The sequence below is a fragment of the Halomonas sp. BN3-1 genome, assembly GCF_003056325.1.
GTDB lineage: Bacteria > Pseudomonadota > Gammaproteobacteria > Pseudomonadales > Halomonadaceae > Halomonas > Halomonas litopenaei.
Map to the genome: position 1 here is coordinate 57,672 of NZ_PYVV01000017.1, position 57,671 is coordinate 115,342.

Annotated in this window: 44 protein-coding genes, 2 tRNA genes and 1 pseudogene (2 of these 47 cut by a window edge); 25 read left to right on the forward strand and 22 right to left on the reverse strand. The window is 64.6% G+C overall.

Annotated elements, in window-relative coordinates; genetic code table 11:
* Both guaA and C9F12_RS19655 read left to right on the forward strand, forming a co-directional pair.
* Positions 1-681 carry the 3' portion of a glutamine-hydrolyzing GMP synthase gene (guaA, locus tag C9F12_RS19650; protein WP_045991086.1) on the forward strand. Its footprint begins 897 nt before the window's first position, so only the last 681 of its 1,578 coding nucleotides appear in the window; the start codon falls outside the window, past its left edge; its stop codon occupies positions 679-681.
* Positions 682-1,206: 525 nt separating this feature from the next.
* Positions 1,207-1,737, forward strand: a complete 531-nt coding sequence (locus C9F12_RS19655) for a DNA-binding protein (protein WP_240184307.1) — start codon at positions 1,207-1,209, stop codon at positions 1,735-1,737.
* 158 nt (positions 1,738-1,895) lie between these two features.
* On the opposite strand, the gene C9F12_RS19660 is transcribed toward C9F12_RS19655, so the two are convergent.
* The 3 genes from C9F12_RS19660 to C9F12_RS19670 all read right to left on the reverse strand — a co-directional run bounded on the left by C9F12_RS19660 (position 1,896) and on the right by C9F12_RS19670 (position 3,110).
* Complete coding sequence (locus tag C9F12_RS19660) at positions 1,896-2,264, reverse strand: transcriptional regulator (RefSeq protein WP_108449948.1); 369 nt, start codon at positions 2,262-2,264, stop codon at positions 1,896-1,898.
* Positions 2,265-2,280: 16 nt separating this feature from the next.
* Positions 2,281-2,583 (reverse strand): type II toxin-antitoxin system HigB family toxin, encoded by a 303-nt coding sequence (locus tag C9F12_RS19665; RefSeq protein ID WP_108449980.1) that lies wholly within the window; start codon positions 2,581-2,583, stop codon positions 2,281-2,283.
* Positions 2,584-2,807: 224 nt separating this feature from the next.
* A complete protein-coding gene (locus tag C9F12_RS19670; RefSeq protein ID WP_045991267.1) occupies positions 2,808-3,110 on the reverse strand; it encodes a hypothetical protein in 303 nt (100 codons plus the stop codon).
* 268 nt (positions 3,111-3,378) lie between these two features.
* Here C9F12_RS19670 and C9F12_RS19675 point away from each other — a divergent pair, with 268 nt between their 5' ends.
* On the forward strand, positions 3,379-5,100 hold the full coding sequence (locus C9F12_RS19675; protein ID WP_108449949.1) for a GGDEF domain-containing protein: 1,722 nt from the start codon (positions 3,379-3,381) through the stop codon (positions 5,098-5,100).
* 148 nt (positions 5,101-5,248) lie between these two features.
* Positions 5,249-6,040 carry an META domain-containing protein gene (locus tag C9F12_RS19680; RefSeq protein ID WP_108449950.1) on the forward strand — a complete coding sequence of 264 codons (792 nt, stop codon included), beginning with the start codon at positions 5,249-5,251 and terminating at the stop codon, positions 6,038-6,040.
* 100 nt (positions 6,041-6,140) lie between these two features.
* Here the strand turns inward: C9F12_RS19680 and C9F12_RS19685 are convergent, their stop codons facing one another.
* Together C9F12_RS19685 and C9F12_RS19690 are read right to left on the reverse strand one after the other, a co-directional pair.
* A complete protein-coding gene (locus tag C9F12_RS19685; RefSeq protein ID WP_108449951.1) occupies positions 6,141-7,241 on the reverse strand; it encodes a GGDEF domain-containing protein in 1,101 nt (366 codons plus the stop codon).
* Positions 7,242-7,432: 191 nt separating this feature from the next.
* A complete protein-coding gene (locus C9F12_RS19690) occupies positions 7,433-8,152 on the reverse strand; it encodes a YebC/PmpR family DNA-binding transcriptional regulator (protein WP_108132350.1) in 720 nt (239 codons plus the stop codon).
* A 156-nt stretch (positions 8,153-8,308) separates the two neighbouring features.
* Here C9F12_RS19690 and C9F12_RS19695 point away from each other — a divergent pair, with 156 nt between their 5' ends.
* From C9F12_RS19695 to C9F12_RS19710, 4 genes are all read left to right on the forward strand, one after another.
* Entirely contained in the window at positions 8,309-9,496 is a 1,188-nt protein-coding gene (locus C9F12_RS19695; protein ID WP_108449952.1) for a Xaa-Pro peptidase family protein, read from the forward strand.
* A gap of 69 nt (positions 9,497-9,565) precedes the next feature.
* Positions 9,566-11,404, forward strand: a complete 1,839-nt coding sequence (locus C9F12_RS19700; protein WP_108449953.1) for an ABC transporter ATP-binding protein — start codon at positions 9,566-9,568, stop codon at positions 11,402-11,404.
* A 181-nt stretch (positions 11,405-11,585) separates the two neighbouring features.
* Positions 11,586-14,615, forward strand: coding sequence for an EAL domain-containing protein (locus C9F12_RS19705; RefSeq protein ID WP_162816536.1), 3,030 nt, complete (start codon positions 11,586-11,588; stop codon positions 14,613-14,615).
* A 43-nt stretch (positions 14,616-14,658) separates the two neighbouring features.
* Positions 14,659-15,597 carry a CorA family divalent cation transporter gene (locus C9F12_RS19710; RefSeq protein WP_108449955.1) on the forward strand — a complete coding sequence of 313 codons (939 nt, stop codon included), beginning with the start codon at positions 14,659-14,661 and terminating at the stop codon, positions 15,595-15,597.
* Positions 15,598-15,709: 112 nt separating this feature from the next.
* Here C9F12_RS19710 and C9F12_RS19715 read toward each other — a convergent pair whose 3' ends face one another.
* The 8 genes from C9F12_RS19715 to C9F12_RS19750 form a co-directional block, all read right to left on the reverse strand.
* Positions 15,710-16,951: an MFS transporter gene (locus tag C9F12_RS19715; protein ID WP_108449956.1), complete on the reverse strand. Its 1,242-nt coding sequence runs from the start codon at positions 16,949-16,951 to the stop codon at positions 15,710-15,712.
* Positions 16,948-17,895 carry a hydroxymethylglutaryl-CoA lyase gene (locus tag C9F12_RS19720; protein WP_108449957.1) on the reverse strand — a complete coding sequence of 316 codons (948 nt, stop codon included), beginning with the start codon at positions 17,893-17,895 and terminating at the stop codon, positions 16,948-16,950. Before C9F12_RS19720 ends, C9F12_RS19715 begins: the two co-directional genes overlap by 4 nt.
* Before the next feature lie 19 nt (positions 17,896-17,914).
* Positions 17,915-18,463: a TRAP transporter small permease gene (locus C9F12_RS19725; RefSeq protein ID WP_108449958.1), complete on the reverse strand. Its 549-nt coding sequence runs from the start codon at positions 18,461-18,463 to the stop codon at positions 17,915-17,917.
* 7 nt (positions 18,464-18,470) lie between these two features.
* A complete protein-coding gene (dctP, locus tag C9F12_RS19730; RefSeq protein WP_108449959.1) occupies positions 18,471-19,517 on the reverse strand; it encodes a TRAP transporter substrate-binding protein DctP in 1,047 nt (348 codons plus the stop codon).
* 68 nt (positions 19,518-19,585) lie between these two features.
* Positions 19,586-20,878, reverse strand: a complete 1,293-nt coding sequence (locus C9F12_RS19735; protein ID WP_108132357.1) for a TRAP transporter large permease — start codon at positions 20,876-20,878, stop codon at positions 19,586-19,588.
* A gap of 52 nt (positions 20,879-20,930) precedes the next feature.
* Positions 20,931-22,139, reverse strand: coding sequence for a CoA transferase (locus C9F12_RS19740; protein WP_108449960.1), 1,209 nt, complete (start codon positions 22,137-22,139; stop codon positions 20,931-20,933).
* A gap of 74 nt (positions 22,140-22,213) precedes the next feature.
* Positions 22,214-22,915 (reverse strand): GntR family transcriptional regulator, encoded by a 702-nt coding sequence (locus C9F12_RS19745; protein WP_108449961.1) that lies wholly within the window; start codon positions 22,913-22,915, stop codon positions 22,214-22,216.
* Between the two features lie 278 nt (positions 22,916-23,193).
* Positions 23,194-23,940 carry a Crp/Fnr family transcriptional regulator gene (locus C9F12_RS19750; protein ID WP_045991981.1) on the reverse strand — a complete coding sequence of 249 codons (747 nt, stop codon included), beginning with the start codon at positions 23,938-23,940 and terminating at the stop codon, positions 23,194-23,196.
* Positions 23,941-24,118: 178 nt separating this feature from the next.
* Between C9F12_RS19750 and thpD the strand changes: the two genes are divergently transcribed.
* From thpD to C9F12_RS19765, 3 genes are all read left to right on the forward strand, one after another.
* Positions 24,119-25,042: an ectoine hydroxylase gene (thpD, locus tag C9F12_RS19755; protein ID WP_108449962.1), complete on the forward strand. Its 924-nt coding sequence runs from the start codon at positions 24,119-24,121 to the stop codon at positions 25,040-25,042.
* Positions 25,043-25,131: 89 nt separating this feature from the next.
* The gene (locus C9F12_RS19760) at positions 25,132-25,341 is read left to right on the forward strand and encodes a hypothetical protein (protein ID WP_108132360.1); all 210 of its coding nucleotides are present in this window, start codon (positions 25,132-25,134) and stop codon (positions 25,339-25,341) included.
* A 131-nt stretch (positions 25,342-25,472) separates the two neighbouring features.
* Positions 25,473-25,826, forward strand: a complete 354-nt coding sequence (locus C9F12_RS19765) for a DUF488 family protein (protein ID WP_108449963.1) — start codon at positions 25,473-25,475, stop codon at positions 25,824-25,826.
* A 173-nt stretch (positions 25,827-25,999) separates the two neighbouring features.
* Here C9F12_RS19765 and C9F12_RS19770 read toward each other — a convergent pair whose 3' ends face one another.
* A complete protein-coding gene (locus tag C9F12_RS19770; protein ID WP_108449964.1) occupies positions 26,000-26,815 on the reverse strand; it encodes an acyl-CoA thioesterase II in 816 nt (271 codons plus the stop codon).
* Between the two features lie 122 nt (positions 26,816-26,937).
* Between C9F12_RS19770 and tadA the strand changes: the two genes are divergently transcribed.
* Positions 26,938-27,390 carry a tRNA adenosine(34) deaminase TadA gene (tadA, locus tag C9F12_RS19775; protein ID WP_045991988.1) on the forward strand — a complete coding sequence of 151 codons (453 nt, stop codon included), beginning with the start codon at positions 26,938-26,940 and terminating at the stop codon, positions 27,388-27,390.
* An 86-nt stretch (positions 27,391-27,476) separates the two neighbouring features.
* On the opposite strand, the gene C9F12_RS19780 is transcribed toward tadA, so the two are convergent.
* From C9F12_RS19780 to mltF, 4 genes are all read right to left on the reverse strand, one after another.
* Positions 27,477-29,531, reverse strand: a complete 2,055-nt coding sequence (locus C9F12_RS19780) for a diguanylate cyclase (protein WP_083970291.1) — start codon at positions 29,529-29,531, stop codon at positions 27,477-27,479.
* A gap of 120 nt (positions 29,532-29,651) precedes the next feature.
* Positions 29,652-31,676: a sensor domain-containing diguanylate cyclase gene (locus tag C9F12_RS19785; RefSeq protein WP_108449965.1), complete on the reverse strand. Its 2,025-nt coding sequence runs from the start codon at positions 31,674-31,676 to the stop codon at positions 29,652-29,654.
* Between the two features lie 235 nt (positions 31,677-31,911).
* Entirely contained in the window at positions 31,912-33,882 is a 1,971-nt protein-coding gene (locus C9F12_RS19790; RefSeq protein ID WP_108449966.1) for a diguanylate cyclase, read from the reverse strand.
* 14 nt (positions 33,883-33,896) lie between these two features.
* Entirely contained in the window at positions 33,897-35,372 is a 1,476-nt protein-coding gene (gene mltF, locus C9F12_RS19795) for a membrane-bound lytic murein transglycosylase MltF (RefSeq protein WP_045991989.1), read from the reverse strand.
* Positions 35,373-35,512: 140 nt separating this feature from the next.
* Between mltF and purL the strand changes: the two genes are divergently transcribed.
* Complete coding sequence (purL, locus tag C9F12_RS19800) at positions 35,513-39,430, forward strand: phosphoribosylformylglycinamidine synthase (RefSeq protein WP_108449967.1); 3,918 nt, start codon at positions 35,513-35,515, stop codon at positions 39,428-39,430.
* 172 nt (positions 39,431-39,602) lie between these two features.
* A complete protein-coding gene (locus C9F12_RS19805; RefSeq protein WP_045992008.1) occupies positions 39,603-40,406 on the forward strand; it encodes a crotonase/enoyl-CoA hydratase family protein in 804 nt (267 codons plus the stop codon).
* A 90-nt stretch (positions 40,407-40,496) separates the two neighbouring features.
* Here C9F12_RS19805 and C9F12_RS19810 read toward each other — a convergent pair whose 3' ends face one another.
* Both C9F12_RS19810 and C9F12_RS19815 read right to left on the reverse strand, forming a co-directional pair.
* Complete coding sequence (locus C9F12_RS19810) at positions 40,497-43,568, reverse strand: efflux RND transporter permease subunit (RefSeq protein WP_108449968.1); 3,072 nt, start codon at positions 43,566-43,568, stop codon at positions 40,497-40,499.
* A 3-nt stretch (positions 43,569-43,571) separates the two neighbouring features.
* Positions 43,572-44,693 (reverse strand): efflux RND transporter periplasmic adaptor subunit, encoded by a 1,122-nt coding sequence (locus tag C9F12_RS19815; RefSeq protein WP_213229929.1) that lies wholly within the window; start codon positions 44,691-44,693, stop codon positions 43,572-43,574.
* Between the two features lie 228 nt (positions 44,694-44,921).
* Here C9F12_RS19815 and C9F12_RS19820 point away from each other — a divergent pair, with 228 nt between their 5' ends.
* From C9F12_RS19820 to nadA, 7 genes and pseudogenes are all read left to right on the forward strand, one after another.
* Positions 44,922-46,763: a DEAD/DEAH box helicase gene (locus C9F12_RS19820; RefSeq protein WP_108449970.1), complete on the forward strand. Its 1,842-nt coding sequence runs from the start codon at positions 44,922-44,924 to the stop codon at positions 46,761-46,763.
* Between the two features lie 289 nt (positions 46,764-47,052).
* A pseudogene (locus C9F12_RS19825) lies at positions 47,053-47,892 on the forward strand (ScpA family protein); the annotation flags it as partial.
* A 197-nt stretch (positions 47,893-48,089) separates the two neighbouring features.
* Positions 48,090-49,082: an SMC-Scp complex subunit ScpB gene (scpB, locus tag C9F12_RS19830; RefSeq protein ID WP_108449971.1), complete on the forward strand. Its 993-nt coding sequence runs from the start codon at positions 48,090-48,092 to the stop codon at positions 49,080-49,082.
* Positions 49,079-49,948 carry a 23S rRNA pseudouridine(2605) synthase RluB gene (rluB, locus tag C9F12_RS19835; protein WP_045991996.1) on the forward strand — a complete coding sequence of 290 codons (870 nt, stop codon included), beginning with the start codon at positions 49,079-49,081 and terminating at the stop codon, positions 49,946-49,948. The genes scpB and rluB overlap by 4 nt, the downstream gene beginning before the upstream one ends.
* Before the next feature lie 69 nt (positions 49,949-50,017).
* Positions 50,018-50,093: transfer RNA gene (locus C9F12_RS19840), tRNA-Lys, on the forward strand.
* A gap of 41 nt (positions 50,094-50,134) precedes the next feature.
* Positions 50,135-50,210: transfer RNA gene (locus C9F12_RS19845), tRNA-Lys, on the forward strand.
* Positions 50,211-50,683: 473 nt separating this feature from the next.
* Positions 50,684-51,712 carry a quinolinate synthase NadA gene (nadA, locus tag C9F12_RS19850; RefSeq protein ID WP_045992009.1) on the forward strand — a complete coding sequence of 343 codons (1,029 nt, stop codon included), beginning with the start codon at positions 50,684-50,686 and terminating at the stop codon, positions 51,710-51,712.
* A 205-nt stretch (positions 51,713-51,917) separates the two neighbouring features.
* Here the strand turns inward: nadA and C9F12_RS19855 are convergent, their stop codons facing one another.
* Positions 51,918-53,480, reverse strand: coding sequence for a M48 family metalloprotease (locus tag C9F12_RS19855; RefSeq protein WP_240184308.1), 1,563 nt, complete (start codon positions 53,478-53,480; stop codon positions 51,918-51,920).
* Positions 53,481-53,627: 147 nt separating this feature from the next.
* Between C9F12_RS19855 and C9F12_RS19860 the strand changes: the two genes are divergently transcribed.
* Both C9F12_RS19860 and C9F12_RS19865 read left to right on the forward strand, forming a co-directional pair.
* Complete coding sequence (locus C9F12_RS19860) at positions 53,628-53,870, forward strand: sulfurtransferase TusA family protein (protein ID WP_045991997.1); 243 nt, start codon at positions 53,628-53,630, stop codon at positions 53,868-53,870.
* The gene (locus C9F12_RS19865) at positions 53,867-54,994 is read left to right on the forward strand and encodes an AI-2E family transporter (protein WP_108449972.1); all 1,128 of its coding nucleotides are present in this window, start codon (positions 53,867-53,869) and stop codon (positions 54,992-54,994) included. The genes C9F12_RS19860 and C9F12_RS19865 overlap by 4 nt, the downstream gene beginning before the upstream one ends.
* A gap of 94 nt (positions 54,995-55,088) precedes the next feature.
* Here the strand turns inward: C9F12_RS19865 and C9F12_RS19870 are convergent, their stop codons facing one another.
* On the reverse strand, positions 55,089-55,565 hold the full coding sequence (locus C9F12_RS19870) for a peroxiredoxin (protein WP_108449973.1): 477 nt from the start codon (positions 55,563-55,565) through the stop codon (positions 55,089-55,091).
* A 213-nt stretch (positions 55,566-55,778) separates the two neighbouring features.
* Between C9F12_RS19870 and dapA the strand changes: the two genes are divergently transcribed.
* The gene (dapA, locus tag C9F12_RS19875; protein WP_045992000.1) at positions 55,779-56,663 is read left to right on the forward strand and encodes a 4-hydroxy-tetrahydrodipicolinate synthase; all 885 of its coding nucleotides are present in this window, start codon (positions 55,779-55,781) and stop codon (positions 56,661-56,663) included.
* 60 nt (positions 56,664-56,723) lie between these two features.
* Positions 56,724-57,671: the 5' portion of a lipoprotein-34 gene (locus C9F12_RS19880; RefSeq protein WP_162816537.1), read on the forward strand. It continues 18 nt past the right edge of the window; 948 of the gene's 966 nt are visible here — the first part of the coding sequence; the start codon lies at positions 56,724-56,726; its stop codon lies beyond the right edge, outside the window.

A 57,671-nucleotide genomic window follows, 5' to 3' on the forward strand; every position in this document is an offset into this window, starting at 1 on the left:
GGCGAGGCCGACCCCGAAGCCAAGCGCAAGATCATCGGCAACACCTTCATCGACGTCTTCGACAGCGAAGCGGCCAAGATCGAGGGAGTGGACTTCCTGGCCCAGGGCACCATCTACCCGGACGTGATCGAGTCGGCCGCCGCCAAGACCGGCAAGGCCCACGTGATCAAGTCCCACCACAACGTCGGTGGCCTGCCGGAGACGATGAAGCTCAAGCTGGTCGAGCCGCTGCGTGAGCTGTTCAAGGACGAGGTGCGCAAGCTCGGCCTGGAACTCGGCCTGCCCTACGACATGGTCTATCGTCACCCCTTCCCGGGGCCGGGCCTGGGCGTGCGTATCCTCGGCGAGGTCAAGAAGGAGTACGCCGACATCCTGCGCGAGGCCGACGCCATCTTCATCGAAGAGCTGCACAACTCCGGCTGGTACCACAAGACCAGCCAGGCCTTCGCGGTGTTCCTGCCGGTCAAGTCCGTCGGCGTGGTCGGTGATGGCCGCCGCTACGAATGGGTCATCGCCCTGCGTGCCGTCGAGACCATCGACTTCATGACCGCCCGCTGGGCCCACCTGCCCTACGAACTGCTGGAGAAGGTCTCCAACCGCATCATCAACGAACTGTCCGGAGTCTCCCGCGTCACCTACGACGTCTCGTCCAAGCCGCCGGCGACGATCGAGTGGGAATGATCCCTGATCCGACGACCTGACGGCGTCGGTGCAATGTTCGAAAACCACAACACCCGCCACTAGGCGGGTGTTGTGCGTTCAGGTGCAGATGATTGGCCCGGGCCAGGCGGGCCATCTGACTTGCTCCAACGCGGTGGTGCCCGGTACCGGCTCTCGATCTGTCATGGCGTGGGTGTCGATGAATACGCTGAAACAGGTGAGTTTGATGGTTATTGATCCCCTGTGGGAAGCAACGCTACTGCTGGTCCCCATCCCCCCTCACCATGTCCGTATTGGCGCCGGCTTGATTGAAGCCGTCGTACACCCTTGGTGACTGGGGTGAAGCCATCGCGAAGGAGTTTTTCTGGCACAAGGGGCGGGTGAGGGTTGTCAGTTGACAACTATGAGTGGCCGTTCCCATACTGGAGGCAAGGAATGACTCGTCCATCGCACCCGAAAAAGGAGATTGAAGCCGCGATCAGGCACGCGGAAGGGGAGGGCTGGCGAGTTGAAGTGGGGGCGCCGGGGTGAGTCGGAATCGGAGGATTGAGCCTTGGAGTATATTTTTACACTGAAATACCACTGGCTGACCACGACTGCGACCCGGATGCCCTGGTGGAGCGCCTTGGCGCTGCGGGTTGTGATGATGCTTTGGTGGGTGTCGGTCAACCGGGGCGCCTGGCGCTGGAATTTTCCCGGGAAGCAGACAGTGCCGAAGAGGCGATGCGCTCTGCCTTGTCCGACGTCAAGAGCGCCGTGTCGTCGGCACGTCTTGTCGAGGCTTCGCCGGACCTGGTGGGTTTGACCGATGTGTCGGATGTTGTGGGTGTTTCCCGACAGGCAATGCGCAAGTTGATGCTTTCCCACCGAGCGACGTTTCCCGTTCCGGTTCACGAAGGTAGCGCCTCGATCTGGCATCTCGCCGAGGTGCTTCAGTGGCTCAAGGGCAGGGGAGGCTACACGATAGATGCCGGTGTCCTGGAAGTGGCGAAGGTGGCTTTGACGGTGAATATTGCCAAGGAGACCCAGCGCCACCCCGTGCATACCGGTGGGGATATGGAGCTTCTGACCGCCTAGTCCTTCTTATAGCCTGTCACATAGCCCGTCACATAGCCCATAACATGGCCCGTAACAGGGCCCGTCGCATATACGGTCTGTGTATCGTTACGACTTTCACAGGCTCTGTGCCCAGCACGGATACGTCATGTGGGTGAGGATGATCGGCGGCGACGTTTCTATGCGTGTTCCTTGGGTGGTTTGATGAGTGCTTCGGCTGGAATACCCAGCCCCTGGTGAAGCTTCCATATCATCTTCAGCGTCAAGGAGCGCTTGTGATTGAGGATCTCGTAGACGCGGTTACGTTTACCAATCATGGGCTCAAGATCCTTGATGCTCAGGCTCCTGCGCTCCATTTCAAATTTGATTGCCTCTACGGGGTCAGGAAGATCCATCGGGAAATGTCTGGATTCGTAGGCCTCGATAAGGGTAGTCATGACGTCCAGTCGTTCGCCTTCTGGCGTGTGCGGTTCGGCCATCATCAGGCTTTCAATTTCTGTCAGCGCCGCATGGTAGTCGGCCTCTGTTCTGATCGGCTTGATATCCATGATGTCCCTCCGAAGTTCAGACCGTCTGTACATTGATCTTGTCATACTGCGCATGGGTACCGATGAAACGGATGTAGACAACCCTGTAGGCGTAGTTGATCCAGACGACGAGTCGATACTTGTTTCCAGCGATATTGAACACCGCCCGACCATCTTTGAGAATGCTGGCGTTTCTGAAATCCTGCTTTACTGCGGCGGGTGAACTCCAATCGGCATGCAGCGCGTGGCGGTACCAGGCCAACGTTGGCTCCTTGGCATCCTGATGTTCCGGGTTGTCTTCCCAGAAGTCCTTCAGCGTCGACAGAGCGATGATTCTCATGCACTGCATGCTAGTCCCATTATGGGACTTTGGCAATGTGCCTGACGAGGCGTGTCGCGCCTGAAGGCCTAGAATCTTCGCAAGGATGAGCTACCGCAGGAGTTGGCTATCCAGCTTCCACAAACCACAACACCCGCCATCTGGCGGGTGTTGTGCGTTCAGGTGCAGACTATTGGCCCGGGCCTGGCGGGCCATCAAGCCGCGCCGGTCGGGGACTCTGTCGTTCAATCGCTCTCGTACAGTTCAGCCTTGGCGTCACGCATGATGTCCTCGCAGGCGGCCTGCTGGGCCAGCTCGGTCATCAGGGTCTGGGAAAGGGCAAAGCCCTTGCCCAGGCAACGATCCACATCGTCCTTGGCGATGGAGGGCTGGACATCCACATCCAGAATCAGGGTGCGGCGGCCTCCTTCGAGACGGTCTGCCATCTGCCTGAGCTGCCAGGCCAGGCGATTCTTCCAGCTTGCGGTCTGCTCTGCGCCCTCGGTCACGTTGAGGGTACATTGCCACTGAGGTTTGTAGACCTTCATGTGAACCTCCTTGCTGGTGAAGTGAGCGATCTCCTGTTCTTTCATCACGTTCAGGTCCCAGCATACTCGCATATGACGTCCTTGCCACTCCCTCCCTCGGGGGCGCTACCTCAACCCTGTTGGGTCGTCTCGTGTAAGTGAGTCCTTGCTGGGGGATTTAGGCACTATCCTTCCTCTGGGTTGAAACTTCGCTGGCGGCACAGTGCTGCAGGAAAGGTATGCCGGAAGGAAGCGGCTACACTGAGTCTGGGCGACAAGGAGTGCTGCGATGCAGTGGGGCGGGGGAGGTGAGTCGGGCAGAGGCATGGGGCGGATTTGGCTTTTGTTGACCGCGATGGTGGTGCTGCTGGCGTGGGAGCTGGCGGGGGAGGCCTCTCGCCCACAGCCCAATGTGTCGCTGTGGGTACTCGACCACCAGGGGCAGCAACCACCGGAGAAAGGAGCGCTTTCTACGGTTACCGCAGAGTCTCTCGATGAGCAGGTCAGCCTGGGACTCAAGGCGCATCCGGTATGGCTGCGACTGAGGGTGGTGGGTGCTCTGCCCGGGCAGCGCCTGGTGCTGTCCAATCCGCTGGTTCAGGGAGTCGAGCTGCTGGTCTGTGACGACTCGGGGTGTCGCCCCGTCGCGAGGGAGACGCATTTTGCCGATGATCCGGGGCTCGCTGCTGCCTTGCCTCAGTTCCGCTTGCCTGTGGCAACGAATGAACTGCTGTTGCGCGTCGAGACCGATCAGGCGATACGCTTCAATGTGCAGGTACTGGATGACGTCGATCTACACCGTTACTGGCGTGACTTGTTGCTGGGGCAGGGGCTCTATTTCGGCTTGATTGCGGGCCTGGTGATCTACAACAGCCTTCTGCTGTTCAGTCTTCGCGATACCAACTACCTCTGGTATCTGGGGTTCTTGAGTGGAGCGGGCGCTTACTTCTTGTGTCAGAACGGCTTGCTGCTGCTTTATTTTCCGCAGATGGGGGCACGCCTGAACGAGGCCTTGCTGCTGACGGCCCTGTCGGTGATCAGCATCTGTGGGTTGCAGTTCTGCCGGCGTTTTCTGATGACGGCGCGCCAGGACCCGAGAGTGGACTCGTTGATGCGGTGGCTGTGCTGGCTCCTGGCGCTGGCCGCCGCCATCGCCTGGCTGCTGCCGAGCTTCTTGACCGTGGTGTTCTATTCGCTGCTGGGGGTGCTGACGCTAACGGCTTTTCTGCTGTCGTCGGTGCGTGGCTTGTGGCGTGGCTTTCGCCCCGCTCAGTGGCTGTTGATGGCATGGTCGGTGCTGGTGGTCGGGGTGGTCCTGTTGCTGCTGGTGACCTATGGGTTGTCCCCCCACAACTTCTGGACGCTGCACGGTTTCCAGATCGGTTCCGCGCTGGAGGCCATCCTCTTGTCGCTGGCCCTGGCCGATCGCATCAGTCTGTTGCAGCGCGAGCGAGAGACGCTGCTGGAGGAGAAGGCGCGGTTGCACGGCATGAGCTATCTCGATGGTCTTACTGGTGTGCACAATCGCCGCTATCTCGATGAAGCCTTGCCCGCTGCGGTGGCCCAGGCCGAGGTAAGCGGGCGACCACTGTCGTTGATCATGCTGGATATCGATAACTTCAAGCGATTCAACGATGGCTGGGGGCATGCCGAAGGTGATCGCGCGCTGCAGCATCTGGGCAAGGTGATCGAGGAGGTCGTGCGCGACATCGATCCGGTGTGTCGTTACGGGGGAGAAGAGTTCGTGATTCTGCTCAAGGAGCGCGACGAGCATCAGGCGCTGGATATCGCCGAACGCATTCGCAAGGGTCTGGCGACGACGCCCTTGACGTTGCTCACCGGAGAGCAGGTGTTGTTGACCTGTACTCTGGGGGTGGCCAAACGACTGGAGGGCGAGAGCGCCTCAGCACTGTTGCGGCGGGCCGACCAGGCGCTGTATCGAGGCAAGTATGCCGGCCGCGATCGGGTGGTGCTGAATGCCTCCGGTGGCGTCGCCTCGACAACCTCATGAAGGTACCTTCTGAAGTCTGGCGTCTGGCCGGTTCCCTGATCTTCGACATGCGCAGGCGGGGAACCCTTGGCAGGATGGCGGTCCAAGATGCGTTATATGTTGCCACAGCCGTGTGCCAGCATCGTTTCTTCAACACCAAGGGGGCACCATGAAACCGACTCCAGGAACTCTACGCCAGTCGCGTCTGTGGGGCACGGCCTGGCTGTTGCTGCTGATGGCCGGTTGTACCGGGGCGTCCTCGAGTGGCACCGGGTCGAGCGAGTCGTTCCAGGCAGAGGCGTCCAGCCTGGCGCCACTTCCTGCGAGCTTTCGTGGTGAACTGTCCTGTGATGACTGCAAGGCGGTACGTCTCGATCTGGCGCTCGATGACGGGGGGCGATATCTGCTCAAGGAGACCCACCTGGGAACCGGCGAGCAACCTCGCCGCCGCCACCGTGGTCAGTGGCAGTTGACGGATGGCGAACTGTCGCTGGGCGAGCCCGCCCCGGAAGCGGCGCAGCGGTGGCAAGTCGTGCAGGGTGGCGATCTTGTGTCGCAGGCGTCGCGTACGCCGGATGGCGAGGCTGCCCGCCTGGCGCGTCTGCCCGAACCGCTGCGCGAACCACTGGAAGAGCGCTACTGGAAGCTGGTGCAAGTCGACGGAGAAGTCGCTGTCGACGGTTCTGCGCATATCGTGCTGCACACCCAGGAGGGTCGTCTGGCCGGATCCGGAGGGTGCAACCGCTTGATGGGAAGTTACCAGCGGGAGGGGGATGCGCTGTCGCTGGCCCCGCTGGCCACTACCAGGAAGGCCTGCCAGGGGCCTGTCATGGCCCAGGAGCGCGCGCTGGTCGAGGCACTGGGGGCCACCAGAGCGTTTCGTCTGCTGGCCGATGAGCTTGAACTGCTCGATGAAAACGACAAGGTGCTGGCGCGATTCGAGGTGGTGCACCTGACCTGAGTCCTGCCTCAAGGCAGGCTTTGACGGGCGGCATTGGATTGGCGTGGGAGCGACGACCTGGCGCTGTTCGGGTGGTCGCTTGGCGTTTGGCGCTTGTCGGTTAGAGCGGCGGAGGGACCTGCTCCTCTGACTCATCGCTGATGATCCGGTCCCGACCTTCGGCCTTGGCTCGGTAAAGCAGGTGATCGGCGCGATTGATCAGCAGATCGTAGTGCATGCCGGGCGTATGGCTGGTCACGCCGACGCTGACGGTCAAGGAAATGACGTCGCCGTTGTGCATGATGGGCAGGCTGCGAAGGCGCTCCTGGAAACCTTCGAGCACCGGAAGGATCTCGTTCAAGTCGGCGCCGGGGAAGATCAGCAGGAATTCCTCGCCGCCCCAGCGGCAGAGTACATCCGAGCGGCGAAAGTGGCGCACCAGCAAATCGGAAATCTGGATCAGGCACTGGTCGCCGACCTTGTGCCCATGCTTGTCGTTGATCAGCTTGAAATGATCGATATCGATCAGCGCGAGGCTGTAGGGCGTGTTGGTGCCATCCTGTCTGTCGCCTGACAACTGGCGCAGGTATTCGCCGGCAAAACGACGGTTGTGCAGGCCGGTGAGGGCATCACGGGTCGCCATGCTGGTCAGCGTTTCTTCCTGGGTCTCGTAGACGTGGCGGGCCAGCATGGCGAAGCCGACCATGGTGAACAGCGCACAGGAGAGGTTCAGGGTCGCCAGCATCAGCGGGAAGCCGGGGCCGCTTTCCAGCGGAAACATCTGGGACAGCGGGAACTCCAGGAACAGGAAGATCAGCATCCCCATCAGACCGAGCACCAGCGCGACCCACTTGACCGAGTGGGTGACGGCCGCCCAGCAGGACAGTGTCAGCAGGTAGAAGTGAAAGCCGGCGGAGGTACCCAGGATCACGGTGGCGATGATGGCGTGGCAGTAAGCCTCGGTGGTGATCAGGTAGACCGCGCGGTCCTGCTCGCCATGTTGATTGGCGAGATAGGCGCCAAGCCACATGGCCACGCTGATCACGTTGACCAGCGCCAGCAGCGAGTGATCGAGCACCCAGAACAGTGGAATGAAGAGGAAGTGCACCGCCGCACCCATCAGACTGGCCCAGCGGGTGAGCAGGTGCTTGCGAAGATTGCGGTGTCGAATGTTGTCCGGGCGTTGTGCGGCAGCCTGGGTCAGGGTTGAAAATGGGGCCATGCACGGAAACTCGCTCTCGGTGGAAGTAGTCGTCGAAGCGTTCCAACGAACGGTAGAGTCCTCGCAGTTCTATCGAATCCCATGCCCGGAAGCAGTGTCAGGGCAGGGCTCATGCCTGGGTACGAGCCCCTGCCGGGCACTGCGATGCTACTTAACTGTAGCAGTTTCGTCAGTCGAAAGGCGTCGATGCGCTAGGGTAATTCAGCGCTGTGGTAAACGTTCTGGACGTCATCGAGGTCGTTGAGCATGTCGAGCAGCTTTTCGAACATGGCCAAGTCATCCCCCTCCACCGGCGTGGTGGCCTGGGGCAGGAACTGGATCTCGTCGATCTCGAACTCCTCGGCGCCGAGGGATTCGCGCAGCGCCTGACGCGCCTTGGCGTAGTCGGTCGGCGGAGCAAACACGGTGATCAGGCCGTTCTCGTTCTCGATGTCGGTGACATCCACGTCGGCTTCCATCAAGGCTTCCAGCGCGGCTTCTTCATCCTCGCCGGTGTAGGCGAGGATCGCCAGATGGTCGAACATGTGGCTGACGCTGCCCGGTGTGCCGATCTTGCTCTTGGTCTTGGTGAAGCAGGCACGAACGTCGCCGAAGGTCCGGTTGGGATTGTCGGTCAGACATTCGACGATCACCATGGCGTTGCCGGGACCGAAGCCCTCATAGCGTGCCAGCGAGTAGTCCTCTCCGCCGACGCCCGACGCCTTCTCCAGCGCCCGATCGATGACATGACCCGGTACCTGGTCCTTCTTGGCGCGGTCGAGAAGGCTGCGCAGCGACAGATTGGCGTTCGGATCGACGCCTCCGGACTTGGCGCAGACGTAGATCTCGCGTCCGTACTTGCTGTAGACCTTGGTCTTGGCGGCGGCCGTCTTGGCCATGGATTCCTTGCGGTTCTGGAAGGCCCTGCCCATTGCGTATTCCTGTGGCGTGTCTACACGAGTCTGGAATTCTACGAGAGTCCGCCCCTCGGCGAGAAGTCTTATTTCCCCTCGGCTTGCCCGGGATCGCCTGGAAGACGAACCGGCTTGACTGTCTACACTGTGGTGAATCGATCAAGGAGACGGCCCATGGATCACCATCAGTACCGCCAGGCCCTGGCGGTAGAGCACGCCGGAAGCGAACTGCCGTTTGCCGCCGAGGAGTTCGATCGCCGGCTGGCGCGCGCTCGCAGTGCCATGCAGCGACAGGGGCTGGACGCCCTGCTGCTGTGCCAGGCGGCGGACATCTTCTATCTATGTGGCTATCACACCTTCGAAGTCTCCGTGCACGCGGCCCTGGTGGTCACCCCTTCGCGCACGCTGCTGCAGGTGGCGTCCATCGAGACCGGGCCCGCCGTGGTGACGGCGAGGGTCGATGAAGTGGTCGGCTATCGCTGGGAAGCCCTCGATGAGGTGATCGATCCGTTGGCTGACGCCTTGGCGGACAGTCACGACATCGGCATCGATGGCAGCAGTAGCGGTCTACGGTTTGGCCTGATGCGTCATCTGCAGGGGCGACTCGGTGGCGATCGCTTCCATGATAGTGCCGGTGGCCTGATGGCGAGCCTGAGACTGGTCAAGAGCGACGCCGAACTCGATTGCCTGACGCGCAGCGCCAAGATGACATCGCTTGGGCTTGCGCGTGCCATCGAGGTGGTCGAGCCCGGTGTCACCGACAACCAGGTGGCCGCCGTCGGTGCCCAGGTGATGCTCGAGGCCGGCAGCGAATTTTTCAGCCTGGCCCCGATCGTCACCAGCGGGTCGCGCAGTGGCATCATCCACGTCAACCACAAGCGCCGGGGCATCGCTTCGGGCGATGCGGTGTTCCTCGAGTTTGGTGCCGTCTGGCAGCGCTACACCGCGCCGACCATGCGCACGGTGGTGGTCGGGCCGATCAGCGACGAGATGCGCCTCGCCGCCGACCTGTGTGTCGAGATGGAGGCCCGCATGTGCGAGGCCATGACGCCGGGCACACCTTTCGAAGACGTCGCCCGGCTCGCCGATGCTATCCTGGCGCCACACCGCGAACGCTTCTTCCATTCGGGGGTTTACGGCTACGCGGTCGGTGCCCAGTTTCCGCCGAGCTGGGTGGAAGGCACGGGTTTTCTCGCCGCCGGGCAGACCAAGCCGCTTGCCCGCAACATGGTCTTCCACCTGCCGCTGTGTCTGCGCTTGCCGGGAGGTTTCGGCATCGGTCTAAGCAATACGGTGAGGGTCACCGATCGAGGCGCGATGCGCCTGACCGACCACGACATGGCACTGGTGCACCGACCTTGACAGCACACGCCGCATGAACGGCACAAGGGTATGATGAGCGGCTGGCGTCATGCGATACGAGAGCGGAACATGCTGCGTTTTTTCGAGAGGCTGGTGGATCCCTATCCCGACCAGCCCGAGTCGGTACCCGCGGACCGGTTGTGGCCCTTCGTGCTGCACTACTCGCGTCCCTTCACCGGGCTGTTGGCGGCCATGGCGGTGGTCACGGCGCTGGTCTCCATCGCCGAGGTGGTGTTCTTCACCGCCATGGGCGAACTGGTGGACTGGCTGGCCGAAGCCGACCGTGAGGGCTTTGTCGACACCCACCTGACCAGTTTGATCGGCCTGGGAGCGGCGGTGCTGGCAGGACTGCCACTTCTGGTGTTTTTGCTGTCGTTGATCACCCACCAGGGAATCTTCGGCAACTACCCCATGCTCGGGCGCTGGCTCTCCCATCGGCTGATGCTCGAGCAGAGCCTGTCGTTCTTTCATGACGAGTTTGCGGGGCGCGTCTCGCAGAAGGTGATGCAGACCGCGCTGGCCATGCGCGAGACCGTCACCAAGGTGCTCGACATGCTGGTCTATGTGCTGGTGTATTTCACCGGCGCGCTGGTGGTGCTGGGGGCCGCCGAGCCCTGGTTGATGGCTCCTCTGGTGCTATGGCTTGCGGGCTACCTGGCATTGATGAGGGTTTTTATCCCCCGGCTACGCCGGGTGTCCATGGCCCAGGCGGACGCGCGGGCGGTGATGACCGGGCGGGTCGTGGACAGCTACAGCAATATCCAGACGATCAAGCTGTTTGCCGATGCCGGGGCAGAGCAGGCTTACGCCCGGGAAGCCATGGATGGCTTCATGGGAACGGTACATCGGCAGATGCGCCTGGCCACCTGGCTATCGGTGTCGTTGGCGACCCTCAATACCCTGCTGCTGGTGGGTATGGCGGGACTGGTCGTACTGGCCTGGTATCACCGCTGGGTGTCCCTTGGTGAAACGGCGGTGGCGATCGGTCTGGTCATGCGGGTGCGCTCCATGTCCGACTGGATCCTGTGGGAAGTCGCTGGCCTGTTCGAGAATGTCGGCACCGTTCAGGACGGTATCAACACCCTGTCGCGTATCCCCGAAGTGCAGGATCGACCAGCGGCCCCTGCGCTGCGGGTCCAGCACGGCGAGATTCGTTTCGAGGACGTGGTCTTTGGCTACGCCCGGGGAAGCCAGGCGGGCCCCAGGGTGTTCGACGGTTTCGATCTGCACATTTCCCCGGGCGAAAAGGTGGGCATCATCGGCCGCTCCGGCGCCGGCAAGTCGACCCTGGCGTCGCTGCTGATGCGCTTTCATGATCTGCAGGCCGGGCAGATAACGATCGATGGTCAGAATATCGCCGAGGTCACCCAGGCATCGCTGCGTCGACAGATCGGTATGGTGACCCAGGATACTTCCCTGCTGCATCGATCGCTGCGCGAGAATCTGACCTACGGTTGTCGAGACTGCAGCGAAGAAAGGTTGTGGCAGGCGGTGCGTCAGGCGCATGTTCACGAGTTTATCGAGGATCTGGTCGATCCTCATGGGCGTCGGGGCCTGGATGCCCAGGTGGGAGAGCGCGGTGTGACCCTGTCCGGGGGGCAGCGCCAGCGGATCGCCATCGCTCGGGTGTTGCTCAAGGATGCGCCGATCCTGGTGCTCGACGAGGCCACCTCGGCGCTGGACTCCGAGGTGGAAGCGGCAATTCAGCAGCATCTCTATACCCTGATGGAGGGCAAGACCGTCATCGCCATTGCCCATCGTCTGTCGACCATCGCCATGCTCGATCGACTGGTAATCATCGACAAGGGGCGCATCGTCGAGATGGGTGAGCACGAATCTTTGCTGGCCCGGGATGGCCTCTATGCTTCCCTGTGGCGCCGCCAGGTCGGAGGTTTTCTGGGGGAATGACGGACCATGGTCAGCTTGGTGTGATCAAGAAACTAGGCGGTTTAATGCGCGAGTGGTGCGCAAGTACTGCGCAAGTAGTGCAGGGTTGGCTATGATCACTCGTCCATGCCCAAGACAGTCGACGGAATCTGGATGCGCACCTTCCACATGAATGCTCTAGAGGCGAAACGACGACGTGTCCGTGTCAGTTGATCCATCCCCCTTTGTGACGAATGCGTCCGACTCGGGGCGTCGTCGTGCCATTGCGCTCTATGTGACCGCCTTGATGCTGCTGGTCGCCGGCATCGTGTGGACCCTCAGGGGCCAGTATCTGGCCGAGGTGGAGCGTGTGGAGCAACGTCTCGACGCGCGAGCGGAGGTGGTCGAGGCGCTGGTGGCCGAGCCTTTTGATGTCGCGACTCACGCGCTTGCCGGGCTACTGGCTCTCGATGAAATGATCAATCCTGCCGGCAATGGGCCGCCGATGGCACCCTTGCTCAGGGAGCGAACCAGGTCCCTTCCCCTGGTAGAAGACCTGGCGATCCTCTCGGACCCGACAAGCGCAGAAGCTCGCTTTTTCGAGGGTTGGTTGCCCCAGGATGCGTTTCTTCGACAGTTGGCCGGATTGAGGAGGGGAGAGACCCTGGTCTCGTCTCTGCACTATTCGCCGTCTGCCGGCGAATATCGCATGACCCTGGTGCAACGGAGCACGGCAGAGACCACTCAGATGCATGTTGCCATGGCATCGATCGACCCCGGGCCCTTGGCGGAAGCGATCAAGGGGTTCGGCCTGATGCAGGGAGAAAGCATCGCCCTGGTCGACAGCGAGGCACGACTGGTGGTCCGCGTGCCTGCGGCTGGGCTGGCGCCGGGAGAATTGGTGTCGCAGGCGGGAAGTCGATCGCTGACAGCGGACTCGCCGGATACGCTTCACTTCCGCCAGGTATCTCCAATGGACGGTCAGGAGCGGTTGTTCGTGGCGAGGCGAGTGGCCGAACTGCCTCTGTGGCTGGTGCTGGGCTACAGTCACGAGGCGTTGCTGTCCGGCTGGAGCCAGCGCCTGTGGCCACTGGTAGTGCTGGGGGCGTTGCTGGCCCTGCTCGGATTATGGTTGCTGCGTCACGTGCTGGCGCAGGGGCGTGCCCAGCTGGTGTTGCAGGGGGAGGTGGTCGAACGGCAACGCGCCGAACAGGCCGCCCACCGCCGTGAAGCTCGCTTGAAGGCGTTGATCGGTTCCATGCAGGACCTCGTGCTGGTGCTGGATCGCGGTGGCCACTTCTCCTTCGTCCATGCCGGAGACGAAGCCTTGCTGCTGGCACCACCGGAGGTCCTGGTCGGCAGCCACTACCGCGCCTTTCTGCCGCCTGACATCGCCAGACGTCTGGACGGGGCGCTGGCCGAGGTGGCGGCCAGCGGTGAAGTACGTCGGCTGGACTATTCTCTGAGCGTAGGTGGCGGCCCACGTGACTTCAGTGCATTGATCAGTCCGCTGCTCAGCGGTGACGGGGAGCATGACGGTGTCCTGCTGGTAGTGCGTGATGTCACCCTGGAGCGGTTGCATCAGGCCAATATGAGCATCGCCGCGGTAGCCTTCGAGACCCACCTGGGCATGATGATCACCGATGTCGATGGCCGCATTCTCAAGGTCAATCGGACCTTTACCGACATCACCGGCTATCGCGAAGACGAGGTCCAGGGGAGTCGCCCAGACATCCTGCGCTCGGGGCGACATGACGAACACTTCTATCGACAGCTATGGCAGCGGATCGGCGATACCGGTGCCTGGCAGGGCGAGATCTGGAATCGTCGCAAGAGCGGAGACATCTATCCTCAATGGCTGACCATCAGCGCGGTGCGTGACGAGCGGGGGCAGCTGCGCAACTACGTGGCGACGCTCAGCGACATCACCGAGCGCAAGGCAGCGGAGGAAGAAATTCATCAGCTTGCCTTCTTCGACCCGCTGACGGGCCTGGCCAATCGACGCCTGCTGCTCGATCGACTCGGCGAAAAACTGGAACGTTGTCAGCGGCATGGCTGTTACGGAGCGCTGTTGCTCATTGATTTCGATAACTTCAAGCAGGTCAACGATACCCTCGGCCACCACGGCGGTGACGAGCTGCTCAGAGAAGCCGCCCGTCGCTTCGAGTCGGTATTGCGCGAGGAGGATACTCTGGCACGCCTCAGCGCCGATGAGTTCGTGGTGGTCCTCGAAGGCGTGGGCGTGGAACTCGAGACCGCGGTGCGCGTGGCCGATACCGTTGCTCGCAAGCTGCTGAACACGCTGGATATGCCGGTCTGGATCGAAGGACGTCCGGTGTCGCCGAATGCGCGCGTCGGTATCAGTCCGTTTCGCGACGAGGTCTCTCGCGAACGGTTGTTGCAGCAGGCCGACATGGCCTTGTTCCAGGCCAAGAGTCAGACCGCCAGCGACGTCTGCTTCTTCGACCCGGGGATGCAGCGACGGATGCAGCAGCGTGCTCAGCTATACGAAGACCTGCTTGGCGCGCTGGCGCGCTCTGAGCTGTATCTGGTCTACCAGAAGCAGGTCGATCAGCTTGATTGTGTCACCGGGGTCGAGGCGCTGATCCGCTGGCGACACCCCGACAGGGGCCTCGTTCCGCCGTCCGAGTTCATTCCGCTGGCCGAGGAGCGCCCTCTGATCCACGAACTCGGTCTCTGGGTCATCGAGCAGGCCTGCCTGACGCTGGTGGATTGGGTGCAGCAGGGTGATGACACCACCAGGACCGTGTCGGTCAACGTCAGTCCCAGGCAGTTTCAGGATCCCGGCTTCGTTGCCCGGGTCAGTGATATCCTCGCGCGCACCGGGGCGCCGGCCCGGCGTCTCAAGCTTGAGGTAACCGAGTCGCTGTTCGTGGCGGATCGCGACGGGGTCGAACGCACCATGACGCGGCTCAAGGCACTGGGCGTGACCTTCGCGCTGGACGACTTCGGCACCGGCTACTCGTCGCTGGCCTATCTGAAGCGTCTGCCGCTGGACGAGCTGAAGATCGACCAGTCCTTCGTTCGCGACGTGCTCGACAACGCCACCAGCTCCGCCATCGTGGCAAGCACCATTGCTCTGGCGCGCAGCCTGGGGCTTGATGTGATTGCCGAGGGAGTGGAGTCAGCGGAGCAGCGGGACTGGCTTCATCGACACGGTTGCCACCGTTACCAGGGCTTTCTGTACGGACAGCCGGCGCCGCTGTCCGAGCTTGATTTCTCGACCTTGTAAGCGGCGGGCGCGGCCCGCCAGACGAACACCTGATGGAGCCTGCATGACCGCGCCTTTTTTCATCGACGCCTGGTCGTTTGGCCAGGAAGTCCGCCAGTTGCCCGAGCCAGCGCCTGGCCCGCTTCAGGCAGGCGCCTGGTACCACTTTCAGCGGGATGCCGAAGCCACCTGCGAGCGCCTCGAGCTGGCAGGAATCCCCGAATCCGCCATCGACGGCGTGCTGGCCGAGGACACCCGGCCGCGCTTCGAATCTCTGGGCAAAGGCAACTTCCTGTTGATTCTGCGTGGGGTCAACCTCAACCAGGGCGAGCAGCCCGACGACATGCTCAGTATCCGCATCCTCTATTACGATGGGGTGCTGATTTCCACCCGCAAGCTGCCTTCCCGGGCCATCGCCGACATACGCCGTGAGCTCGAGCAGGGCAAGGGGCCTGACGATCTGGGAGCAGTGGTGGTGGATATCATCGAAAAGCTCCACGAGCGCATCGAGGATTTCGTCGAGCCCTTCGACGCCACCATCGCCGCCCAGGAAGAAGAGCCTGAGGCCGACAACGCCGTCCTGATGTCGCTGAACAAGCGGTTGATCAAGCTGCGTCGCTTCCTCAAGCCCCAGCGCTACGCCATTGAAGCGATGATCGACAGCCTGCCACCGCTGCTTGCCGATGATCGATTCGATCTGGCCAATGCCCGCGACACCATCCAGCGAATCAACGAGTCGGTGGACTTCTATCTTGAGCACGTAGGCATGGTTCAGCAGTACCAGACCCACCAGCACACCGAAAAGGTCAACCGCAACACCTACCTGCTGTCGATCATCTCCGGCATCTTCCTGCCGATCAGCTTTCTGACCGGCCTGCTGGGCGTGAATATCGGCGGCATGCCTGGCGTCGACAATCCCATGTCCTTCGCCCTGTTCTGCACCTTCATGGTGGTGCTGGTGGCGGTGGAGCTGGTGGTGCTCAAGCGCTGGCGTTTTATCTAGGCCCCGTCAGCCACTTGAGCCAGCCTCTTGAGCCAGCCGCTTGAGCCTGCCGCTTGAACCAGCCGCTTCAGCGACCTTTGGCCGCCGAACGCTGGTCACACCGCGTCGACGGTTAGCCGGGAGCGGCGATGGCCCGTCGCGCCTTCAGCAGAAAGCCAAGGCCCACCAGGGAAAGTCCTGCCAACAGCCCGAACAGGGCGGTATAGCTGCCGAACAGCCCATGTAGCGCACCCAGCAGGGGTAGCCCGACAAGCACCCCGCTGTAGGTCAGCACCAGGCAACCGCCGGCGGCGTCGGCCACCCGTTCGGCGGGGGCCAGACGGGTGATCTCGGCCATGAACACGCCGTTCCAGCCAAGCGCCGACAGGCTCATGAGGCACAGCACCGCGACCATTGCCCAGCGCGGCCAGTCGGCGTCCATGGTGGCGATGGCCAGGCCGCTACCGGCGCTCAGGCAGGCCAGCCCCATCAGGGTGATCAGGCGATCGTCGAGGATATCGCCGACAAGGCCCCACAGCACTCGGCCGAAGATGCCGAAGACCTGGACCGCGGACATGGTGGCGCCGGCGACGACCAGGCCGACGCCCAGATCCTCGACCAGCAGCGCCACGGTGAAGGCCGAGACCGATAGCTGGATGGCTGAAAAGCAGAGACTCAAGAGGGCCAGATAGCGCAGCGCCGGGCGCTGCCAGACCACCTGGAGACCGGCCAGGGGCGTGGTCAGCCAAGGAGTGCGAGGGTCGCGCTCGCGGTCCCAGTGATGGCGCTGCAACTGCAATAGCAGAATACCGATGACGGCGACCAGGAACAGGCAGCCCAGAGCCGCCTGCCAGCCGATGGCCAGCGCCAGGGCGGGGGCGACAAGGCCCGCCAGCACGCCACCGAAGGGCACCCCGGTCTGCTTGAGCGAGAACACCAGGCCCTGGCGGTGACGCGGAGTAACCCGAAACAGCAAAAGCGACGCGGAGGGGTTGGTCAGGCCATAGCCGAGCCCGGCGATCAGCGAGGCCAGGGCGAAGGTGGCCAGCGACGGCAGGGTCAGCAGCGCCGCGCCGCCGCCAAGCAGCCCCAGCGCCAGCTGGCTGACTCGACAGGGGCCATAGCGTCGGGTCAGCGGCCCGCCGACCAGCGAGGTCAGCATGGCGCCACCGAAGATCAGGCTGACCTGGATACCTACGGTGGCGGTGGAAACCCCCAGCGAGTCCGCCAGGGTCGGCGCGATCGCCGAGGGAAACAGCGCCACCAGCGACGAGAAGGCCAGCACCAGGGTCGTTGCCAGCAGGGCGATACCGACCTGAGGAGGCGGTGAGGGTGGTGAAGAGGGAGCTGGAGAGGGCGCCGTCTGCTGGTTCATGCCCCCGCGTCTGCCCCGGCCAGGCCCTCACGCGGTACCCGGCGCAGGTGGCTTTCGGTCGTGCCGCCGGGCAGTGCCGCGATCAAGTCGGCCGCGTGCAACAGCGCGCCAAGATCGATGTCACCTGCCATCCCGCCCCCCTGCAGGGCGTAGACCAGGTCTTCGCTGGCGGTGTTGCCGGTGGCCCCCGGAGCGAAGGGACAACCGCCGAGGCCGGCGCAGGCAGCGTCGAGTGCGGTGGCACCGTGGCGGGCCGCGAACAGGGCGTTGGCCACGCCCATGCCGAAGGTGTCGTGGCCGTGGAACGCCCAGGACAGGGCGGGAGATCGGTGGCGCTCGGTCAGCTCGGTGAAGTGGTCCGCCACCTGGAAGGGTGTGGCGCGACCGGTGGTGTCGCACAGGGCGACTTCCACCGGCAACTCGCCGGTGATGGCGAGCGCCTTAGTGAGCACCTCATCGACCCGGCGCCAGTCGACTCTGCCGTCGAAGGGGCAGTCGAAGCTGGTGCCAAGGTCCAGGCGCAGGGCGGTGTTGCCCTTGGCGCGCACCGCCTCGACCACACGGGCGAAGGCCGCCAACGATTCATCCACCGACTGGCGCACATTATTGCGGTTGTGCGCCTCGGACACCGAGACCACGTAGACCAGCTCGCTGACATCGTGTTCAAGCGCAAGCTCGGCTCCCTTGAGGTTGGGAACAAGCGCGGAGAATCTCACATCGCGGCGATGGGCGAAGGCGCGGATCAGCTCGCCGGTGTCCGCCATCTGCGGAATCGCCCGGGGGCTGACGAAGGAGCCGATCTCCATGCGTCGGATGCCGGCGTCGAGCAGCGCCTGGATGACCTCGATCTTGCGCTCTGTCGGCAGCGGATCGGCGATCGACTGGAAGCCGTCGCGCGGGGCGACCTCGACCAGTTCGATCGGGGCGGGTGACGAGGTGGTCATGCGGGAGTCTCCGTCGGGTTCAAGGGTGGGTGGCATCGATGTGATCGGAGCCGTCCGGCGGCGGCAGTGGGGCTCCGCGGGAAAGGCTCGCCAGGGTGTCGATCAGAAACTGAAGGCCGAGTGCGGTAAAGCCGATCGGCAGCAGCGCGTAGGGGATGCCCATGGGGGTGCCGAGGGCGCTGGACACCCGTTCGCCGTACTCGAAGGCCTGGGCCGCCATCAGATAACCGCGCCAGGCGAGGATCGCGCAGAACGTCATCCCGGCAAGACCAGTGAACACTTCCAGCACCCGACGCGCCTTGGCGGGAAGCTTGTCCTTGAAGAAGGTGATACGGATATGGGCGTCGAAGCGTTGGGCCTCGGCGGCGCCCATCACCGCCAGATACACCAGCAGGAAGGAGTTGATCTCCAGGCTCCAGTGGGTGGGGGCGGAGAAGGCGTAGCGCATGACAGTGTCGTAGCAGATCGACACCGTCATGAACACCAGCACCGCCATCGAGGCCAGGCGCAGGATGGCGAGTACGCCATCCCAGCCCTTGAGGGGGATCCTCTGTGCGTGCGCTTTCATGGCGACCTCAGGCCTGTCCCAGCGCGAGCTTGATGGCACGTTCGCCGAGTTCCTCACCGACCTCGCCTTTCCAGTGGTCCCATACCTTGTGGGTGGCCTCGTTGAAGGCGGCCAGATCCTCGTCGCTGGGGGCGATGATCTCGACGTTCTCCTCGCGCACCTGGGGCCAGTACTCGTTGGGATAGATATCGTCGTTGCAGTGGCTGATGAAGTTCTCGTCGTACCAGCGGGCGGCATCTTCGAGGATCGCACGGCTGTCGTCGTCGAGGCTGTCCCAGCGGTCACGCAGCATGAAGGGCGCCACCGAGAAGCCGGTGATCGGCAGCTGGTAGCACACGTCCACCTGCTCCTGCAGGCTGCGCCCGATGATGGTGGAGATATTGAACACGCCGGCGTCCACGGTACCGCGCTGCAGCGCCATGTAGGTCTCTGACGAAGGAATGCGCACCGCACCGATGTCGTAGGGCTCCAGCGCCGAGGTGGCCTCGAAGCTGACCACCCTGACCTTCTTGCCGCGAATGTCCTCGAGGCTGCGCACCGCGTTGTCCTGGGTGCTCCAGATGTACTCGGGCTCGAGGATGCCGCCGCCGGAGGTCAGCATGTAGAGGTTTTCCTTGGCCAGCTCCTCATTGATCAGGTCGAACAGCGGGCTGCCCTGACGCAGCCGCTCGGGGTGGCGGTACAGCTCGCCGACGACACCGGGCAGCCCGGTGATGCCGAGGATCGGCAGCGAGCGGGTGATGTAGGAGGTGGTGTGGAACATGAAGTCGATATTGCGCGAGCGCAGCGCGGGAAGCTGTTCGTCGGCCTTGAGCAGTTGGCCCGAGTCGTAGAAATCGACCTCGAGCACGTCGCCGCCGTTGTCGCGCAGGTAGTTGACGAAGCCGGCGGAGCCGTAGGTCAGCGCCTTGTAGGACGGTGGCAGGTAGGTCACGCCGGTGAAGGTGGTGGCGGCGCGGGCATGGCGTGGCATCAGCGCCTGGGGGCCCAGCAGCGAGGCCCCTGCGGTGGCGAAGGCGGTGGTCTTGAGCAGTTGGCGGCGGGTCAGGTTCATGGGAATGTCTCCGTCTTGTCATTGTCGTTGTTGCCCCTGGCCAGCGGGGCGAGTGAATCGGGGCCCCTTCAGTGCATCAGGCTCGGTAGCCACAGGCTGATGCTGGGGAAGAACACGAACAGCATCAGCACCAGGAACTGCACCGCCACGAAGGGCAGCGCGCTCTTGATGATCTCCTCCACCGACAGCTCCGGGCAGACCCCCCTGAGCGCGTAGAGGTTGAGCCCTACCGGCGGGGTGATCACCGCGATCTCCAGGTTCAGCACCATGACGATGCCGAACCACAGGGGGTCATAGCCCATGGCCTGGATCAGCGGCAGCAGCACCGGCGTGGTGACCACGATCAGCGAGACCGCATCGACGATCATGCCGAGCAGGATCAGCAGCAGCATGACCGCCAGCAGGATCGCCCAGTCCGGCAGGCCCGAGGCGGTCAGCGATTCGGTCAGTAGCTGCGGCACCCGCACCATGTTGAGGTAGTCGCCGAAGATCTTGGCGCAGCCGATGATCAGCAGGATGGCGCCGCTGACTCGCGCGGTGCTGGCCAGGATGCGGCCGAAGGAGGCAAGCGTCAGGCAGCGGAAGATCAGCGCGGCGATCACGAAGGCGCCGAAGGCGCCGATGCCGGCGGCCTCGCTGGGGGTGGCCAGTCCAGAATAGATAGAGCCAAGCACCACCAGCACCAGCAGGGCGGCGTGCCAGATGTGGGCAAGGCTGGCGAAGCGCTCGCGCCAGCTGAAGCGTTGCTCGACGCTGGGCGCTTCCTCGGGCTTCAGACTCACCCGGATAAAGATGTAGAGCGACAGCGCCAGGGCCAGTACCACCCCGGGGACGATACCGCCGATGAACAGGTCGGCCACCGATACGCTGGCCACGGCGCCATAGATGATGAAGGGCACACTGGGCGGGATCAGCATCGCCAGGGCGCCGGCGCTGACCACCGCACCGGCGGCCAGCGAGCGGCTGTAGCCGCGCTCGAGCATCTGCGGTACGGCGATCGAACCGACCGCGGCGACGCCGGCCAGGCTCACCCCGGACACCGCGCCGAACACCGCCGAGGCGCCCACCGAGGAGATCGCCAGGCTACCCCTGAGCCAGTGCAGCCACCTCACCGCCGCCTGGAACAGGTTGTTGCCCACCGGCGTCGCGCCGAGCAGGTTGCCCATCAATATGAACAGCGGCAGGGCGATCAATTCGAAGGCATTGAGCTGGCCAAACAGCGATGACGGCGCGAAGAAGAACGCCATGGAGCCCCGGGCCATGTACAGGCCGGCGAGCCCGGCCAGCCCCAGGGACAGAAATATCGGCAGGCCGACGGCGATCAATACGATCAGCAGCGCCAGGACGAGTAGGGGTTCCATGCAAGAGCCTCTAGGTTGTTGTTGTCGGCAGAGTGGTCGCTGGTTGGCGGTGCTAGATCACGCTGTCCTTGCGCAAGGCGTCGATGCTGTTGTGGTCGAGTTCCAGCCAGTCGCCGAGCACCGCCTCGGTGTGTTCGCCCAGGGCCGGACCGACCTGGCGTACCTTGCCAGGCGTCTGCGACAGCCGCGGAAAGACGTTCTGCATCGGCAGCGGCTTGCCGTGGCGGTCCGGCACCTCGACGATGGAGCCGCGCTCCTTGATGTGTTCGTCTTCGAGCATGTCCTTGGCGGTGTACACCAGGCCCGCCGGGACACCGGCGTCGGCCAGCAGGTCGACGATATGCTGGGCATCGTGGTGGGCGGTCCAGGCGGCGATCAGCTCGTCGATGGCCTGCTGGTTCTCGCCTCGCGCGCGATGGTCGGCATAGTCCGGATGATCGGCCAGGGTGGGCTGACCCATGGCCTCGCACAGCCGGCGGAAGACGGTGTCCTGATTGGCGCCGATGATGACGTCCCGGCCGTCCCTGGCGGGATAGGCGTTGGACGGCGCGATCTTGGGCAGGAAGCTGCCTGCGCGCTCACGGATCTTGCCGGCCCGGGCGTAGTCGGGGATCAGGCTCTCCATCATCGCCATCACCGCCTCGAAGATGGCACTGTCCACCACCTGGCCACGCCCGGTCTTCTCGCGCTGGTGCAGCGCCAGCAACGCGCCCATGGCGCCCTGGACCCCGGCCAGGGTGTCGCCCAGCGAAATCCCCACCCTGACCGGGGGGCGGTCCGGGTAGCCGCTGATGTAGCGCAGCCCGCCCATGGCTTCGCACACCGCCGCGAAGCCGGCACGCGACGCGTAGGGACCGTCCTGGCCGAAGCCGGTGACCCGCACCATGATCAGCCCCGGGTTGTCGGCCGACAGGCTCTGGTAGTCCAGGCCCCAGCGCTCCATGGTGCCGGGGCGGAAGTTTTCGATCAGCACATCGGCCTTGGCCGCCAGGCGCCGCAGCAGGTCCTGGCCCTCGGGCTTGCGCAGATCGAGGGTCAGCGACTGCTTGTTGCGGGCGATCACGTTCCACCACAGCGGTTCGCCGCTCTCGTCGGTCTGGCCCCATTGGCGCATGGCGTCGCCCTTGCCCGGTGGCTCGATCTTGACCACCTGGGCGCCGAAGTCGGCCAGTACCTGGCCGCAGGTGGGCCCGGCGATAAGCTGGCCGAGTTCGAGCACCTTGAGGTCGTCCAGCGGGAGTGAGGCGATAAGCTCGTTCATGTTGGAGGTCCGTGGTCAGAGGTCGAGGGTGGAAGATGAAGGGTGAAACGCAAAAAAGGGCCGCGCCGGGAGGATCACGGGGGCGATGAGGTCGCGGTCGAGGTGTCGACGGTCACGTGCAATACCCGCGCGGCCAGCAGATGGGCGCGCATCACGTTCTCCGCCCAGGCGGCGTTGCCGGCGCCGATGGCGATCAGCATCTCGCGGTGGTGCTGCATGCTGCGTTTGAGCGCCGAACGGTCGTAGCTGGCGAAATTGCGTCGGATGATCGAGGTACGCACCACGCTCTCGAGGATCTGGGCAAGACGCTGGTTGTCGCTGGCATGGATCAACAGGCGGTGAAACTCGTGGTTGAGCGAGGCCAGTTCGCTGTGGCCCGCACCATCGAGGGGGCTCTCGGTCAGGGCCTCCATGCGCGAGGCCAGGTCGTCCAGATGGGCGAGGGTGCCAGCGTCGATGTGTCGGCAGGCGAGCCCGACCGCCATGGGTTCGAGTACCAGGCGCAGTTCGAACACTTCACGAGCGTCCTTTTCGGTCCACTCGGTCACCCTGGCGCCCTGATGGGGGATGGCCTCGAGCCAGCCCTCGGAGACCAGCTCCCGCAGTGCCTCGCGGACCGGGGTACGGCTGACCTCGAGCTCCCGGGCAACCGCCGCCTCACGCACGAATTCGAGCGGTCGATAGACGCCGTCGAGGATGCGTTGCTTGATGGCTTCATGGACCTGGGCGGTGGCCGTGCGGGCACCGCTGGCTTCGAGCGGGGTGGTCGGAGTCACGAGGAAATCTCTTACATTGCATACAATCGTAAGAGTAGAGGGCTTTATGGCTGGGCGAAGTTAGACTTTTGGTCGAAATTGCATGCAGCGTCTGGTGATTCCCCGGTGGTGGACCAGTCCTAGGCGCTGTCCGAAAAGTCGACGAGCGAAGGTTAGACAAGGCAAAAATCGGTGAGAAAGCGCAGTTTACGGGGTGTAAATGAGCATTTTGACCGGGCTGGCGCACCAGCCGATTTTTAACGCCGTATTACCGAGCGCAGGCACTTTTCAGACAAGCCCTAGCCCACCGCGTCGTTGGCTGCGAAGACGCTGTCGGCCAGGTAGCGTTCGTCGAACTGGCCGGCATCGGCCAGGGCGGCCGGATCAGGCAGCAGCAGACGATGACGGTTTCGGTGCAGCAGGCCCTCCTCGTCGAGTGCGCTGAAGGTGCGACTGACGTGCACAGGACTCAGCCCCAGCACGTCGGCCAGCATTTCCTGGGACAGTGGCAGACGGATGCTGTGGTCTTCCTGCCGGCCGGCGGTCTTGGCCAGGCGCTCGTACATTTCCATGATGAAGTGAGCCAGCTTCTGTCTGGCGCTGCGTCGCGACAGATTGACCAGGCGCTCGGTCAGCAGCACCTGCTGGCGGCTGGCCATGGCGAAGAGGATCGAGGTCAGGGTGGTCGACTGTTGAAAGATGTCGGTCAGACGGGCGTGGGGGAAGCGGCAGATGGTGCCGTCCTCGATCATCTGGACGCCGGTAAGCCGCTGATGAAAGGCGTATTCGCGTAGCCCGATCACGTCGCCGGGGAGGTAGACCTCCAGGATCTGGCGCGCGCCATCTTCCAGCTGCCGGTAGGAGAAGGCCCAGCCCTGGCTCAGGGTGAAGAAGTCCTGGGCAGGATCGCGTTCTTCCCAAAGGCTATCGCCGGCCTTGACCTCCAGCGGTGACTTCTCGAGCGCGCCCAGCAGCTGGCGATCGCCATCGCTGAGCGGGTGATAGTGGCGAAAATGCTTGACGATGCAGCTGTCCCGGTTCGACACGGCAAGGCTCCTTGCACGACAGGCTCGATGGAGAATGCGTATTAGGGGTTTACGTTAACTCAGGTTATGTCGGCGCGGTAGATACACGCCCAGGATGGGGGTCCATCGCCGAGGTCGGTCAAGGCACAGCGTCTCCGGTCACGGCGATCCATTCTGGAATCGTTACGGAGGCGGAGTCATGACTTACGCACCCAACCAACTGTCGATCCGTTCGGATGATGGCTATCCCACACGGCTCGACGCGCCAATGGGCAATATCGCTCGCCATTGCCCGGTCGTCCATGCGACGCCCGAGCAGCGCCAGGCCGGGCCGCTCGACGAGCAGGAGCTGGCCGCATTCGAAGAACGTGGCTTTCTCTGGTTCGACAGCTTCTTCGAGGCCGACGACATCGAGCCCTTCTTCGATGAACTAAGCGCCATGGAGCGCGATCCCGAGCTGACTGGCAGCGACAAGGTCATCACCGATCCTGTCTCAGGCGCCATTCGTTCGGTGTTCGGCATGCACGAATTGTCCGAGCGCTTCGATCGCCTGACTCGCTCGCCGCGGCTTCTGAAGATCGTCGAGCAACTGCTCGGGGGCGGTGTCTACGTGCACCAGTCGCGGATCAACGACAAGGCCGGCTTCCAGGGCAGTGGCTTCGATTGGCACTCGGACTTCGAGACCTGGCACGCAGAAGACGGCATGCCCGGCATGCGCGCGCTGAGTGTCTCGCTGATGCTCACCGACAACGGCGAGTTCAATGGACCGCTGATGCTGGTACCGGGCTCCCATCGCCAGTTTGTCCCCACCGTGGGACGCACCCCGGACCAGAACTGGGAGACCTCGCTCAAGGCGCAGCACATCGGCGTACCCACCCGAGAGCAGCTGGGACCGATCATCGAACAGCAGGGCATCGAGGCGCCCAAGGGGCCGGCCGGGTCGATTCTGCTGTTCGACTGCAACGCGCTGCATGCGTCCAACAGCAACCTGTCACCGTGGCCGCGCTCCAACCTGTTCTTCGTCTATAACAGCGTCGACAACCGCCTGGTCACCCCCTTCGGCGCCAAGTCCCCACGGCCCGAGCACTTAGCGGCGCGCGAGCGCACGCCGGCACTGGGATGATCCGGTGCCAGCCAATGTCGGTAGATGGCTTCGCCCTTGGGCGTGGCCGCTCCCCATCAAGAGAAAAGAGCCATCAAGAGGAAGCCCCCATGCACATTGGCGACACCCTGCTGATTGCCCGTGATCTGGTCATGGTAGCCGAGGACCAGTTGTCCTCGGGTAACACCGCCGAGATCATCGATACCTCGGCCCTGGTCGAAGGTGACGGTGACGACATACGTCTGCCGCGCTATCGGGTACTGATCGACGAGGTCGGGGAGCGGGATTGCTCCTGCACCATTCTCGAACGCCTCGAATAGTCGGGTGCTGGCGCCTGGTCTGACGATCGGCATCGGCTTCTGTATCGGCTGCGAGTGCCAAAGCCACATGGGGTGACGGCCGGGCCATGCGTCTGTTAAGGATGGAGCACATTCTCGGACGTGGAGGCACGATGACGATTCAGCTCAAGCGGGCCTACGATGCGCCCGCCAACAACGACGGCTATCGGGTGCTGGTGGACAGGCTCTGGCCGCGGGGGATCGCCAAGGACGAGGCGCGTATCGATGAATGGATCAAGGAGGCCGCCCCCAGTGATGACCTGCGCAAGGCCTTTCACAGCGAAGCACTGGGCTGGGGCGAGTTTCGTCAGCGCTATCTGGCTGAGCTGAAGGCGCAGCGGGAAACGCTCAGACCCCTGGCCGAGCGCAGCCAGCAGGACAAGGTCACCTTGGTGTTTTCCTCGAAGGATGAGACCCACAACAACGCCGTGGTGCTCAAGGACTACCTGGCCATGCTGACCGGGTGACATTCGGGCGGACCACCGGGCATCACGGCCTCGAACCTCCGACCCACGCATTACGAATGCGTTGCTCTACCTGCTGAGCTACACCGGCTTGACACCACCTTCTCGATCACCCCGGGCCTACCGCCAGCCCGGCTAGCGGGGTTTCCAGGCGTCCCTGATGGCCCCCCTGTGCGCTAGCCCCGGGGCTCCCTCAGGCGTGTCAGGCCTTCCTGGGCGCTGGAGGCCACCAGTTCGCCTTTTCGATTGTAGATACTGCCACGAGCCAGGCCTCTGGCGCCGCCGGCCCAGGGGCTGTCCATGTCGTACAGCAGCCAGTCGTTGACGGCCACGTCCTGGTGAAACCAGAGCGAGTGGTCGAGGCTGGCGATCTGCAGCTTGGGGTCGCCGAAACGGATGCCATGGGGCACCAGGGCGGTGGTCAGCAGGTTGAAATCCGAGCTGTAGGCGAGCAGGTAGCGATGCAGAGCGGGGTCATCGGGCAGCTCGCCATTGAGCCGGAACCACAACCGCTTGCGTGCGGGCGCGCCGTCCTCGGCGGTGTCTTCCACATGGCGAAATTCGATCGGGTGGCCGGGGAAGCGCAGGATCTCGTCGCTGTCGCCGGGCTCTGTTGCTTCGAGGGCGGGCATGCTGGCCTGGTGGCTCAGGCTGTGTTCCTGGCCATGGAAGGAAGCGCTGCAGAAGAAGATCGGACGGCCCTTCTGGATCGCGGTGATGCGGCGGGTGGTGAAGCTGCCACCGTCACGAACGCGGTCGACCTGATAGACCACCGGCATGGCGGCGTCGCCGGGACGCAGGAAGTAGCCGTGCAGCGAGTGCACCTGACGCTCCGCCGCGACGGTCTGGGTGGCCGCCGACAGCGCCTGGCCCAGTACCTGGCCGCCGAACAACTGGGGAAGCCCCAGGTCCTGGCTGCGTCCACGAAACAGGTTCTCTTCCAGCATTTCCAGGCCCAGCAGGTCTACCAGACCCTTCAAGGCGTCCGACATTCGCGTATCCTCCTTGCGCCGGGGTAGCCCGGCTAGTCGATGGCGGTGACACGGTGGCGATTGCCGTGCCCGCGACAATGGTTCAGCATTTGCCTGGGCTCAGTGTACGGGAGTGCAACACCTTGCGCAGTGACGAATTTTACATGCATCGAGCGCTGGAACTGGCCGAGCGGGCGGCCCAGGCAGGAGAGGTGCCGGTCGGTGCGGTGGTGGTGGACGCGGCCGGAGAGATCATCGGACGCGGCGCCAATGGCCCCGTGGCGAGCCATGATCCCAGCGCCCATGCCGAGGTTCAGGCGCTCAGGGACGCCGGGGTGAGCCTGTCGAACTATCGGCTCGAGGGCTGCACGCTGTACGTGACGCTGGAACCCTGCATGATGTGCTCTGGTGCCATCATCCACGCCAGGATCCGGCGTCTGGTCTACGGTGCCGCGGAGCCTCGTTCCGGCATGGTCGAGTCCCGAGCCAACCTGTTCGCCCAGCCCTGGCACTTCCACCAGGTGGAGGTCGAAGGTGGGGTGCTGGCGAGCCGAGCCTCTCGCCTGCTCAAGACGTTTTTTGCCGAGCGCCGATGAGCCTTTGCCGAAGCGCAAAGCACTGAGGCAACGTCGGCGGTGCAGACAGGGTACTCAAGACTCCCGTTGCAGGCCTCGAGCCTCGTTCAGGCGGTGAAGGGCGGTGTGTCCAGGTCCGATGCGCCGTCGACGGTATCCACGAAAAGCTCGACCCGGTCGCGTCCCTGGTGCTTCGCTGTATAGAGCGCCTGGTCCGCCTGCTGTATCAGGCGTGCCAGATCTAGCGGTGCCTGGTCCTGGCATGCCACCCCCAGGCTGATGGTCAGTGGCGTGCCGTCGTGATGAGCCAGCGGTGCCTGTCGGACGGCACGCCGCAGACGCTCGGCCACAGCGCTGGCTTCGGCTAGCCGTCCTTCGGGAATGATCACCAGAAACTCTTCCCCGCCGTAGCGCCCCAGCAGGCCGTCATCCCCCAGGGTCTCCTGTGCAAGTCGACCTACCGCCTTGAGCACTCTGTCGCCTTCGGCATGGCCGAGGCAGTCGTTGATGCGCTTGAAGTGGTCGATGTCGACAAGAATAACGCTCAGGGGCAAGCGCGCCCGCCAGGTCTGGGCGGTGGCCTGAAGGTGACGTCGGTTCGGCAGACCGGTGAGTTCGTCGTGGTCGGCGAGCCAGCTGAGTTGCTGCTGCAGGCGATGGCGAGTGCGGACCTCGCGGCGAAGGTCTCCGTTGGAGCGTGCAAGCGCACGATGCTGGGAGGCCATCTGGTGCTGGCTGAACAATGTCAGATAGAGGAACTGGCTGAACAGCAGACCCAGCATCAGGGTGACAGCCGGAAGACGGCTGCGCAGGCGCGTCAGCAATCGGGTATCGGGGCGCAAGGTCAGCTCGAGCGGTAGATAGGCTGTGTCGACTGTCGCCGCCTTATTGTCGGGTCGATGCAGGGGAATGGCGTCGAGGGGAACGGATACTGTCCACGAGGCCGGATGCCCCTCCATGGGCCATTCCTTGATCAGACGGTTGTGGTAGGTAAGTCGGACCTGCAGGCTCCCCGCCCCCGAGGGGGGATGCGTATACATATTCTCGGCCATGGCTGACAGTGACAAGGTCGCTGCCAAGTGCCCGAGCAGCTTTCCACCGGGACGGCGAATCGGTAGCGAGAGCGTGATCTTCATCGTCGGTGCAGGAGCGTCGATGGCGAGGGTAGTGATCTGGGCCTCCGGGGGGGGCACCGCGGCAGGTTGAGGCATATCAGTGGGCCTGGGGACGACTGTGGTCGCGGGGCTTCGCACATTGCCGCCGGTCACTTCGACGTAGCGCAGCGTCGCAAGGTAGGGAAAGTGGTCGCGAAGAGGTCGCGTCAGGTGCTGCCAGCGTTCGGTAGAGGGCGGGAGCGGCGATTGTTCGAGGAAAACCTGCAAATGTTGCAGGGAGTGTCGAAAGTCATTGAATTCGCTAGCCAGGCGTTCCTCCATGGCACGGCCTTCGCGCTGTCCTAGATATTGCAGTTCGCCATCGGCCTGAATCTCCAGGTACTGCCAAAGCGCCAGGGTCATCACGACCAGAAGTGTCGAAGGCCAAAGCCCACGCCTGAGGCTGTCGCGGGTGGGACGCCAGCCGCTTACCACGCCCACCCACTGGCCGGCCAGCAACAGGCCGAGGACGGCGGTGACGGTGAGCGAGTGGGCGTGCAGCAGTGCCGCTGAAGGCAGCCAGTGATGCAGTGGTGTCTGGTCCAGCAGCAACAGCAGCAAGCAGGACATGTGGAGCAAGGGGACGCCCAGGCTCGAGCGCGTGCGCGCCAGTATCCCCAGGGTCAGCAGCGTCAGCACGACCAGTTCGACCAGCGGCGGGCGCCAGTCCAGCAGAGTCGAAGGTGTCGTCAGCCAACGGAAGGGTTCGGACAGGCGCTCCAGTGACAGCCAGTCTTCCGGTGCACAGGTGCCGAATAGCAGAGTGACCAGGCACAGACACAGTGGCCATAGCACCAGGGCACTGGTGAAGACCCCCTTGCGTGTCCATCGCCATTGACCGATGGCGACGATAAGGGCCAGCGCCAGGGTCGTCTGATTCGCCGGCAGAGACGCTACCCGAGTATCGAGCACAGTGAGGGAGGCGACTGCCAGCACCAGGGCGAGCAGGGTCAGCCCTTGGCTCAATAGCCGGTAGTGACGAACAACGGGGGTCGAGGTGTACCACATTCAGGCGTTCCAACCCTGGCGGCTCGCGGCCTGACTGGCCGCGCTACGACCAGCTTACCCAGGCGTTGATCGAGGCTCAGGAAGAAGTGCGCCGCCTCGCGCCAGTGGGATTGACCTGAGTCAGGAGTGCAACAGACCGCTGGGCTCTGTGGCCTCGCTGGGCTCGGCAGCGGGCTTCGCCTCGGCGATCTCCACCCGATTGCGGCCCAGCCGCTTGGCACGATACAGCGCCATATCCGCTCGATGCAGCAAGTCCCTTGGCACAACGGGGCCGTCGGTCTGGGTGATCAGGCCGATACATACCGTCATGGGACTGCCGTCTTCGTGTTGTACGCCGCAGGCCTGCACCTCTCGCCTCAGGTGTTCTGCCCAGGCATGTACCCAGGCGATATCGCCCTGTGGCAGATAGACCACGAATTCCTCGCCGCCGTAGCGGGCCAGCACGCCACCCTGTGGAAGCAGTTTCTGCGCGCAGGCGGCGAAGCGCTTGAGTGCCTGGTCTCCGGCTTGATGGCCTTGTTGGTCGTTGATGCGCTTGAAATGGTCGAGGTCACATAACAGCAGACTGAGAGGGTTCTGTCCGGCGTTCGTCGGCAGGCTGGCGAGAAAGGTGCGTCGATTGGCCAGGCCCGTGAGGTCGTCGTGTCCTGCCAGCCATTCGATGTTTTTCTGCAGGCGTGAACGACGCCGCATCTCTCGGCGTAGTTCGAGATTGGTATCGGCAATCTGGCGGTGCTGCTGGCGCTGCCGATGGCGGCTGAACAACAGCAGGTAGAGCAGCAGAGCCATGATCAGGCCGGTGCACAGCGTTGAACTCGGATAGTGCAGCTTCAGGTGCTCCAGCAAACGGCGGTTGGGGCTGAGCTCCAGGTGCAGGGTATGGGACAGCAGACGAACGTCGCTGACGAGCCTCCAGGGCGAATTCGTCGCTGACGCCGGTACCCGCCATAGGGTGCTGTCGCCGTCTTTCAATGTCAGCGTCATGGCGTCCGGTATATCGGCGAGCGCGGGCAGGAGATTGGAAGCTAAGGCGTCGAGGCTGAAGACCATGGCGACCGAACCCAGCAGCCGATCACCATCCACCGTGTGGATCGGCAGAAAGTGGATGATGCCCCAGCCTCCATCGGGCAGTGGCAGGATATCCGATGACACCGCGTCGCGCTGGTGAAAGCTCTGCTGCAGCACTTCCATCAGTGGCTGGTCGAGGGCTCCATCCAGCAAGCGCATGCCCGGGTAGGCCTGGTGCCAGTTGTCGTCGGGATAGAGGTGCTCGACCCGTCCGGAGGGATCGATCAGGGCCAGCAGGGGCAGTTCCGGGAAGTCGTTCATAAAGCTCTGGGCTTCGTGGCGCCACATCGATGCCGAGGGCAGGCGTTGATCGATCTCCCAGACCAGATGGAAGCGATGCATGGCTCGAAGGGTGTCGTCGATGCGGTCTGTCATCGTTGCCGACAGGCGATCGGTCTCCCGCTGGGCACGTTCGAATAGCTGTCGATTGGCCTCGCTGTCCTGCTGGCACCACAGCAGAACCGTTGCCGTGGCAATAAGAAGACCGGGGCCCAGGGCGCGCAACAGGCTCGCCTGGTTATGGCGCCAGCCGGTCACCACCGCCAGGAACTGGGTCAGCAACAGCAGCCCGCTGCCCGCCAGCGCCCAGGGCCCCGCGGGTGGGGTCAGTGGTGGCAAGGCCTCGGGTGATGTCACCTGGTAGGCCAGGGTCCCCCACAGCAGGACGGCGATGGCGTGCAGCAAGGGGGTGCCCAGGCTGGCACGGGTGCGCAGGGCAAGACTCAAGGCCAGGCACGCCAGCAGCAGGCTGTCGGCCAACCCCGGCCACTGCCAGGAAAGGCGTGGGTGGCCAGTATCGAGCGGCGCCGGTGGATCGAAAGTCGCCAGAGACAGCCAGCCCTGGGGCAGGGTTTCGCCGGCCACGCCGATCAGCAGAGCGGCCAACACCGCCACCACCAGCGTCAGACTCAAGCCCAGCCGCTGGCGATACCAGGCCAGTTGAGCAAGACCGATCAAGCCGCCCAGGACCAGGGTGGGCAAGGTGGTCGAGGCGGTAGTCCCGGCGAGGCTGGCGCAGAGCCCCGCAATGTACAGTGCCAGGGACAACAGTGTCAGCGGGATTCTGAGACGTAGCATGTACCCACTTTCCAGGCGAGGAGCTGGCGGTTGTTGGGCGTTGTGGTCAGCGAAATATTTCGCCGAACCGATCAGCGAGAAGAATAGACGTTCGGGGGATTGTGCTGGAAAATGCGGCCAAGTGGGCGCGGAACCGAGCCTTTCCTGATGTAGATCAAGGACATCGAAGGGGCAGGTGGGTGTCTGGTTGGCGCCGGGTGTTGAGGCCGCGCGCCAGATTCGCGCGAGGCCTAGCTCAGGCGGGTGACGTGCACGCCTCGATGCGATTACGCCCCTGTCGCTTGGCTCGATAAAGTGCCAGGTCCGCGCGATGGAGCAGGTCTTCGGCGATCAGGTCGCCGGCGCCGTGGCTGGCGATGCCGATGCTCACCGTCATGGGGCGCCCATCGGCATGCTCAACGCCGCAGTTCATCACGCTCTGGCGCAGGGATTCGGCGATCTCGACGGCCTCGTCCGCGGCCACCCCGGTCAGCAGGGCCACGAATTCCTCGCCGCCGTAACGGGCCAGCACCACCCCTTCGGGCATCGCCAGGCGTCCCACTCGGGCGAAGCGACGAAGCGCCTCGTCCCCCGCCTGGTGGCCGAGCTGGTCATTGATGCTCTTGAAGTGATCGATGTCACACAGAAGAACGCTCAGCGGGCGGCACTCCTGCTGTTCTCGCAACGTCGACATGAACAGGCGGCGGTTGGGCAGCAGCGTCAGCTCGTCGTGGCCGGCAAGCCACTCCACCTCACGCTGCAGTTCGGTACGATGGCGGACCTCTCGGCGCAGCTCCTCGTTGGAGCGGTACATCGACGAGTGTTGTACCGACATGCGGTGGTGGCCGAATACCACCATGTACAGCAGGTAAGCCAGCAGCAGCCCGATGCTGAGACTGGCCACCGGCTGGCGCGAACGCAGACCTAGCAGGTAGCCGGTGGAGGCGTTCAAGGCGACGGTCAGCTCTTGTTCGTCGAGGGCAAGCAGGCTCAGCATGGTCCATGGGCCTGGCGACTCGCTGGTCGGCCAGTCGCGAATGGTGTCACCGTCCACGGCGAAGCGCATGCGGATATGCTCACGGTCCAGCAGGGTCTCGGCGTAGAGCTTGTCGGCCAGCACCGGGAGGCTGAGCACCATGGCCGCAGCGCCGGTGACGCGCTGCTGGTCGGGGGAGGTGATCGGCAGGTAGTAGATCATGCCGGGCATCCCCTGCAGCAGTGGCACGACGCCGGTGTGGCCCTCCTGGTTGTCGGAAAGTGCCTTCGCCAGTGCGTCGACGTAGGGGCGGTCCACGTCTAGTGCATTGATGCCGATGATCGCCCGGTTGCTGTCATCGCGTGGGTGGACAAGGCGGATGGTACCGTCGGCTTCGATATAGGCGATGTTGAGAAAGTAGCTGAAGTCCTGGTGGTAAAAGGCGGCCTGGCGCTCCCACTCTTCGGCGCTGGGGGCCTCTTCCAGCAGGCTCCAGAAGCTGGCGAAACGTCTCACTGCCTCCAGGTGGGCCGTTATCTCGGCGCCAAGCTGAGTCGCCAGACGATCCGATTCGCCCTGCAGCTCGTCTTGAAGCTGCTGGTCCACGTACACACGTTGCTGGTTCCAGACGAACAGACTGACCAGCACCAGGGCGAGCGAGGGAATCAGGCTGCGCAGGATGCTGATCCGGGTGTGGCGCCACCCCGAGACCACGCCGACGAACTGGGCGACCAGCAACAGCGCCAGCAACAGCATGCTGGCGGGGGTGCCTGCCAGGTTCTGCGGCGAGCGGATCTCGTCGGTGATCACCAGCAGCGCTTCGGTGACCAGTAACAGCGCCGCCAGCGCCTGCAGCAGCGGGGCGGCCAGGCTCGCCCGGGTGCGTCCCAGCAGCCCGCCAGTCAGCGCCAGCAGGATGAGCAGCTCCATCAAGGGCGGTCGAAGATCGTCGAGGCCCTGGACCCCGGGTAGCCGCGATGCCCATTGGTCGAGCGTGACGTAAGAGATCAGGGCTTCGGGCAGCAGGTAGCTGGCCAGGCCCAGCAGCAGGATCGCCAGCACCGGCAACAGACACACGACCGACATCCTCACCCCACGCCAGTACCACATCGCCTGGCCGATGCCGGTCAGCAGCAGCAGGGTCCAGCTGGCGCTGTGGCTCTGATCCTGGATCATCGAGGGATCGACGATCAGTCCTGCCGTGGCCAGCAGGGTGACCAGCAGCGTCATGGACAGGGCAATTCGAGACATGAAGGCAAGGTGTCCTAGGGCATGGGGGGCACGAGTTCGAAGATCTCGGCGTCGGCTTGATCGGGCAGGCGGGCATTCAGCTGGTGGAACTGCTGCTGGCTGCGATCGACGTAGTCGAGGATCTCGAGATAGCGGCGAATATTCTGCACATAGATGACCGGTTCGCCACCCCTTGCGTAGCCGTGGCGTGTCTTGCTGTGCCACTGGCTTTCCTGCAACAGGGGCAGCGCCTCACGCACATCACGCCACAGATCCGGGTTGCCACCCCGCATCCGGGCGATGTCACGGGCGTCATACAGATGGCCGAGGCCCACGTTGTAGGCCGCGAGCGCCATGTAGAGGCGGTCCTCACCGGTGATCGACTCGGGCAATCGCTGTTCGACGCTGCGCAGATAGCGTGCGCCGCCCTCGATGCTCTGGGCCGGGTCCAGCCGGTTCGATACTCCGACTTCCTCGGCGGTGGCGTTGGTCAGCATCATCAGCCCACGCACCCCGGTGGGCGACGTCGCCTCCGGGTCCCAGTGGGACTCTTGATAACCCACCGCTGCCAGCAGCTTCCAGTCGAAGTGCTGCGCGCGGGCGGCCTCTCGAAACAGGGCATCAAAGCGGGGCAGGCGCTTGTTGACGTGGTTGATGAAGACCCGGGCGCCAACGTACTCGAGATAGTCGTCATGACCGAAGTAGCGGGCGGTGAGGCGGTCGAGTTCACCGTCTGCGCGAAGCTCGTCGAAGAACGTATTGGCGCGTTCGATCAGCGCCAGACCGTCTTTCCCGGAGAAGGCCCAGGCCATGGTCACCGGCTCGCCGATGTCGAAGCCGTCTTCCACTTCGGGGAAGAACAGACGATTGAGGCGGAACTGGTGGGCGTACACCACCGCGGCGTCCAGCTCGCCATCCTCGATGCGCCTGAGCAGCGAAGCGATCTCCAGGTCTTCCGCTTCCTTCCAGCTGAGGCGAGGGTGCTCGCGCTGCAATTCGTGCATGACGCGGCTGATGCCGGTGCCCTTGGCGATGCCGATGTTCCAGTCCTTGAGGTCATCGAGCGCCTTGGGCGGCTGCAGTCCTCGGCGATACACCACCATCGGCTGCATCGACAGGATCGGGCGGGAAAACACCAGGCCTTCCGCCAGCGGGTCCAGCGGCAGGGCGGCCGCGCCGAGGTCGCCCTGGTGGCGCACCGCGTCGAGCACGCTCTGCACATGGTGGTCATCGCTCAGGTTCAGGCTGACCCCGAGGCGGTCGGCGAAGCGACGCATCAGTTCGTACTCGAAGCCGGTAGGTCCCTGGCGCCCCTCGTAGTAGGTAAAGGGGGTATTGCGGGTGTGCACGGTGATGAAATCACGTGCCAGTACTCGCTCCAGGGCAGCGCTTGAGGAGGGGCCGGGCGGTGTTGGCCAGAGCGCCCACAGCAGGCCCAGGCCACTGGCGGCAAGGATGCGCAGGCGCCGCGCATGACGGAAACCGTCCTTCATCGGGGCAAAATCGCTCATGGTGGAGCGCCCACCTTACCCAGCCCACGGGGCGCTGTCATCCGCATCGATTTCTCGCACCCGTCGGTTTCCAGTATCATATGCCGTCTCGCCCGCCGCGGCCCCCTTCTTTTATCGCTGATCTTCAGAGGCTCCTGGATATGCTCGAACTGCGCGGAGCGCCCGCCCTGTCCACCTTCCGTCACGCCAAGCTGCTGGCTCAACTGCGTGTGTCCGTCCCCGAGATCGAGGCGCTGCACGCCGAGTATGTGCACTTTGCCGATCTGGAGCGGGAGCTCGATGCCACCGAACTGAGCCTGCTCGAGCGCCTGCTCGACTACGGGCCGGCACAGCAGGATAGCGATGTGGAGGGGCTTGCGTTGCTGGTGGTGCCACGTATCGGCACCCAGTCTCCCTGGTCATCCAAGGCTACCGACATTGCCCACAACTGCGGTTTGACCCAGATCAACCGCCTGGAGCGCGGCATCCTCTATCGCATCAAGGTGCGCGGTACGCTGAAGGAAGCCCACTTCGACGCCATTGTCGCCGGCCTGCACGACCGCATGACCGAGACGGTGCTGCGAGACAGCTCCGACGCCGCCACCCTGTTCGCCCACCATGAGCCGGCGCCGCTGGGCCAGGTGGACGTGCTCGAGGGCGGCCGTACAGCGCTTGAGGTCGCCAATCGCGAGCTGGGACTCGCCCTGGCCGAGGACGAGATCGACTACCTGGTCGAGGCGTTTGTCGAGCTGGGCCGCAACCCCAGCGACGTCGAGCTGATGATGTTCGCCCAGGCCAACTCCGAGCACTGCCGCCACAAGATCTTCAACGCCGACTGGGTCATCGACGGCGAGGCCCAGAGCCACTCGCTGTTCAAGATGATCAAGAACACCTTCGAGGCCTCGCCGGACGGCATCCTGTCGGCCTACAGCGACAACGCTGCGGTGATCAAGGGCAGCGAGGCGCGTCGCTTCTTCGCCACCCCGCTGACCGGGCGTGACGGTGAGCGCGCCAGCTACGGCGGGGAAGTGGAGCCGATCCACATCCTGACCAAGGTCGAGACCCACAACCACCCGACCGCCATCGCGCCTCATCCCGGCGCGGCCACCGGTGCCGGCGGCGAGATCCGCGACGAAGGCGCCACCGGCGTCGGCGGCAAGCCCAAGGCGGGGCTGACCGGCTTTACCGTGTCCAACCTGCGTATCCCCGAGTTCGTGCAGCCCTGGGAGGCGTTCGACTACGGCAAGCCCGAGCGCATCGTCAACGCCCTGGAGATCATGCTCGAGGGCCCCATCGGCGGCGCCGCCTTCAACAACGAATTTGGCCGTCCCAACCTCACCGGCTACTTCCGTACCTACGAGCAGGACGCCCTCGGTGCCAGCGGCATCGAGCGTCGCGGCTACCACAAGCCGATCATGATAGCCGGCGGCTACGGCAACATCCGCGAGCAGCACGTGGCCAAGGGCGAGATCCCGGTGGGCGGCAAGCTGATCGTGATGGGTGGCCCGGCGATGTTGATCGGGCTCGGCGGCGGTGCAGCGTCGTCGATGGCCTCCGGCTCGTCGAGCTTCGATCTCGACTTCGCTTCTGTTCAGCGCGACAACCCCGAGATCGAGCGGCGTGCCCAGGAGGTCATCGACCGCTGCTGGGCGCTGGGTGACGACAACCCCATCTGCTTTATCCATGACGTAGGCGCCGGTGGTCTGTCCAACGCCTTGCCGGAACTGGTCAAGGACGGCGATCGTGGTGGTCTGTTCAGCCTGCGCGAGGTGCCCAACGCCGAGCCCGGCATGAGCCCGCTGGAGATCTGGTGCAACGAGGCCCAGGAGCGCTACGTGCTGGCGGTGGCACCTGCGGATCTCGAGACCTTCGACGCCCTGTGCCGGCGCGAACGCTGCCCCTACGCGGTGGTCGGCGAGGCCACCGCAGAGCACCACCTGGCGGTGGTGGACGGCCACTTCGACACCCGTCCAGTGGACCTGCCGATGAGCGTGCTGTTCGGCAAGCCACCCAAGATGCAGCGTGAGTTTGAGCGTGCGCCGCTGGAGCTGCCCGGTGTGATGCTCGACAACCTGGACCTGCGCGAGGCGCTGGATCGGGTGCTGCGTCTGCCCACCGTGGCCTCCAAGAGCTTCCTGATCACCATCGGCGACCGCTCGATCACCGGCCAGGTCGCGCGTGACCAGATGGTCGGTCCCTGGCAGGTGCCGGTGGCCGACGTGGCGGTGACCACGGCAAGCTTCGATACCCACGCCGGTGAGGCCATGGCCATGGGCGAGCGCTCGCCGGTGGCGCTGATCGACCCCGCCGCCAGCGCACGCCTGGCGGTGGCCGAGTCGATCACCAACCTGGCCGCTGCCCCGATCGCCCAGCTTGGCGACATCAAGATGTCGGCCAACTGGATGAGCGCGGCGGACCATGAAGGCGAGAACCAGGCGCTGTATGACGCCGTGCACGCCGTCGGCATGGAGCTGTGCCCGGCGCTGGGCATCGCGGTGCCGGTGGGCAAGGACTCCATGTCCATGCGCACCGCCTGGGAGCAGGACGGTGAGCAGAAGGCGGTGACCTCGCCGCTGACCCTGGCGATCACCGGCTTCGCTCCGGTCACCGACGCCATGAAGACGCTGACCCCGCAGATTCGCCTCGACCAGGACGAGAGCGACCTGCTGCTGATCGACCTGGGCGCCGGCAAGAATCGTCTGGGCGGCTCCGCCCTGGCCCAGGTCTACGGTCAGGTCGGCAACGACTGCCCGGACCTGGACGACGCCGAGGACCTCAAGGCCTTCTTCAGTGTCATCCAGGGGCTCAACGCCGACGGTCGACTGCTGGCCTACCACGACCGCAGCGACGGTGGCCTGATCGTCAGCCTGCTGGAGATGGCCTTCGCCGGCCGCGCCGGGCTCGAGATCAAGCTCGACTGGTTGATCGACGAGGCCGCCGAGGCGGTGGACGCGCTGTTCAGCGAGGAGTTGGGGGCGGTCATCCAGGTCAGCCGTGAGCACACCGAAGAGGTGCTGGCCCAGTTCGCCGCCGCCGGTATCGAGACCTGTGGCGTCATCGCCCGTCCGCGCTACGACGACCAGATCCGCGTGACCCTGTTCGAGGAGCCGTTGCTGGAGACCACCCGGCAGCTGACCCAGCGCACCTGGAGCGAGACCAGCTACCGCCTGCAGGCCCTGCGCGACAACCCCGAGTGCGCCAAGAACGAGTTCGACAACCTGCTCGACACCCGTGACCCGGGCCTGAGTGCCAGCCCGACCTTCGAGGTCGACGAGGACATCAGCGCACCCTTCGTCAACAGCGCACGTCCGCGTGCCGCCATCCTGCGCGAGCAGGGCGTCAATGGTCACCTGGAGATGGCCTGGGCCTTCGACAAGGCCGGCTTCGAGGCGGTCGACGTGCACATGAGCGACCTGCTCGAGGGACGTGTCGGTCTCGACGAGTTCAAGGGGCTGGCCGCCTGCGGTGGCTTCTCCTACGGTGACGTGCTCGGCGCCGGCGGTGGCTGGGCCAAGTCGGTGCTGTTCAACCCCCGTGCCCGCGAGCAGTTCGCCGACTTCTTCGCGCGCGAAGATAGCTTCGCACTCGGCGTGTGCAACGGCTGCCAGATGCTGTCCCAGCTCAAGGAGCTGATCCCCGGCGCCGAGAACTGGCCGCGCTTCGTGCGTAACGAGTCCGAGCAGTTCGAGGCCCGAGTGGCCATGGTGCAGGTGGAGAAGACCCCGTCGATCCTGCTGGCCGGCATGGAAGGCTCGCGCCTACCCATCGCCGTGGCCCATGGCGAGGGCCGCGCCGAGTTTCGCGATAGCGCCCACCTGCGCAGCATGCAGGGCTCGGGCCAGGTGGCCCTGCGCTATATCGACAACCACGGCCAGTGCACCACCCGCTATCCGGCCAACCCCAACGGCTCGCCCTCCGGTATCACCGGCCTGACCACGCCGGATGGCCGGGTGACGATCATGATGCCCCACCCGGAGCGGGTGGTGCGTGCCGTCACCAACTCCTGGCGGCCGGCCGAGTGGAGCCAGGACGGCGCCTGGCTCAGGCTGTTCCGCAATGCCCGGGTGTGGCTGGGCTGATCCTCCAGTCCCTCCAGCCCCACGACAACGCCGCCTGCGGGCGGCGTTGTCGTATCCGGGACAAAGTCAGGTGTTGTATCGAGCGGCGTCAGGTGCCAAGTTGAAGTTCCCGCTTTCGCAGTTTCGCCTCTTTATCGATCACCTGACCGGCCACCTTATCGACGGAGCTTCCATGTCCTCATCCACCCAGCGCAGTTTTCATGACCGCTTGAGCGTCTCCCTGATCGACCATGTGGCACGGGTACATCTCGAGCGGCCCGATCGCCACAACGCCATGGATCCGCCGATGATCGACGCCCTGCTCGAGGTTCAGCGCTGGCTGGGCGAGCGGGTGGGCCTGCGCGCCGTGGTGCTTACCGGCGAGGGCGAGAGCTTCTGCTCGGGACTGGACGTGGCCTCGGTGGTGGCAAGCCCCGAGCGCGTGGCCTGGCTGCTGACGCCGGACGCCAGTGGGGTCAATCCGGCCCAGCGCCTGGCGCTTGGCTGGCGTGACCTGGGGGCGCCGGTGGTAGCGGCGCTGCATGGTCACGTCTTTGGCGCCGGCCTGCAGATGGCGCTGGGTGCCGATCTGCGTATCGTCCACCCGGAAGCGACGCTGGCGCTGCCGGAGATCGAGTGGGGGCTGATGTCGGATATGGCGGTCAGCGTCACCGCCGCCGCGCTGCGCCAGGACGTGATTCAGGATCTGATGCTGACCGGCCGTCATCTAGCCGGCGACGAGGCCATGGTACTGGGGCTGGCCTCGCGGCTGGACGAGGACCCGCGCGAGGCGGCGCTGGAGCTCGCCGTGTCCATGGCCCGGCGCTCGCCCAAGGCGGTGGCCGCGGCGCGTCGGCTGTGGCGAGAGGCGCCGCGCCTGGATGAGCGCGGACGCTTGGCCATGGAGGCCGAACTGCAGCGCAATCTGCTGGCCGGGCGCGAGCAGCGAGAAGCGACCCGGGCACGCCTGGACGGGCGCCCACCGCGCTTCGATTGAGCGCCGGCGGCCTATGCCGCAAGCCAACGACAAGGCCCTCGCGGGTATCGCCCGCGAGGGCCTTGTCTTGCAGTCACCTTCCGATAGGGGTCAGGTTCCGGTAGGCCCCTCGGCTGGCGACGGAGGATGGATGCGGAACAGGGTGGCGTAGATCACCGGCAGGATTACCAGGGTCAGCAGGGTGGCCGCACCCAGACCGAACACGATGACCACCGCCATGGAGGCGAAGAAGGCGTCGCCGAACAGCGGGATCATGCCCAGCATGGTGGTGATCGCCGCCATGGATACCGGCCGTACCCGACTGATGGCGGCGGCCATCACCGCATCGAAGGGCGCCTCGTACAGCGGCATCTGAATCTTGATCTCCTCGACCAGCACGATGGCGTTCTTGAGCACCATGCCGACCAGGCTCAGGGTGCCGAGCAGCGCCATGAAGGTGAAGGGGGCGTTGAAGGTCAGAAGACCGCCGACGATACCGATCACGGTCAAGGGCACGATGGCCCAGATCGCCAGCGACTGGCGCAGGTTGCCGAACAGCAGCATGGTCAGGATGAACATGCCGAGGATGCCCAGCGGCAACAGCTTGAACAGCGCCTTCTTGGCGTCACGCGAGGTCTCGTCCTCGCCGCCCCAGCCCAGGTGGTAGCCCTCGGGAAGCTCGATGGCCTCGATCTGGGGCTTGAGCCGCGCAAGGATGTTGGCCGCCGTCTCGCCGGACAGCGGTAGCGGCTCGGCGTAGACCGCCAGCATGCGCTGACGGTCGCGACGCTTGATCAGCGGATCATGCAGCTGGGTCTCGAGCGGCCCCAGCACACTGCCGGCGCTGATGTAGGTCTGCTGCTCGGCGCTCCAGACGTTGAGGCTGGCGATGTCGTTGAGGCCGTAGCGCTCTTGCCGTTCATCGCGCAGCACGATGGGGATCAGGTCGGAGCCCTCGCGGTAGACGCCGGCCATCTGGCCGTCGTTGTGGATCAGCAATGCCTGGTGCAGCGCCTGGCGGGTGACGCCGACGCGCCGCGCCTGCTGCTCGAGAAACTCAGGCGTCAGTTCCTCGACCCGATTGCCCCAGGACAGGCGGATACTGTCGACGAAGGGATCGGCGCGGAACACCTCGCTGACCTCGGTGGCGAGGTTGCGCAGGGTATCCGGGTCCGGGCCGTAGAGGCGTGCTTCCAGGCTGGCCTTGGCCGAAGGGCCGACCTGCAGCGCCTGGACCTTGTACTGCGCCTCGGGGTAGTCATCGCGCAGCAGGGTGATGATCTCGGCCATGCGCCTGGCCCTGCTATCGAGATCCTCGGTCTCCACGATCAACTGGCTATAGCTCGGATAGCGGTCCTCGGGCGAGTAGGTCAGGGTGAAGCGCTGGGCGCCGCCGCCGATCACGCTGGTCACGTGGGTGACCTGGTCCATCGTCGCCACCTGGGCCTCCAGGCGCGAGGCCACCCGCTCGCTCTCGAGAATGTCGGTGCCCTCAGGCATCCACACGTCGACGAAGAACAGCGGTGTGGTGGAATCCGGGAAGAAGGCGTTCTTGATGTTGGAGGACAGCGCGAAGGCGCCGACCAGCAGGCCCACGCAGACCGCGATGGTCAGCCAGCGAAAGCGAATGCCCTTGTCGACCAGCCAGCTGAACAGCTGGAAGATCACTCCCTTGTAGGGATCCTCGTGACTGTCGCCGTCGCCGATCTCACGATCCTTGAAGAAGATGTCGAAGAAGAAGGGGGTCAGGGTCAGGGCGGTGATCCAGCTCAGCAGCAGCGAATAGAACAGCACCCAGAACAGCGAGCCCACCAGTTCGCCGGTGGCGTCCGGCGACAGGCCGATGGGGGCGAAGGCGGTGATGGCGATGGCGGTGGCGCCGAGCAGCGGCAGCCAGTTCTGGCCGGCCACCTCCTTGGCCGCCTCGAGCTTGCTCTTGCCCTTGCCAAGGCCGATCAGCATGCCCTCGGTGACCACGATGGCGTTGTCCACCAGCATGCCCAGGGCAATGATCAGGGCCCCCAACGAGACCTTCTGCAACTGCAGGCCGTGGGCGGCCATCAGCATCAGGGTGCCGAGGATGGTGATCGACAGGATCAGCCCCATCAGAAGGCCGGAGCGCAGGCCCATGAACACCAGCAGCACCACGATGACGATGCCCACCGACTCCATCAGGTTGATGACGAAGCCGGACACCGCCTCCTTGACCACCTGGGGCTGGTGGTAGACCGGGGTCAGCTGCATGCCCAGCGGCAGGCGGGATTCCAGTTCGGCCAGGCGGGCGTCCACCGCCTCGCCGACCTTGACCACGTTGACCCCGGACACGAACGACAGGCCAAGCGAGATCGCCGGCTTGCCGTCGGCATGGTAGAGCTGGCCGGGACGGTCGGTGAGCGCGCGCGTCACCGTGGCGATGTCGCCCAGGTGCACCGGGTTGGCGCCGGGGCGACCGACGATCAGGTCCTCCAGCGCCTCGACGCTTCTGAATTCACCGCTGGGCTGCAGCGAGATGATCTTGCCGTGTCGACGCACGCTGCCGGCGTCGGCTACCGCGTTCTGGGCGTTGAGCAGGCCGATCAGTGCATCCGGGGGAATGTTCAGAGCCTGCATGCGCTCGCGGTTGAGCGAGATGGTCACCTGCTCCGGGCGATCACCGGCGATCACCACCTTCTTGACGCCCTCGATCAGGCGCAGTTCGCGCTGCAGGAAGTCGGCCTGATTCTTCAAGTCGTAGAGGCTGTAGTCATCGCCGGATAGATTGAACAGCAGACCGTAGACGTCGCTGAAGTCGTCCACCACCAGCGACTCCGAGGTGCCGGGGGGCAGCCCCGCCTGGGCGTCGCCGATCTTGCGCCGAAGCAGGTCCCAGTACTGGGGCAGGGCAGTGCCCTGGACGTCGGTGTCGAGCTCCACGGTGATCTGGGAGAGCCCGGCGCTGTTCACCGAGCTGACCCGCTTGAGGTTGGGGATCTCCTGGATCGCCTTTTCCAGGCGCAGTGTCACCTCTTCCTCGACCTGCTGCGGGTTGGCGCCGGGGTAGGCGGTGCTGACCAGCGCCATGCGGATGGTGAAGTCGGGAAACTCCAGCTGCCCCAGGCCCAGAAAGGAGACGATACCGCCCACCGACAACAGGATCGTGACCATCCAGCTGATGGTCTTGTTGCGCAGAAAATAGCCGACCATGACCTAGAGCCCCTCTTCCTGGGTCCAGGCGGTGACGCGAAGACCTTGGCGCATCAGATGGGCGCCGGCGCCGACCAGTCGGTCGCCGGCCGCCAGATCGCCGGCGATGAAGATGCCGTCGTCGCTGGCGGTGCGGACCTGTACCGGTACCGCTTCCACCTTGCCCGAGGCTTCGTCGTCGGCGATATAGCGCCACACCACCGTGGCCTCGGGGTCGTCCTCCAGCGTGACCACGGTGCCCAGCGGCACCCGCCACAGGCCGTCGCTTTCGCCGGTCAGGGCGTTGAGGTCCATCGATACCACGGCGCTCATGCCGGCCAGCACGTAGACGTCGTCCGGCGTCGGCAGGGTCAGGGTGACGGTGTAGCTGAGGGTGCCGCTGGAGGCGCGGGTATCGTGCTCCTTGTAGCGCGCGGGGAAACGACGCTCGTCATCGCCGAAGCGCACCCAGGCGACGCTGTCGGCCTTCTCGAGGGCGGCACGCACGCGTTCCAGATCGAGCTGGCGGATCTGCTGTTCGGGCAGGTCGAAGGTCACGTCGATATTGCCGGGCTGCTGCAGCACCGCGATGGTCTGCTGGGGGGCCACCACCTGGAAATTGTCCACCGGCACGCTGGCGATGACGCCGTCGAAGGGCGCCTTGAGCTCGGTGTAGCCGAGCTGGTCCTTGGCCAGGTCGAACTGGGCCTGGGCCGACAGGAAGGCCGCCCGGGCTTCATCGAAGGCGGCGCGGCTGATGGCACCTTTTTCCAGCGATATCTGCATGCGGCGGTAGGTCGCCAGCGCCAGGTCGTAGCTTGACTGGGCGTTGGACAAGGCGTTGCGGGCGTCGCGGTCGTCGAGCAGGGCGATACGCTCGCCACTGGTGACCGCCTGGCCGGCCTGGACGTTCAGCTCCTTGAGTTCCCCGCCGATGCGAAAGGCCAGGTCGGTGCGTTCGGAGGCCTCGACCACACCGGGGTACCGAGTCAGGGACCGATTGCCCATCTCGTCCAGGGTGAGCAGCTTGACCGGGCGGGTGACCTGCTTGGCCAAGGGCGGATCTCCCTCGGAGCAGCCCTGCAGCAGGGGCAGACCGGCAAAGACGAGCAGGGAGGCCATCTGACAGAGTTGGCGAAGCGACATGGCTGAGTCCTTGAAGACGGAGCCGCTTGACGTGCGGCGTGACTCGCCGAGGCCGGTGCCCCAGGGCTGCCCGGAGGGTGGGGAGGGTCCGGCCCTGTTGTGGAGCATCGAGCGCTTGGCGTAGAGTGCGTCGGTTCGACGCGCAGGCGCCTATGCTACTGGCGCCGAGTGCACGCTGATGTGCCCTGGATCAATATTTGCCGAACCCTGCAGAGTAAAGGCGTCGTCATGCCCCAGACCGAGTCCCGGCTCCCGCCATCGTCGCCTCCCGCCTCCGTCAGGCCAGAGCTGCGGCCCTATCAGCGTGATGCGGTGAAACGCGTCATTGGTCACTTTCGTCAGTCCGATGAGCCCGCGGTGGTGGTGTTGCCCACCGGCAGCGGCAAGTCGCTGGTCATCGCCGAACTGGCCCGCCTGGCCCGAGGGCGGGTTCTGGTGCTGGCCCACGTGCGTGAGCTGGTCGAGCAGAATCATGCCAAGTACCTGGCCTACGGCCTCGAGGCGGATATCTTCAGCGCCGGACTCGGGCGCAAGGAGAGCGCCCGCCAGGTGGTGTTCGGCTCGGTGCAGTCGGTGGTCCGCCACCTGGATGCGGTGAGCGACGAGCAGAACGCCCACGGCCCCTTCACCCTGCTGGTGATCGACGAGTGCCACCGGGTATCGCTGGACGCGGACTCCTCCTATCGGCGGGTCATCGACCATCTGCGTTCTCGCAATCCTTCGCTCAAGGTACTGGGTTTGACCGCGACCCCCTATCGGCTGGGCCAGGGCTTCATCTACCACCGCCACCACCACGGCATGGTGCGCGGTGACGCGGACAGCTTCTTTGGCGACTGCGTGTTCGAGCAGCCGCTGCGGCTGATGGTGCGCCAGGGCTATCTGGCAAGCCCGCTCAAGGTGGATGCGGCGGTGGCCCGCTACGACTTCTCACAACTGGCGCCGGGAACCGGCGGGCTATATCGCGAGGAAGAGCTCAATCGCGTGGTGGCCGGGCACCGGGCCACGCCGGGCATCATCGCCGAGGTGATCGAGCGGGCGCGGCAGCGCGAGGGCGTCATGCTGTTTGCGGCAAGCGTGGCCCACGCCGAGGAGATTCTCGGCTATCTGCCGGCACAGGCCTCGGCACTGATCACCGGCGATACCGACAGCGACGAGCGCACTCGGCTGATCGAGGACTTCAAGGCGAAACGGCTCAAGTACCTGGTCAACGTCTCGGTGCTGACCACCGGCTTCGATGCGCCCCATGTGGACCTGATCGCGATCCTCAGGCCCACCGAGTCCGTCGGCCTGTACCAGCAGATCGTCGGGCGGGGACTCAGGCTCTCGCCCGGCAAGCGCGACTGTCTGATCCTCGACTACGCCGGCAATCCCTGGGACCTGTATGCGCCGGAGGTGGGCAGCCCGCGGCCGGACAGCGACAGCGAGCCGGTGCAGGTGCCCTGTCCGCTGTGTGGCCACGCCAACCTGTTCTGGGGCAAGCGCGACGGCGAGCTGGTGATCGAACACTTCGGCCGTCGCTGCCAGGGCCTGGTCGACGCCGAAGGCAGGGCGCTGGCCGCCGCCGAGCCAGGGGCGCGCCAGTGCGACTTTCGTTTTCGCTTCAAGACCTGCGGCGACTGCGGCGCCGAGAACGATATCGCCGCCCGACGCTGCCATGGTTGCCAGACGCTGCTGGTGGACGCCGATGACAAGCTGCGCGAGGCCTTGAAGCTCAAGGACGCCAGGGTACTGCGGGTCAGCGGCATGCTGCTCGAGCCCACCGTCAATGGGCGGGGGCTGCCGCGGCTCAAGGTCACCTACCATGATGAGGATGGCGCCACCCTGGCCGAGTGGTTCGCGCTGGAGACGCCCGCCCAGCGGCGGGCCTTCGAGGCAGTGTTTCTGCGTGATCACGCCCGGGCGCCCGGTGTGCCCTGGTCGCCGACGTCACCCGATCAGGTATGTCGCGAGCAGCAAAGACTCAGGGCCCCGGATTTCGTGGTCGGGCGCAAGGTGGGGCGTCACTGGCAGGTGCGTGAAAAGCTGTTCGACTATCGCGGCCGCTATCGCACCGCCGATAGCGCCGACTGAAGTGCCGCCTGGGCCTCGCTGATTTAGCCAGATCGCGCGGAGCTTGATAGACTGGGGGATTGGTGGCGCCTCGGTCCAAGCGGCCGCATCCTCCCTTGTTCATCGTAACCACTACCATGGCAACCCAGGTCCCCCACGCGTGAGCGACTCGCCGACGACACAACAATCCCAGGGTGGGACTGACGAGGAAGGTGCAGCGACTCGGCCTGACGCCGAGGGCGATTTCGATGCTCAGGTCCAGGCCCAGGCCGGTGCGGCCCCTCGCGCCGAGGTCGAAGCCCACGCCCAGGTGCTGGGACGCCTGTTCGATGAGCCGATCACCGAGCTGCCCGAGGATCTGTACATTCCCCCGGAGGCGCTCAGGGTCTTTCTCGAGACCTTCGAGGGACCGCTTGACCTGCTGCTCTATCTGATTCGCCGGCAGAATCTGGATATCCTGTCGATCAATGTGGCCGCCATCACCCACCAGTACATCGAGTACGTGGAACTGATGAAGGCTATGGAAATCGAATTGGCCGGCGAGTACCTGCTGATGGCGGCGATGCTGGCCGAGATCAAGTCGCGCACCCTGCTGCCGCGCCCGCCCAGGAGCGAGGACGGTGACGAGGACGAAGACCCCCGCGCCGAGCTGATTCGCCGCCTGCAGGAGTACGAGCGGCTCAAGCTCGCCGCCGAGGCCCTGGCGGAGTTGCCCCGGGTTGGACGTGACTGGTTTCCGGCCCGGGCGGCGCTGCCCCCGGTGGAGGCCCGGGTCATCCACCCGGACGTCGAGCTCGATGAATTGCTTGGCGCACTGGCCGGCATTCTGCGCCGGGCCGAACTCAACCAGGCCCACCAGATCGAAAGTGAAGTGCTGTCGACCCGGGAGCGCATGCTGGCGATCATGGAGCGCCTGACCCATGAGCACTACACCCCCTTCGAGGCGCTGTTCTCGCTTGATGAGGGCAGGGCCGGGGTGGTGGTGACCTTCATGGCGATCCTGGAACTGGCCAAGGAGGCGATGATCGAAATCGTCCAGAATGCGCCGATGTCACCGATCCACGTCAGGGCGAGGTTGGCCGAGGACGGCGACGAAGATCCGTACGAAGGGCTTGAGGACGAGGGCGAGAGCGCCTTCGACGACGAAACCTTCGACGACGAAACCTTCGACGACGAAACCTTCGGCGATACCTTTGGTGATGCCTTGGATGATGCCTTTGATGATAGTGCCGCCGAGGACAGCGCTGTTGACGACGAGGCGGGCGACGACAGCGCCTTCGATGATGCTGGCGAACCGGATAGGCGTATCGGTCAGTCGGTTGACAAGACACAGGGAGATGAGCCCGCATGAGCGTGATGGAGACGCCCGATGCGTTGGACGACATCGTCGAGGCGGCGCTGCTGGCCGCCGGCCAACCGCTGGCGCTGGACCGCCTCGAACAGCTGTTCGATGAACACGAGCGCCCGCCGCGTCGGGCGTTAAAGGAGGCGCTGGAGCGATTGTCCGAGCGTCACCTCAGAGGCGCCATGGAGCTGATCGAGACCGCCTCCGGGTACCAGCTGCGCATTCGCCCGCGGCTGGCCAACTGGGTCGCCCGGTTGTGGGATGAACGCCCCCAGCGCTATTCCCGGGCGCTGCTGGAGACGCTGGCGCTGATCGCCTATCGTCAGCCGGTGACCCGGGGCGATATCGAGGAGGTCCGCGGTGTCACGGTGAGTGGCTCGATCATGCGCACCCTGCTCGATCGTGGATGGATTCGCGTGGTCGGGCACCGAGACGTGCCGGGACGACCGGCGGTGTTCGCCACCACCCGTGGCTTTCTCGACGATTTCGGTCTCAAGACCCTCGACGAACTTCCACCGATGCACGAGCTCAAGCAGTTCGAGCAGTTCGACACCGAGGACGAGCCACCGCCTCCGCCCTCGGCGCTGCTGGCCCAGGCCGACGAGCCGCTGGACGACGATGGTGAGACCGCTGAGGGTGACACTGCCGAGGGTGAACCCGCTGCAGGTGAACCCGCTGAAGATGGAAGCGCTGAAGATGGAAGCGCTGAAGCTGCAACCGAAAGAGGCGAGACCGAGGAAGGCGAGGCATCATCGCCCGATAAGGATGAAGTGACGGCTTCCCGCGAGGAAGCCGAGACGACGGCGGGCCAAGCGCCCGACGTCAATGAACCGACGGCCGGGACGGCCGACGACGAGCACGCCGGGATGGCGTCCGAACGGGCTCGCCTGAGCTTTGCCGATCTGGAAGCCAGGCTGTCCGAACGCGCCCGGGGCCGCGTCGATGATGACGCTGCCTCGGGGGTGGAACCCACAGAGAGTGAGAACGACGAATGACGACCACCAGCGAAAAACTGCAGAAGGTGCTGGCGCGTGCCGGCCTGGGATCCCGCCGGGAGATGGAGGCCGCCATCGCCGATGGCCGGGTCAAGGTCAACGGCAGCGTGGCGACCCTGGGCGACCGAGTGGAGGCCCGTGACCGGGTCAGTTTCGATGACCGACCGATCACCCTGCGCGCCGCCGACGAGGTGCCAAGGCGGGTGATCATGTACAACAAGCCCGAGGGCGAGCTGTGCACGCGCAAGGATCCAGAGGGGCGGCGTACGGTATTCGACCGCCTGCCGCGCCTCAAGGGCGAGCGCTGGATCGCGATTGGCCGCCTGGACATCAACACCAGCGGGCTGTTGCTGTTCACCACCGACGGCGAGCTGGCCAATCGGCTGATGCATCCTTCCACCGAGATCGAGCGCGAATACGCGGTGCGAGTCATGGGGGAGGTCAAACGTGAGCACGTGGTGGCCATGGTCGAAGGCGTGATGCTCGAGGATGGCCCGGCACGCTTCAGCGACGTCCAGGAGTTCGGTGGCGAGGGAATCAACACCTGGTTCCACGTGGTCATCATGGAAGGCCGCAACCGCGAGGTCAGGCGTCTGTGGGAGTCCCAGGGGCTGACCGTCAGTCGCCTCAAGCGGGTCCGCTACGGCAACATCTTCCTCGACAAGCGCGCCAAGGCCGGCGAGTGGACCGAGCTTTCCCAGGACGAGGTCGACGACCTGGCCGGACTGGCGGGACTCGAATCGCGCAAGGTGCCTGAGTTGACGCCGGACGAGAAGAATCGCTGGAGCCGCGACAAGAACAAGCGTCGCCCGGTGCACACGATGAAGCGCGGCGGCAAGCCGGATCGCGGCGACAAGAAGCGCTAAAGATGCGGTAATCGAAAAAAACACTTGCGTCGAAAGGGGCATATCCGTAATATCTGCACCCGTTCGGAAGGGTCGTTAGCTCAGTTGGTAGAGCAGTTGGCTTTTAACCAATTGGTCGTAGGTTCGAATCCTACACGACCCACCATCCGAACCTGTGCATGGTCAGGACGATGTCCTGTCATGATCGGGTCGTTAGCTCAGTTGGTAGAGCAGTTGGCTTTTAACCAATTGGTCGTAGGTTCGAATCCTACACGACCCACCAGATTCACGGCCCTCGCTGCTTGCAGCGGGGGCCGTTTTTCGTGTGCGCAGTCTGTGGCTGGAGTCGCCGCCGCAGCCACGACGGCGCTGTCAGCCTGAACAGGCCGTTCCTCAAGCGACGCGAGTACGCCGCGCCGAGCCGATGCCATCGTGTCGACAGGGAATCGAGAACAGGTATGCCGCAGGCGCAATCTTGCGCCGATGCCATGCGTGGAGACTCGGCATAACCGTCCGCCTGCGTTAAACTGTCAAGTGACTCGCCGCTGCGATAGACGCATGGGCGAGGGAGAGAACCACCGGCAGCGGGTCTGGAGCAGCAGTGACGCCTTTCCAGCGCCGCATCAGGAGTCGCCGCTGGCGCTATCGGCGCCGGGCTCCACGCTCGAGGGTTCTCCTGGCGTGTCGCCGAACGGAGCGTTCGCGGCACTGTCCCATCAGCAGGGGGATCCCCTGTCGATCACAGTGGTAGACACGATGACGATCATGACTTCTCGCGCCGAGATCAGAGAGCATCTCGCGCGCCCGTACTGCCCTACCCGTATTCCCTCGGAAGACGCTGCGCGCGTCGAAGAGATCAAGCGCCTGCTCAAGGCTCACAATGCCGTACTGGTGGCGCACTACTACACCGATGACGCTATCCAGCAGCTGGCCGAAGAGACCGGCGGCTGTGTCGCCGATTCGCTGGAGATGGCGCGCTTCGGTGCACGCCACGAGGCCGATACGCTGGTGGTCGCCGGCGTGCGCTTCATGGGCGAGACCGCCAAGATCCTGTCACCGGAAAAGCGCGTGCTGATGCCGACCCTGGAGGCCACCTGCTCGCTGGACGTGGGTTGCCCGGAGGACGAGTTCGCGGCCTTCTGCGACGCCCATCCGGATCGCACCGTGGTGGTCTATGCCAATACCTCGGCGGCGGTCAAGGCGCGTGCCGACTGGGTCGTTACCTCCTCCATCGCGGTGGACGTCATCGAGCACCTCAAGGCCAGGGGCGAGAAGATCCTGTGGGCCCCGGACAAGCACCTGGGCGGCTACATCCAGAAGCAGACCGGCGCCGACATGCTGCTGTGGGACGGCGCCTGCATCGTCCACGAGGAGTTCAAGGCCAAGGGGGTCGAGGACCTCAAGTCGGTCTATCCGGACGCCGCCGTACTGGTCCACCCGGAGTCGCCCGAAGCGGTGGTCAGTCTGGCCGACGTCGCCGGTTCCACCTCCCAGTTGATCAAGGCGGCCAAGGAGCTGCCCAACGAGCAGCTGATCGTCGCCACCGATCGCGGCATCTTCTTCAAGATGCAGCAGGCGGTGCCCGACAAGACCCTGTTCGAGGCCCCGACGGCGGGCAATGGCGCGACCTGTCGAAGCTGCGCCCACTGCCCGTGGATGGCGATGAATGCCCTGGACAATCTGGCCGCCGCGCTGCGAGAGGGCAGCGGTGAAATCCAGGTCAGCGACGCCCTGCGGACCCAGGCGCTGAAGCCGCTGACGCGTATGCTGGAGTTTCAGGCCTGAGGCCAGCCGTTACTTTTTTCTGGTGACACCCCGCGCCCACGCCCACGAGCCCACGCCCACGAGAGAGTCTCGTGGGCGCTTTTGTTCATGGGCCGAGTCGTCTGTGGGCTGGCGGGGCTGAGCGCTGCGTCGCCCGAGCACTGTGTCGCCTGAGCACGGTGTCGTCACCGCGCCGATCGCTGTCGGGCCCAGCGGAGCTTCCGGCTCAGCGGAATTTCTCCATGGTGCGCCGGTAGTCGAGGAAGGCGTCTCGACGACGCTGAATGCTTGACCTGGCGTTGAGGTCGCCTTCGCGCTCGGCCATCGCCTCGGCGACCTCCAGCTGGCGAATGGCGCGATCGATCTCACCGGTCAGCTGTAGTTGCTCGGCTCTGGCCAGATGGCCCCAGGCTTCGCGGCCACTGCGCCCGGCGGCTTCCGCCAGCAGCCCGAACACGGTGGGGTCCTCGGGACGGCGCTGGGCCAGTTCGTGGAGTTCCCGGTAGGCCGCGTCGGGGTCGCGCTGCAAGAGCGCCTCGCCCAGCAGCTGGCTGGTCGGTGGGTAGCCTGGCATCAGGCGCAACTGACGCCGGGCACGCTCGATGGCCTCGTCGACGCGCCCGCCTTCCAGCGCCACCTGGACGGCGCTGGCGGGCAGCAGGGCGGTATCCGGGTGGGCCCGTGCCAGGCCGTCGAGCGTATTCAGTGCCGAGCCGGTCTGGCCGGCCCGGGCGTCGATCAGCGCCTGCAGATAGCGCTGGGCGTCCGCCGGCGCCTGGTCCTGGCGCATCACCGTCATCGCCTGGCCGGGCGCACGCTCGTGGATCGCCAGCAGTGCCCGGGCACGGATGAACTGGTACTGCAGTTCATCCGGTGCCGAGCCCGTCACCCGGGTCTGGTTGACCCTGGCCTGGGTGTCGCTGATGCGTGATTCGGTGATCGGGTGGGTCAGCAGGAACTCCGGCGGAGTGCCGCCCTGGAGGCTCATCAGGCGTTGCATGGAGCGAAACATGTCGACCATCGCCTGGGGCTCGTAGCCTGCGCTGGCCATGGCCTGCAGGCCGATGCGGTCGGCCTCTTCCTCGTAGCGACGCGAGTAGCGAAGCTGGTCCTGGATCATCGCCGCCTGGCTGCCGGCCAGGGCCGCGATGCCGGCGTCACCGGCGCCGCTGGCGGCCAGGATCAGGCCCGCCAGCATGGTGGCCATGGCAGGCACCTGGGTCTGCTCGGCGCGTGCCTTGCTACGGGCGTAGTGGCGCTGTGACAGGTGGCCCAGCTCGTGGGCCAGTACCGAGGCCACCTCGGCCTCCTGGTCGGCGAAGGCGAACAGGCCGGTGTTGACGCCGACCACGCCGCCGGGGACGGCGAAGGCGTTCAGGGTCTTGTTGTCGACCAGGGTGATGGTGGTGTTGATGCCTCCCAGGTCGCTGTAGGGCACCAGGCGGCCGACCAGCGTCTCCACATAGTGCTGGGCCAATGGGTCGCGCCATTCCGGCACGTGGGCGCGAAACTGGCGTAGCCAGGCACGTCCAAGGCGGGTTTCCTCGCCGCTGATGGCATTGCTGCCGGTGGACATCAGCGATGGCAGGTTCAGCTCCCTCGGCTGATCGAGCAGGGTGCCCTGGTCCAGATACTGGGCCTGTGCCGTGGTGGCGTTCAGGCTCAAGGCAAGCGTCGACGCCAGGGCCAGGCCCGGCATCGGGCGCCAGCGGCCACGATGCCAAGGCGATGCCTGACGGCGTGCCCGCGCGGGGCGAGCGGTGACGGCAAACAGCGTGCGCTTGGGCATCGAAATCCTCGTCGATAGCGTTGGAGGGGGTTGCCTTGGGACATTGATTCAGCCGGAAAAGTGCCTTTAAATCGCAAGGGCTCGCCCCTCGGGGCAACGGCGCTGCGATGTGCAGCGATCCGATATCGCATTCTCTCGGGAGAGATCATGGCAGTGCAACCTGACGATGTGCTAGATGCGTGCGGACTTCCGTGTCCGCTGCCGCTGCTCAAGGCGAAGCAGGCGCTGTCGCGCCTGTCGCCTGGGCAGGTGCTGGAGGTCAGGGCCACCGACGCCGGTTCCTGGCGAGACTTTGAAAGCTTTGCCGAGCACAGCGCCCACGTGCTGGAAGGTCGCGAAGAACGCGACAAGGTCTATGTCTACTGGTTGCGCAAGGCGGGTGATGCATGAGTCTGCGTAGCGTATTTCGCGGCTGGGTCGATCACTACTTCTCCGATGAAGAGGCGGTGCTGCTGCTGGTGTTGCTGGTGGTGGGGCTGGCGGTGGTGATATGGCTCGGCCAGATGCTGGCGCCCTTTCTCACCGCGCTGGTGGTGGCCTTTCTGCTGCAGGGCGCGGTCAACGCCCTGACACGACGCAAGGTGCCACACCTGGTGGCGGTCATGACGGTCTTTCTGGCCTTTGTCGGGGTGCTGCTGGCGTTGGCACTGATCCTGCTGCCGCTGATCTGGAACCAGCTCGCCAGCCTGATCCAGGAAGCGCCGCGGATGTTTGCTGCCGGCCAGCAGATGCTGGACGACCTGCAGATGAGCTACCCCCAGCTGATCACTCCGGACCTGGTCCAGGACTGGATCGCCGTGCTCAGCCGCGAGGCGACCCAATTGAGCCAGCGTGCGCTGACGCTGTCGCTGGCGTCGCTCGGCAATGTGCTGGGACTGCTCATCTACCTGGTGCTGGTGCCGATCCTGGTGCTGTTCATGCTCAAGGACCGTGACCGTCTGGTGGGCTTTACCGTGTCGCTTTTGCCGGCCAAGCGTGACCTGATGACCCGGGTGTGGAAGGAGATGGACTGCCAGATCGCCAACTATGTACGCGGCAAGGCCACCGAGATCGTCATCGTCGGCAGCGTGACCTTCTTCACCTTCGCCTTCTTTGGCCTTCCCTATTCGGCGCTGCTGGCGGTACTGGTGGGTTTTTCGGTGCTGGTGCCCTATATCGGCGCCGCGGTGGCGACACTGCCGGTGGCGGCAGTAGCGGGCTTTCACTTTGGACTGGGGGACCAGTTTCTCTATGTGATCGTTGCCTACGGCGTGATCCAGGCGCTGGACGGCAACGTGCTGGTGCCGGTGCTGTTCTCCGAGGCGGTCAATCTGCACCCGGTGTCGATCATCCTGGCGGTGCTGTTCTTCGGCGGCGTCTGGGGCTTCTGGGGGGTGTTCTTCGCGATCCCGCTGGCGACCCTGTTGAAGGCGCTGGTCTATGCCTGGCCTCGCGGGATCAAGGAGCGCAGCATGGCAAGGTTGCCGCCCCACTCTGACGCAGGTACAGGTACAGGGACCGGCACCGACGGCTGAGCCCTGCTCTCGAGGCGAAACACAATGCCCGGCCAATGGCCGGGCATTCGTTCTTTACCGGGGAGGACTAGGCTTGCATCCGTGGGCCGGCGTGTCAGGACTGGGCGTGCAGTTCGCGGGCGGCTTCCAGCACTTCTTCCACGTGGCCCTTGACCTTGACCTTGCGCCACTCCCTGGCCAGGCGACCTTCGCTGTCGATCAGGAAGGTGCTGCGCTCGATACCCAGGTGCTCCTTGCCGTAGAGCTTCTTGAGCTTGATGACGTCGAACAGGCCACACACGGCTTCGTCCTTGTCTGATATCAGCTCGAAATTGAAGCCCTGCTTGGCCTTGAAGTTTTCCTGGGCACGGATGCCGTCACGGGAGACGCCGATGACCACGGTGTTGGCGTCGTCGAAGTCTGCCTTGTGGTCACGAAAGTCGCCGCCCTCGGTGGTACAGCCGGGGGTGCTGGCCTTGGGGTAGAAGTAGATCACCACCTGGCGACCGCGCAGTTGCGACAGGGTGATGGTGTTGTCGCCGGTGGCGCTGGCGCTGAAGTCGGGGACCGGCTCGCCGATGGACACTGTCATGGTGGCTCCAGAATCGCAAAAATAGGCGTCCGATTACACGCAATGACGCTCTTCATGTAAAGACGCGGCTGTACAGGATATGGCCGCCTGAGTACCATTTGTGCTCTGGTCACGACCACGCTTCCCCGGGTCGCGACCCCCTTGGCCACATTCGTTCACCCCGACCGCCATCGTCAGGGTCGCGGGAGGGCAGACAACAGAGGAACAACGAGGATGATCACGGGCAGTATTGTCGCCTTGGCGACACCGATGAAGGCCAACGGCGATATCGACTGGGAAGTGTTGCGCAAACTGGTGAATTTCCACCTCGACAATGGCACAGACGCCATCGTGGCGGCGGGTACCACCGGTGAGCCCACCACCATGACCTTCGCCGAGCACTTCGACGTGATTCGCAGCGTGGTCGAAGAGGTCAATGGCCGCATTCCCGTCATCGCCGGCACCGGCTCCAACAACACCACAGAGGCGGTGGAGCTGACCCGCTACGCCAAGGAAGTGGGGGCCGACTACTGCCTGACCGTGGCGCCTTACTACAACAAGCCGACCCAGGAAGGTTTGTATCAGCATTTCAAGGTAATCGCCGAGACCAGTGATCTGCCGGTGATCCTGTACAACGTGCCGGGGCGTACCTGTTCGGACATCTACAACGAGACCGTGCTGCGTCTGGCCGAGGTCGACAACATCATCGGCCTCAAGGATGCCACCGGCAATCTGGAGCGCGCCGAGGACCTGATCGAACGCCTCAAGGGCAGCGACTTCATGCTCTACTCCGGCGATGACGCCACCGCCTGCGACTTCATGCTGATGGGTGGTCATGGCGATATCTCAGTGACCGCCAATGTGGCGCCGAAGGCCATGCACGAGTTGTGCGCCGCCGCCGTGGCCGGCGAAAGCGACAAGGCTCACCAGATCAACACCCGGCTTCTGCCCCTGCATACCAACCTGGGCATCGAGGCCAATCCTATCCCCGTCAAGTGGGCGCTCAACCGCATGGGTATCATCGAGCCCGGCATCCGCCTGCCGTTGACCTGGCTGAGCGAGAAGTATCACTCCACCATCAGCGAAGCCCTGCAGTTGGCAGGACTGATCGAGGACTGACGCCTGAACCGTGCCTCCGGTCGTGATGTCGTGGACCCAATTTTCAATCAAGGTGGATGCATGAATTCTGCGCTTAAAGGACTGCCGCTGGCGATGATCGCGGCCCTGACCCTGGCCGGCTGTGCCAAGGACGGTCACTATCACGATCGCAACGAGGATTACGCGGGCGCCCGTCAGGCGGCTCCGCTGACCCTCCCCGGCAGCCGCGACCAGAGCCGCTATCGCGATATCATGCCGGTGCCTCAGGCCCGCGGGGACTTCTACGCCCGCGAGGGGGACTTCGCCGCGCCCTTGCCCCAGACGCTGTCTGCCAGCACCGCGGTGGCCGCCGGTGACGTGGCAGTGCGCGAGACCGACGCCGATCGCTGGCTGGTGGTAGGGGCCGCGCCTGCGGTGGTATGGCCGGAGCTCGAGCGCTTCGTCGAACAGCGCGGGCTGGAGATCACCCGCAGCGACAGCGCCAGCGGTGTCATCGAGACCTCCGACGCCAGCCTGGTACTGCGCCAGGGCCTCCGGTCAGGCACCAGTGAGGTGCGCTGTGATACCGCGGGCCAGCTCAACCGGCTGTGCCTGAACTCCCTGCAGCGTCACTTTGAAGCGCGTAGCGCCTCGGCCAGCATCGCCTCGGCGTCGGCCCAGCAGGCCCCCGAAGCCGACAGCGTTCGCTTCGAGCCCCGCGGCGATGACTGGGTGATGGTGATGCCCTTCGACATCGAGCGGGCCTACGCCGAGCTCGCCTTCCAGCTCGAGAACAACTTCGAGATGGAAGATCGCCGGGAATTGGTCTCCGTGGATGAAAGCGGCAAGCGCTTCGTGATCGACTACATCACCGAGAGCGAGCGTACCCGTGGCTTCATAGACTCCTTGACCTCGATGGATCTGCTTGAGTCGATGCAACGCATCGAGCTCAGGTTGTCGCCCCAAGGCCAGGAAACCCTGATGGAGGCACGTAGCGCCGACGACGAGCCGCTTTCCGGTGATGACCAGCGTGAGCTGCTGCAGCGCATG

What these genes read in the sequence shown, in the direction of transcription:
- C9F12_RS19865 (WP_108449972.1), top strand. Translation starts at nt 53,867, where the DNA reads ATGAGTCTGCGTAGCGTATTTCGCGGCTGGGTCGATCACTACTTCTCC.
- rluB (WP_045991996.1), top strand. Translation starts at nt 49,079, where the DNA reads ATGACGACCACCAGCGAAAAACTGCAGAAGGTGCTGGCGCGTGCCGGC.
- C9F12_RS19765 (WP_108449963.1), top strand. Translation starts at nt 25,473, where the DNA reads ATGACGATTCAGCTCAAGCGGGCCTACGATGCGCCCGCCAACAACGAC.
- purL (WP_108449967.1), top strand. Translation starts at nt 35,513, where the DNA reads ATGCTCGAACTGCGCGGAGCGCCCGCCCTGTCCACCTTCCGTCACGCC.
- C9F12_RS19710 (WP_108449955.1), top strand. Translation starts at nt 14,659, where the DNA reads ATGACCGCGCCTTTTTTCATCGACGCCTGGTCGTTTGGCCAGGAAGTC.
- C9F12_RS19685 (WP_108449951.1), bottom strand. Translation starts at nt 7,241, where the DNA reads ATGGCCCCATTTTCAACCCTGACCCAGGCTGCCGCACAACGCCCGGAC.
- C9F12_RS19660 (WP_108449948.1), bottom strand. Translation starts at nt 2,264, where the DNA reads ATGGATATCAAGCCGATCAGAACAGAGGCCGACTACCATGCGGCGCTG.
- C9F12_RS19735 (WP_108132357.1), bottom strand. Translation starts at nt 20,878, where the DNA reads ATGGAACCCCTACTCGTCCTGGCGCTGCTGATCGTATTGATCGCCGTC.
- C9F12_RS19815 (WP_213229929.1), bottom strand. Translation starts at nt 44,693, where the DNA reads ATGTCGCTTCGCCAACTCTGTCAGATGGCCTCCCTGCTCGTCTTTGCC.
- C9F12_RS19690 (WP_108132350.1), bottom strand. Translation starts at nt 8,152, where the DNA reads ATGGGCAGGGCCTTCCAGAACCGCAAGGAATCCATGGCCAAGACGGCC.
- mltF (WP_045991989.1), bottom strand. Translation starts at nt 35,372, where the DNA reads ATGAGCGATTTTGCCCCGATGAAGGACGGTTTCCGTCATGCGCGGCGC.
- C9F12_RS19715 (WP_108449956.1), bottom strand. Translation starts at nt 16,951, where the DNA reads ATGAACCAGCAGACGGCGCCCTCTCCAGCTCCCTCTTCACCACCCTCA.
- thpD (WP_108449962.1), top strand. Translation starts at nt 24,119, where the DNA reads ATGACTTACGCACCCAACCAACTGTCGATCCGTTCGGATGATGGCTAT.
- C9F12_RS19790 (WP_108449966.1), bottom strand. Translation starts at nt 33,882, where the DNA reads ATGTCTCGAATTGCCCTGTCCATGACGCTGCTGGTCACCCTGCTGGCC.
- C9F12_RS19740 (WP_108449960.1), bottom strand. Translation starts at nt 22,139, where the DNA reads ATGAACGAGCTTATCGCCTCACTCCCGCTGGACGACCTCAAGGTGCTC.
- C9F12_RS19680 (WP_108449950.1), top strand. Translation starts at nt 5,249, where the DNA reads ATGAAACCGACTCCAGGAACTCTACGCCAGTCGCGTCTGTGGGGCACG.
- C9F12_RS19870 (WP_108449973.1), bottom strand. Translation starts at nt 55,565, where the DNA reads ATGACAGTGTCCATCGGCGAGCCGGTCCCCGACTTCAGCGCCAGCGCC.
- C9F12_RS19855 (WP_240184308.1), bottom strand. Translation starts at nt 53,480, where the DNA reads ATGCCCAAGCGCACGCTGTTTGCCGTCACCGCTCGCCCCGCGCGGGCA.
- C9F12_RS19805 (WP_045992008.1), top strand. Translation starts at nt 39,603, where the DNA reads ATGTCCTCATCCACCCAGCGCAGTTTTCATGACCGCTTGAGCGTCTCC.
- C9F12_RS19695 (WP_108449952.1), top strand. Translation starts at nt 8,309, where the DNA reads ATGGATCACCATCAGTACCGCCAGGCCCTGGCGGTAGAGCACGCCGGA.
- C9F12_RS19785 (WP_108449965.1), bottom strand. Translation starts at nt 31,676, where the DNA reads ATGCTACGTCTCAGAATCCCGCTGACACTGTTGTCCCTGGCACTGTAC.
- dctP (WP_108449959.1), bottom strand. Translation starts at nt 19,517, where the DNA reads ATGAACCTGACCCGCCGCCAACTGCTCAAGACCACCGCCTTCGCCACC.
- C9F12_RS19810 (WP_108449968.1), bottom strand. Translation starts at nt 43,568, where the DNA reads ATGGTCGGCTATTTTCTGCGCAACAAGACCATCAGCTGGATGGTCACG.
- dapA (WP_045992000.1), top strand. Translation starts at nt 55,779, where the DNA reads ATGATCACGGGCAGTATTGTCGCCTTGGCGACACCGATGAAGGCCAAC.
- C9F12_RS19760 (WP_108132360.1), top strand. Translation starts at nt 25,132, where the DNA reads ATGCACATTGGCGACACCCTGCTGATTGCCCGTGATCTGGTCATGGTA.
- C9F12_RS19725 (WP_108449958.1), bottom strand. Translation starts at nt 18,463, where the DNA reads ATGAAAGCGCACGCACAGAGGATCCCCCTCAAGGGCTGGGATGGCGTA.
- C9F12_RS19665 (WP_108449980.1), bottom strand. Translation starts at nt 2,583, where the DNA reads ATGAGAATCATCGCTCTGTCGACGCTGAAGGACTTCTGGGAAGACAAC.
- C9F12_RS19820 (WP_108449970.1), top strand. Translation starts at nt 44,922, where the DNA reads ATGCCCCAGACCGAGTCCCGGCTCCCGCCATCGTCGCCTCCCGCCTCC.
- C9F12_RS19770 (WP_108449964.1), bottom strand. Translation starts at nt 26,815, where the DNA reads ATGTCGGACGCCTTGAAGGGTCTGGTAGACCTGCTGGGCCTGGAAATG.
- scpB (WP_108449971.1), top strand. Translation starts at nt 48,090, where the DNA reads ATGAGCGTGATGGAGACGCCCGATGCGTTGGACGACATCGTCGAGGCG.
- C9F12_RS19670 (WP_045991267.1), bottom strand. Translation starts at nt 3,110, where the DNA reads ATGAAGGTCTACAAACCTCAGTGGCAATGTACCCTCAACGTGACCGAG.
- C9F12_RS19720 (WP_108449957.1), bottom strand. Translation starts at nt 17,895, where the DNA reads ATGACCACCTCGTCACCCGCCCCGATCGAACTGGTCGAGGTCGCCCCG.
- C9F12_RS19860 (WP_045991997.1), top strand. Translation starts at nt 53,628, where the DNA reads ATGGCAGTGCAACCTGACGATGTGCTAGATGCGTGCGGACTTCCGTGT.
- C9F12_RS19675 (WP_108449949.1), top strand. Translation starts at nt 3,379, where the DNA reads ATGCAGTGGGGCGGGGGAGGTGAGTCGGGCAGAGGCATGGGGCGGATT.
- C9F12_RS19700 (WP_108449953.1), top strand. Translation starts at nt 9,566, where the DNA reads ATGCTGCGTTTTTTCGAGAGGCTGGTGGATCCCTATCCCGACCAGCCC.
- C9F12_RS19780 (WP_083970291.1), bottom strand. Translation starts at nt 29,531, where the DNA reads ATGTGGTACACCTCGACCCCCGTTGTTCGTCACTACCGGCTATTGAGC.
- nadA (WP_045992009.1), top strand. Translation starts at nt 50,684, where the DNA reads ATGACGATCATGACTTCTCGCGCCGAGATCAGAGAGCATCTCGCGCGC.